Genomic DNA, 57,671 nt, shown 5'->3' with positions numbered 1-57,671 from the left:
TGAAATAATTCCTATTAAATATTCATCCTCAAATAAACCAAAATGATGAGTAGACTCTAAATCATCGCCTTCAAACACGCAACTTTCGATAGGTTTTCCTTTTCTTAATACAGGTTGGCGAACAGCATAAGTTTCTTTTGATGTAATTTCTCTAATTGTAATCATGATTTTTTGAAAAAATATTGCATTTATAACTTTTTAATTTTAAATAAGTTATAAAAAAATGTTGTTTTTTATTGATTTTTTTTGCCGAAAAGCTTGTTTTTAACTGAACTTTCTTTCTATATTTGCACAACCAATGCGAAAGTAGCTCAGTTGGTAGAGCTCCAGCCTTCCAAGCTGGTTGTCGCGAGTTCGAGCCTCGTCTTTCGCTCTTCAAAAGCCTCAAACATTGTTTGAGGCTTTTTTGTTTTTAGACTAAACGTAAATTCCAATATTTTTAAAATTGCTTCGCCTGTTCGCTATCGCTCGGGTCCAAATCCCAATTCTGTATTTATTATGTTGACTTAATTTTGGAATTTGGAATTTTAAAATTGGATTTTACTTTAAATCACTTAAGTCGCTTTCTGATTTTAATTCTTGCGCTTCTTGATTTTGTCTAAACAATCTCGCAGATAAAGAACCTTTCAAAGTAATTTTATCGCCTTTTACTTCAAGCCAGCTTCCTTCTCTTAAACCTAAAACCGGAATCGAATTGAACGCATGAAATTCTTTGATTCTTGTTTCGCGAGTTTCTCCCATGTGTTTAGATTGCAAATCGGCATCCAGATAATGTGGGTTTAAGTTAAATGGAATTAATCCTAAAGTCTGAAAACTTGGAGGATAAATAATAGGCATGTCATTGGTAGTCTGCATTGACAAACCGCAAATATTGCTTCCTGCGCTTGATCCTAAATACGGAGTTCCATTTTTTGCAGTTTCAGAAAGTAACTGCATAATATTATTTTTATAAAGCTGGGTAACTAGTAAAAACGTGTTGCCTCCGCCTGTAAAAATTCCTTCAGCATTTTTTACAGCATCTTGCGGATTTTCAAATTCATGAATTCCTTTAACATCAATGTTGATGCTCGCAAAAGCCTCCGCAGCTTTTTGGGTATACTCATCATGGGAAATTCCGCCAGGACGCGCATATGGAATGAATAAGATGGTTTTACAGTTTTTAAAATGTGTTTTTAAAGTAGGTAAAATATATTCTAAGTATTTGCCTCCGTGTAAAGTAGAGGTGCTTGCAATAATAACGCTTTTCATGATTTTTTAAACTCAAATTTTGTTTGTTAAAGATATTAAAAACTCTGTTTTTGTCTAAGTTTTTAATGTTTTAATTAACATATTTTTACGAAGTCATTAGTATTAAATTTGGAAGGACTTGAGATATTTTTACCGTTTTAAGAATATTTCTAGTTTATTTTATTTTGTTTCAGAAAATTACTTGTTTTTTAATTGTGGTCGCGGGCCAGGTTTGTTGGTCTCAAAGTCAAGATCGTTCTGCTTTCAATGGGAAAGTGGTCTCAAGCACTTTGGATTTGGATGGTATTTATGTCATTAATGCGCAAACAGAAGAAACAGTAACAACAAATGCGTCTGGATCTTTTTCAATCTTGGCAAAACCAACGGATGTTCTTGTTTTTTCTTCAATAAGCTTTAAAGAAAAAAGAGTGATGCTGAAACAAGAAGATTTTTCAAATCTTAATTTTGCCGTTAATCTTACTATGATTATGTATCAATTGCAAGAGGTTGTGGTAAAACGGTATGATAATATTAATGCCGAAAGTTTGGGAATAATTCCTATGGGGCAAAAGAAATATACTGCAGCAGAACGTAAATTACAGACGGCGACTGCGTTAAATGCTACAGCAAATGCAGGGTCAATGGCCGGTGGTTCTATTTCTGCAGATCCGCTACTGAATTTTTTCTCAGGAAGAACAGCTATGCTTAAGAAAGAAGTTGCGGTTGAGAAAAAGGAATTTTTCATGAGACTTCTAGAAAATATGTTTAGTCTGGATCATTTTATTGACCGATTAAAAATTCCGGCAGATTATGTAAAGGGATTTGAATATTATGCGATAGAAAATGATAAGTTTACGGTGATTTTGAATTCTAAAAATAAAACTTCTACAGAATTTCTTTTAGGAGAATTGGCTGTAAAATATAAAGAAATGATTGCTGGTGAGGGTAAATAAGATTATATCGATTATTGTCTTTCTTTTTTTTGTTCAGATTGGTTTTGGACAAAAAACAGATTTGAAGTTATTGGTGGGAAGAGTGCAAGAACAATCGACTTCGCTTGAAGGGGTTAATATTATAAATAATGCCACGCAAGCTGCTACAGTTTCAGATTCTGAAGGTAATTTTTCGATTGCAGTGCATGAAGGAGACGTTTTGGTTTTTTCTGCTGTAAACTTAGACCCTGTTAAACGAAGAATATCGGCAGAAGATTTGACTGTCAATTCTTTAGTTATAAAAATGACGGCTAAGGAAGTGGAGTTGAAAGAAGTAATTGTCAATGAAAACGCGAATATAACGGCTGAGAATTTAGGAATTATTCCGTACGGACAAAAAAAATATACGCCTGCAGAACGAAAAGTTTATACAGCAACTTCGACTTCTGTAGATAAGTTATTAAATGCGATTTCGGGACGAACTTCGATGCTAAAAAAAGAGGTGAATGTAGAGAAAAAAGAAGCGCTTTTTAGAAAATTGGAATACCTTTTTGAGGAGAATTATTATACAGATAGATTGAAAATTCCAGTTGATGATATTAAAGGATTTCAATTATTTTGTGTGGATGATGCTGATTTTGCTGTATCTTTGAATATCAAAAACAAAACAATGAGTATGTTTTTAATCACAGATCTAGCAAGAAAATATCTAACAATTCTCGAAAATGAAAAATAAATTAGGAGTACTCGTTGTATGCTTATTTTGTCAAATTGTATTAGGGCAAAACGGTTTCAGGAAACCATTACACGGTCAGGTTATAAATGATTTTTTAGCCATAGAAAGTGGTTATGTAATGAATATTAATGCTAATGTTAGGACATTTATTGGTTCTGGCGGTTTATTTGATATTGTTGCACAGCCAAAAGATACTTTATTATTCTCAGGCCTTACATTTCAATCAAAAAAAATAGTTTTAACCGAAAAAGATTGTGCTGAGATCCTTTTAAAAGTAAAATTAGATTTAGTTAATAATCAGCTTAAAGAAGTTGTTGTTCATAAAGAATTAAAAGTAAAAGCGTTACAAGGCGGTTCGCAGAAATATGTAGATATGCAGTTTGAAGACGATCAACAGTCTACTGCAAAAAACAATGCAATGCTTTCTGATCAGACTATAAAGTATGGAACTGACTTTGTGCGAATCTTTAAAGATGTCAAAAAACTTTTGAGTAAAAAAGACGAAGTAAGAGAGGAAGAAGTTACCGATATTGCTTTTGTAGAATACGCTAAAGATAATTTTACAAAAGATTTTTATTCTAAAACGCTTAATCTAAAAGATGATGAAGTAGAGCTTTTCTTAATGTATTGCTCAAACGATCCGCATTCTAAAGACTTGGTAAATCCAGATCAGAAATTTCAGTTAATGGATTTTATGATTAATAAGAATAAAGAATTTAAGAAAGCTGAGGCTACTCAAAAATGAAAAAAAAGTTAGTTTTCCCTTTGCTGGGAGTTTTGTTTGTATTGTCTTCGGCATTTGCTTTTCATAAATTTTATGTTGGTGTTTTTCAGGTAAATTATGCGGCAGAAAAGAAAATGCTGCAAATTACTTCCCGCATTTTTATTGATGATTTAAATAATGCAATGGAGAAAAAGTATCACAAAAAAACATTTGTTGGTACAAGCAAAGAAACTCCGGCAGATGTTGAATTATTAAAAAAATATTTATCAGAACACTTTCTGATTAAAGTAAATGGGCAATCAAAAACAATAACTTTTTTGTCTAAAGAAGTAGAAGCTGATGATGTTTTGGTCTGTTATTCCAGAATTAAGGATATAGATAAGTTTAAAACACTTGAAATTTCGAACACTATTTTGGTAGATTGGAATTCAGAACAGCAAAACATTACACATATTTCAGCATTTGATACAAAAAGAAGTGTTCTTTTTACAGAATCTTCAAGGAAAGAATTGTTAAAATATTAAGGTATTAGTAAAATTAATGTTTTAATTACTATTTTCACAGCCTAAAGAAATTACCATTAAAATTTTATGAAAAAACTTTCATTATTATTACTTTTTCCTGCAATGTTAGTAGCGCAGGATAAAGCAACAACCACACCAACCAAACAACAGGGAAAGTACGATACGAACAAGTTTAGCCAAATGTACGATTTGCTGGCAACACCAAATATGTTTCGTACGGCTTCTGGAGCTCCAGGACCTGCTTATTACCAACAACAAGCAGATTACAAAATTGATGTTGAATTGGATGATAAAAATTCAAAATTAAGCGGATCTGAAACTATTACCTATACAAATAATTCGCCAGATAGTTTGGAATATTTATGGGTGCAGTTAGATCAAAATCAAGCAAAAGCAAATACGCAAACCTCATTGGCAGAAAGTGACAAAATAAGTCAGGTTCTTCCATTGGATGGTTTTTCTTCTAAATATTTGAAAAAAGATTTAGAGCGCGGTTTTAATATTGAACAAGTTAAAGACGCTAAAGGAAGTGCATTGTCTTATACGATCAACGAAACGATGATGCGTATTAATTTGACTTCGCCATTAAAACCAGGAGAAAAAATTTCTTTCTCAATAAAATGGTGGTACAATATCAATAACTACAGAAAAGAAGGCGGTCGTTCAGGATACGAATTATTCGAGAAAGACGGAAATAAATTATATGTAATCGCACAATTCTACCCAAGAATGGCAGTTTACAACGATGTTGAAGGATGGCAGAACATGCAGTTCTGGGGAAGCGGAGAGTTTGCTCTTCCTTTCGGAAACTTTGATGTAAATATTACAGTTCCTGCAGATCACGTGATCGATGCAACTGGTGAGTTAATGAACAGAAGTGAAGTCTTTACTGCTGAACAAGTTAAACGATATGAGCAAGCTCAAAAATCATTTGACAAACCTGTTGTTATTGTAACACAGGCAGAAGCAGAAGCAGCTGAAAAAGGTTTTTCTGAAAAGAAAAAAACTTGGAAATTTAGGGCTAAAAATGTTCGTGATTTCGGAATTGCTTCTTCTAGAAAATTCATTTACGATGCAATGGCTGTGAAAATTGGAAATAGAACTGTTATGGCAGAATCTGTTTATCCAAAAGAAGCAAACCCACTGTGGGGAGAAACTTCTACAATGGTTGTAGCACATACTTTAAAAAGTTATTCTTCTCATACTTTTGATTATCCTTATCCAAAAGCAGTTTCTGTTTCGGCAGAAGATCAAGGAATGGAATATCCAATGATTTGCTGGAATTATGGTCGTCCAGATGAAAATGGAGTGACAAGCAGAGAAGTGAAAAACGGAATGATTGGTGTTATTATTCACGAAGTTGGACACACTTTCTTCCCGATGATTGTAAACTCAGATGAGCGCCAATGGACTTGGATGGATGAAGGTTTGAATTCATTTTTAGAGTATCTGGCAGAGCAGGAATTAGATCCAAATTTCCCTTCAAGAAGAGGACCAGCAAAAAATATCGTTCCTTACATGAGCGGTGACCAAAAGTTTTTAGAGCCAATTATGTCAAACTCTGAGACTATTCACCAATTTGGAAATAACGCTTACGGAAAACCAGCTACAGGTCTTAATATTTTGAGAGAAGTAGTTATGGGAAGAGAATTGTTTGATCACGCATTCAGAACGTATGCAAATAGATGGAAGTTTAAGCATCCAACACCAGAAGATTTCTTTAGAACAATGGAAGATGCTTCGGCAGTAGATTTGGATTGGTTCTGGAGAGGATGGTTCTACTCAACAGATTTCGTAGATATCGGAATTAAAGACGTAAAACAATATTACGTTTCAGATACTCCAACTACAGACATTAAAGATGTAAAAGTTAGAAAAGGACGTTTTGGTTTTGAAAAAGGACCTTTTGTTTACTTAGTTTCTGGAGATAATGCAGAAGTAAACGATTCTAAGAAAAAAGCTTTAAAAGTGCAAGATTTCAAGTCTTTGGCAGATTACGTAGATCAGACTTTTACTGCTGAAGAAAAAGCTTCTATTAAATCTCCTAAATACTTCTATGAAGTAGAATTTAACAAGCCAGGCGGAATGATTATGCCTATCTTAGTTGAGATTACTTATGAAGATGGTTCTAAAGATAATTACAAATATCCAGCACAAATCTGGAGAAAAAGTAACGAGACAGCTAAAAAAGTATATGCTACTACAAAAGCAATTAAGAGCATTCAAATTGATCCACAATTGCTAACAGCAGATATTGATGTGACCAATAACTCTTGGCCAAAAGTAGAAACAAAGTCAAAATTTGACTAAATAAAATAGAAATTAATAAAATGCTCATCAGGTTTATAAAAGCTTGATGAGCTTTTTTATTTTAACTAAATGTATTTTCAAGGACTTTTTAAGTTAATTTTAAAACTCTAACCTGAAAAGTTTAATATCTTTGCGACAACAAAAATAAAAGTTATGTTTGGTATAGGAGGAGGAGAATTAGTTTTCATACTGTTTATAGTGCTAATGCTTTTTGGTTCTGATAAAGTGCCTGAAATTGCACGTACAATGGGAAAGGCTATGGCTCAGTTAAAAAATGCAACTAATGATATTAAAAGTGAAATTCAAAAAGGAGCAGAGGCTAATGGTCTTGATGCGAAATCTTTGAATGATATTACTGGAAATATCAACGCAGAAATTGATAATGCAAAATCTAATTTGCTTGGAGATACTGGAAACCTTTTAGGAGACACTACAGCTGAAATCGAAAAAGTAAAAGAAGATATTGATACTCTTTCTGGACCTATTAAACGCCAAATGTAATGCTTGAAAAAATACAGGAATTAGATAAAGATCTTTTAATCTATCTTAACGGATTAGGTTCTGAAACATACGACAAATTATGGCTTATTATTACCAATCAATTGTATTGGACGCCATTTTTTCTATTACTATTCTATCTTATTTATAAAAAAATAGGAGGAAAACAAACCCTGTATTTGTTGCTTTTTATAGCTGTTCTAATTGCTTTTACAGATCAGACCTGCAATTTATTCAAACACACTTTTCAGCGTTTGCGACCATGCAATGATCCAGAAGTAAATACAATTATTAGAGTTGTTCAGGTTAGAAAATCATATAGCTTTTTCTCTGGACATGCTGCCAATACTATGGCGGTTGCAACTTTCTTATTTTTGATTTTAAAACGCTATTTCAAATATTTCGGATTCATATTTCTTTGGCCTTTAGTTTTTGCTTACAGCCGAATTTATTTAGGATTACATTTTCCAGTTGATATCCTTACTGGGTATTTCTTCGGAGCACTTTTCGGATTTTTACTTTATTTAGTTTATAGAAAATTAAAACCACAGTATTTTCCAGGATAGTTCTTTTTAAAGGTGCTAAGGTTCTGAGATTCTAAGTTTTTTTTTAAAAGGTGCTAAGATTCTAAGGTTTAAAGATATATATTATAAATTGCCTCCAGCTTTAGCTGGAGGTTTTTTTATTGGCAAATAAAAAGGCTTTAGCCAAATATTATGAAGTATTTGGCTAAAGCCTTAGGTAGTTAAATTATATACCTCCAGCGAAAGCAGGAGACAAGTGAGTAGTGTAAAACTTAGAATCTCAGAATCTTAGTGTCTCAGAACCTTAGTTAATGATTGTTTTTTCGCTCCATTCCAAACCATTTGGAAGTTGCTGTTTGCTAAATTCAATATGAATGACTCTTCTGCGTTCGTTGTTTGTGGTTTTGTTTGATGCATGAAATAATAAGGGCTTCATGATCATAATACCGCCTTTTTCGACTTCACAAATTGTTTCTTTTTCAGTTTCAAAATCTAGATTCTCAATTCTCAAAATTCCTTTTGAATGAGAGTTATTAATCACTTTTAAAGCGCCATTCTCTTTAGTGGTTTTGTCAATATGAATTCTGATTGTAAAATTATTTTCTAATATTTCTGTAGGTGGCTGAACCGCAAATTGATTTTGTTTTACTGTCCAATTTTCAAAATTTTCCGCTTCAATTTTTTGGTCAACAGAAATCGTTAAATCCTGATGATAAGCCACAAACCAATTTGATTTTTCCGGTTTATCAAAGTAGATAGATTTTGTTATAAAAAAGCCTTCGCCAAAAGTAGATTCGATAATATCCTGCAGTTTTTCATTAAAAATGAAGGGAAGCGTTTCAGGTATTTCTTTATGAAATTGTCTAATCGCAAATAAATCTTGAGACTTTCTAAAAGTCGTATTTTCTTGATTATCTGCAGTTTTGTTTTCAATCAGTGAAATTAGATTCTGAATTTCATTTTCTGTAAAAACATTATTTATGATTGAAAAACCTTCAGCGCTTATTTCTGTGTTATAATTCATTTTTAATAGTTGTTGAATTGCCTCCAGTCTTAGCTAGAGGAAGCCCTTCACCTTAAATTATGTTCCTCCAGTTCTAGAGGAAACTCAATAATATATTCATTCAGTATAAAAACTTAGAGTCTTAGCAAAAAAAACTTAGAATCTCAGCATTTCAGCATCTTAGCATCTTAAAAAATCACAATACTCTCGAAACCGTCAACCCATCACGAATTGGCAATAAAACCGTTTCTACTCTTGAATCGTCTTTTAAAAGCTGATTGTATTCTAAAAGTACTTTTGTGCTTACGTCATTTGGATGAACTGGTTCTAGGATTTTTCCGCTCCACAAAACATTATCAGATAAAATGATACCACCCTTATTCATTTTTGGAACAATCATTTCCCAGTAGTTCAAGTAGTTTTCTTTGTCCGCATCAATAAAAACCAAATCAAATTTTAAGTCTAAATCTGGAATAATGTTTACTGCTTCTCCTAAATGCTGAAAAATCTGTTCTCCCCAAGGAGACATATCAAAATATTTTCGCTGAAAATCGATTAATTCTTCTTTGATATCAATAGTGTGTAATTGACCATTTTCCTGCATTCCTTCACATAAGCACAAAGCAGCATAGCCTGTATAAGTTCCGATTTCTAAAATATTAACCGGACGAATCAATTTTGAGAGCATGCTTAAAACACGTCCTTGAAAATGACCGCTGAGCATTCTAGGCAAAAGTATTTTCTGATACGTTTCTTTATTAAGTTTGGCTAACAATTCTGGTTCATTTTCAGAATGCTGTTCGATATAATCTTCTAATTCTTGTGATATAAAATGCATGTTGTAGTATCTTGTAATTTGAGGGCAAAAATACAAAAATATCTGCTTGCGATTGGGCATAAAAAAACCATTCGTTTTGCGAATGGTTTATTTTAAGGTTTAAAAAGGTTTTATTTTTTCAAAGCTTCGTTTACGTCTTTGGCTGTTTTTACAGTTCCGTCTTTGGCTGCTTTAGCCGCATTTTCAACTTTTTCAGCTCCTTTTTTAGTAGCGTCTTTTACATCAGTTGCTGTTTTTTTAGCTGCATTTTCAACATCGTTTGCCGCTTTTTTAGTAGCGTCTTTTACATCTTGAGCAGCAGTTTCTGTAGCATCTTTTGCTTTAGCAGCAGCGCCTTCTGCTTTGCTTACCGCACTGTCTTTTACTTCTTCGATATCTGTTGTAAGAGAATCAACTTTGTTGCCTAGCGTTAATTCATCTTCGGCAGGTTTGTTTTCTTTTTTTTCACATGACTGAACAGCAAATGCTAATAAGGCAATAACAGCTAAACTTAAAATTTGTTTTTTCATAATTACATTTTTTTAGGTTGATAAAACTTAAAGGTTAAATGGCTGAAAATAAAATTACAAATTTTAAAATGATTGAGCTCTTTGTAAGATTATTTTTCTTTTGAGAGCAAAACAATTCTTGTGCCAAATTTTGACTTTTTTTAGCTTGGTGTTCAATTTTTTTTCTACAATAAAATTTAGTTTTTATATAAACTGAAATTAATAACAATGTCGTCTTTCACTTTAATCAAGCCAGCCATTTTTACTGGTGGTTCCAACTCAATATCAGAGAACTTTAAACTAAGCGTTCCTTGAATCTTATCATCAGTATTATATAGTATAAAATCTTTGTATTTGAGCGTCTTGTCAGTTATGAAAAAGTTTAGTCTGCATTTGTAATTCTTTCCCATTGGCTTTATGTCGCTTATAGAAACTGTGCTGTTTGGGAATTGTTTGACTTTTACTGTTCCTTGCAAATCTTTGGTCATTACCTTATTGCCACAATCAAAGTTTGACATTTTGATGTCGGTATTAAAGGTGTTTTTTTTAACTGAGTTTACATAAACAGTATCCTTTATAGCAAAGGTATTGGAGCAATTATATTTGCCAACTGTAGATAGTCCTGTGATTTCTATTTTAATTTTATTAATTGCCACAGCGCTATCTTCTGCGAAAAAAGTGGGTTTAGCACTTCCTAGTAAAAAGAACATTGCTAAACCCATTATTAATATTTGAAATCTCGTTTTCATTTTTTTTTATATTAGAACGCAATGGTTGCTTCGAATACTATACCTTCAAACTTACCGCCATAAAAGTTGTTTACATTTCCAGTAGCCGGATCTCCTACAAATTGTGAATAATCTTTATATTTTTGATTCACGTAGTTTAATTTAGCCAAAATGTTTTTAGTCATAAACCAGCCAGCGCTTGCTTCAAATTTATCTACGGTAACCTTTTTAGCGTCAGCATTAGATAGTTTTCCAGATACGGTATTGTATTTTCCTCCGATATAGAATTGTTCAGTTCCTCCAAATCTGTAAATAAGCTCTGAAGCATATTGGTTAGCAGTACGTTTGTCGTCAGTACCCGCTTTGTCTCCTCCTGAAGCTAATTCGATTGTTCCGAAGAATTCAAGTCCTTTATATTTCACAAAAGGGTTAATCATGTATGTAGTAGCCCAGTTTTTGAAATTAGGGTTGAACGTTGCTTCTGGAGTAGATGTTTTACTGAAACTAGTAGGAACATCTGTAGTAGTTGTAGAAGTAACGTTACCATCAGCGTCGGTCTTAGTAATTGTATTTTTATAAGCGTTATTATTCAATATGCCCCAATAACCAAATCCTGATCTATTAGCAGAATATATATTTGCGTTACCAAGATTTGCATTATGGTAAAGAGAGCCAGTTAATCTTACTCTTAAATCTTCATTAAGCTGTTTGTCATAACCCAATTTAGCTAAAATTGAAGGACTATGTGTTGTATTGGTATTTGGACCATTAGTATAAAAAACTTCTTCATTACTCTGATTTAAATTACCATTTGTAACACCTAACATGCTTACCAATCCATTTCTGTTGTAGTAAACCTCCATACCCATTTCTGTAGTGAAAGAATACATGATGTTGTTTCCAACAAATGCATTTCTAATGGTATTACCATTATCAGAACCTCTAAAGTGAGCATCACCAAAATTGTTCTCCATTTGTCCAATTTTAATGGTAGCATATTTCATTACATCAGCCAAGAAGTCTTTTTTGATGAAGTCTAACTTGTCAATTTGCAAGTATCCACCTTTTACATAAGAGTCATTGTGGTGTCTTGAAGCTAAATAAACATCTAAATTTACTCGTACTCCGTCAAATAGTTGTGCGCCAATATACATGTCAGCTGCAGGAAGAGTAAAATTGTTTTCAGTATTCATTAAACGATATCCAGTAATTGTTCTAGTAGTAGTCCCAGTTGCTGTAGTGGTTGTAGTCGTAGAACTAGCAGGTTGGTTGTTGAATGAATTTGTGGCTTGGAAATCCATGTTGAAAGCACCACCAAAGTCAATGCTGATACCTTTAAATTCTCTATTGTCTTTTTGTACGTCAAAAACGTTGATACCGTCTTTTCCTCTAGAGATTTGGTTTTGCATGTTTCCAAAGCTTACTTGTGCATTTACAGCGAACGTGCTTATTACTGTAATAAATAGGATATAAATCTTCTTCATGGCGGTTATAAATTAAAGTTTAAATTAAATTTTATAGTCAGGTCTTGTCCTGTTTTGATTGTTCCAAGCATTGCTGTTGGCGATTTCATTCCGAAGTCTGCAAAAGTAATTTTGTTACTTCCTTGAAGATTTAGTCCATTTGCAGTAACAGTTGTTTTTACAGAAGTTTTGTAAACTTTGCTAACTCCAGCAATGGTGTAAGTACCAGTTAGTTCCCAAGTAGTTTCGTTTACTTTTTCAGCAGATTTCAGAACATATTTTATTTGCTTGTTTTTATCCGTTTTTAGCGTTTCGTATGCCACTTTATCCATGCTTTTTTTCTCACTTTTTACGCTTTCTGCCAATAAAGTAACGGTTAGAGCGTCTATGTCAGTTAGCTTTCCGTTAGCAATGTTTAGAGTTGCTGTTCCAGTTCCAGACGCCGATTTCATCTCCCAATCGTGAAGTGTAGATGTACCAGATACAGAAAAAGTTGATTTACTATCTAAGGCATATGATTTTTGTGCTGTCGCAAATGAGGTAATTCCGAAAATTGCAATAACAAGGGCGAATAATTTCATTTTATGGGTTTTCATTTTAATTATGTATTTTGATTAAAAAAATAGATAAACTCGGCCAATTCTATCTCTAAGTGTTTATTGTTTGTTTTTTAACTTGTATCAAAGATCTACTTATAAACCAGCTTGGTACATGATAATAATCATTGTTAAAATTTTATTAAATTGGTATTTAATAACTACAACGTTTTCATTTTCTGCATAATCGATTACTAAAGCAAAAAAGAGTATTGATTTTTATTAAATTGTCATTTTTTAACATTTTGCTAAAAATTGAAAATCTTAAAAGAGAGACAATTTTTAACATTAAGTCGATTTGATTTAGCTTAAAATAATATTGAAGATTACAGTTAAATCTTTTCCTGCTTTAACAACTCCAAGAGCTGCTTTAGGAGGTGTCATTTCAAAATCGCCAAAAGTAATTTGGTTAGAACCCTGCAGAATAATATTTCCTTTACTAGTGGTAACTTTTACTTGGGTTTTGTATTCTTTGCTTACTCCTGCAATCGTGTAAACTCCTGTTAAGTTCCAAGTGTTATCATCTATCTTTTCAGCAGATTTTAAAACGTATTCAATATTCTTATGTGTTTCGGTATCCAAAGCTTCGTAAGCTACTTTGTCCATACTCGCTTTATAGCTTTTTAAGCTTTCGGCCAATAGTGAAATTCTTAGACTATTTATTGTAGCAAGTTTAGAATCCTTAACTATTAAGTTGGCCATTCCAGTTCCTTCTGTAGATTTCATTACCCAGTCGTGTACTGTAGAGGTTCCTGCTACTTCAAAGGTTGAGTTTGCAGCTACACTATAATTTTTTTGAGCATTTGCCTGTAATGCTATTGTTGTAAAAATTACGGTCAGTAAAAATGATTGAATTGTTTTCATGTTGATAAAGTATAGGTTAATCATTTAAATGAGGATGTTTTAAAATTCAGTTAGTGGATGCAGAATCAAAAACTATCCTTATTTCTTAGACCAAAATTATCGCGCGCGCGAAGAAAACGAAATGATAAAAATCATGGCTAAAGTTTTATTAAATTGTTATAGTAAAAGAAGGAATGGCCTATTAACACTAAGATTTTATCTTTAAAGGAAATAAAATAAGATGTAAGTAATTGCCTATTAGTTTATTGTGTGTTTGGATCGAAAACATCTCGTACTGTTTTTTTAGCCCATTTTTTTGAAAAGAAATCAATAAAAAATGGTGGAAAGTGCTTTAAGTTTTAGAAAATACTGGAAATAAACTAACTTTGCAGCATGCAAATGGAGAAAAAAGACATACGAGCCTTATCAAAAGAACAGCTTCGCGATTTTTTTGTTGAAAATGGAGATAAAGCTTTCCGCGGAAATCAGGTTTACGAATGGCTATGGAGCAAAGGAGCCCACAGTTTTGAAGACATGACAAATGTAGCCAAAGCTACAAGGTCTATGCTTGAAAATAGCTTTGTTATCAATCATATTAAGGTTGATACCATGCAAAGAAGCAGTGACGGAACAGTAAAAAATGCTGTTAGGCTTCATGACGGACTTGTAGTAGAGTCTGTTTTAATTCCTACAGAAACTAGAACTACTGCTTGTGTTTCTAGTCAAGTGGGCTGTAGTTTAGATTGTAATTTCTGTGCAACAGCACGATTAAAAAGAATGCGGAATCTAGAACCTGGCGAAATTTACGATCAAGTTCTAGCTATTGATAGAGAGAGCCGTTTGTATTACAATCATCCGCTTTCTAATATTGTTTTCATGGGAATGGGAGAACCTTTAATGAATTATAATAATGTCATTAAAGCAATAGACATGATTACTTCAGAAGAAGGGTTAGGAATGTCTCCAAAACGAATTATGGTTTCGACTTCGGGAATTCCGAAGATGATCAAAAAAATGGCCGATGATGATGTGAAGTTTAAGCTGGCAGTTTCTCTGCACTCTGCTATAGACGAAACTCGCGCTCGCATTATGCCTTTTAGTAAAAACTTCCCTTTAAAAGATTTACGTGAAGCATTAGAATATTGGTATAGAAAAACCAAAAGCAAAATTTCTTACGAATATGTAGTTTGGAAAGGAATTAACGATGATAAAGCTTCCGTTGATGCGTTGGTTAAATTCTGTAAATATGTGCCTTGTAAAGTCAATTTGATTGAATACAATCCAATTGATGATGGCGAATTCCAGCAAGCTTCAGAAGAATCGATTATGGCTTATATAAAAGCATTAGAAAATATTGGAGTAGTGGTAAAAGTACGTCGCAGCCGAGGAAAAGACATTGACGCCGCCTGTGGACAATTAGCCAATAAAGAAGCATAAAAAATACTCCGCTAGGAGTATCTCATCGGTAGAAAAAAAATAGAGACATGCATTAATTATGTCCCATCGGGACATTTGATCGGTTTTTGGAAAATTAAAAAGCATTAAAAACAAGAATTATTTCTCATTTTTAATGCTTTTTTCTTGGACAAAAAGGATGCTTATTTTTTCAGATCTACTTCTTCAGTAACGCCGTCTTTTGTTACTTTTACAAGCGTATCGCATTCTCCGCTACCATAATCAATAGTTGCTATAGCGCCATTTTTAGTTATAGAAGCGATTCCTTTTACAGCAATAGATTTTCTGCAAGATGCATTAAACTCTAGAGGAGTTGTAATTTCTGCCGAAAAAGTATCTCCGTTCGGGAAAGTTGTAGAGCCGCTTCCGGTAACTACAAACACATTATCATCCCAATCAAACCATGTGTCATAGCCGGAAGTCATTTCTTTTGTTAGCGTTCCTTTTCTAGTATACACTTTTCCATCATCAAACGTAATGGTTAAATCTATAGAAGCTGTAGAAACAGGATGGGCTGTCACCAATAAATTGGTCTCTTTAATAGTTCTCACAATACTTTTGCTTCCTTGAATTTTTTTACCATTATGATAAAATCCATCAAAAGTGTAGCTAATGGTTTGTGTAGAAGAAGTAAAATCATTTGAAAAAGAAACAACCATTTTACCTTTTACTGTATTTCCGTTATTAAGAGTGCAGCCTTCCACACCAAAATCTACTGTTTTTGTCCAAGTGTTATTGGTTAAAACTGTAGTGATTGTAGCACAGCTAGGAAGATATTTTTTTATAGGTCCGTTTGGTTTGGCATTTACATTCAATTGAGAGCTAAACTGATCTTCAGCAATATCCGTAACATCCTCAACAGAAGCATCGATTTTAGCATTGGTTACAATCTCATCGTTGGTAATCGCAGCTCCCGATCCGTCATTTATTTTTTCATCAGAATTACAGCTGATGAAAAAAGACATAGTAATTAAAGTACTAAATAATAAAAGTTTTGTTTTCATAAAAAAAATGGTTTTAGGTTTTTCTTTTAACTTAATGAATTCAAATCAGTATTAGTTAGAGCTATTTTTGGTGTTTTTTTTCAGGTTAAAACATAAAATATTTAAATCCTAACCTAAAATAAACAACGTATTTTTATTTAAAATAGTATATTTGGAATCTAAATGAATATTACGTCTCAAATAAAGCAGCCTATTTTTACCGAGATGGAACTTTTCGAGAAAAAGTTCCATGAATCGATGACTTCTAAGGTTGCGTTGCTAAATCGAATCACTTATTATATCGTAAACCGCAAAGGGAAACAAATGCGTCCGATGTTTGTTTTTCTTACTGCAAAAATGGTTTCTGGAGGTACTGTAAATGAAAGAACCTACCGAGGAGCTTCAGTAATTGAGCTTATTCACACGGCAACTTTGGTGCATGATGATGTGGTAGATGACAGTAATCGCCGTCGCGGATTTTTCTCAATTAATGCGCTTTGGAAAAATAAGATTGCCGTTTTGGTTGGAGATTATTTATTGTCTAAAGGTTTATTGCTTTCTATAGATAATGGCGATTTCGATTTATTGAGAATTATTTCTGTAGCTGTTCGTGAAATGAGCGAAGGAGAATTGCTTCAAATCGAAAAAGCAAGAAGACTTGATATTACTGAAGACGTTTACTACGAAATCATCAGAAAGAAAACAGCAACGCTTATTGCGGCGTGTTGTGCGCTTGGCGCGAAAGCCGTAATCGAAGACGATTCTCAGGTAGAAAACATGCGCAAATTCGGTGAATTGATCGGAATGGCATTTCAGATCAAAGACGATTTATTTGATTACAGCGAAGAAGCCATCGGAAAACCAACAGGAATAGATATTAAAGAGCAAAAAATGACTTTGCCTTTAATTCACGTTTTAAATACTTGTACTCCGCAAGAAAAAAAGTGGCTGATAAACTCCATCAAAAACCACAACAAAGACAAAAAACGGGTAAAAGAAGTTATTGCTTTTGTAAAAGATAATAATGGTTTGGCTTACGCCGAAAATAAAATGGTCGAATTCCAACAGGAAGCACTTGCATTACTTCAAAACTTCGAAGATTCTGAGTATAAAGACGCTTTGACTTTGATGGTCAACTACGTTATTGAGAGAAAAAAATAATCTTTTTAAATTAGATAATCAGAAAATGTGTCAATTAGATAATTGGTTTACTTTGTTGTAAATCAGTTGTTTATTGCTATATGTTGGAATTTGGAATTTAAAAATTTGATTTTTTTTTAAGCCCATGCAACCATTTCAAATCGACAATCGTCTATGCTAATAGAAGTCTGTTTCTAAAACCAAAAACCGAAAAGCTTATTAATGAAAATTATCCAGTTACATCAAGAAGAAACCAAAATCATAAAGTTGGCTGCCGAGAACAATCGTCAGGCACAGCAGCAGATTTACACTAAGTTTTCTTCTAAAATGTTAAGTGTGTGTCGTCAATATATAAAAGACATGCAATTGGCAGAAGATGTAATGATAACAGCTTTTATGAAAGTGTTTACCAATTTAAGCAAGTTTGAACACAAAGGAAGTTTTGAAGGCTGGATCCGCCGAATTATGGTTAACGAATGCATTTCGTATTTAAGAGTTCAGAAAAAGGTAAAATTTGCCGAAGATGAATTTTTTGTAGAAGAAAGCTTCAATGAAATCGACAGCCAATTTACCGTAGAACAGATTCAGTATTTAATTGATGCTTTGCCCGACGGCTATAAAATGGTTTTCAATTTATATGCGATTGAAGGTTACAAACACAATGAAATTGCCAAGATGTTAGGAATTAATGAAGGAACATCGAAATCGCAATTATCGCACGCTAGAAAAATGCTGCAAACACAAATTACTATTTTAAAAAAACAAGATAATGGAACCGAATAATTTTGAAAAGGATTTCCGTGAAAAACTAAATCAACGCGAAATTGAGCCAAGCAACAAAGCCTGGGATCGATTGGATGCGATGCTGGCTGTAGCAGAAGAAAAAGAACCAGTTAAGCTTAATTCAAAAAAATCAAAAAGTAAATGGCTGTATATCGCAGCAAGTTTCATCGGATTTCTGTTGGTTGGAACGCTGTTTTTCAATCAAAATAAAAATGCAATTAAAACGCCAGAAACGGTAGTTGTTGAAAAAGAAAAAGAAACTGAAAAAGAATTGATAACAGAACCTGTTTTAAATACTGTTGATTCAGTGAAAACGGAAACTGCAATTGCCGAAAAAACTTCGGAAGAAACAGTAAACAAAAACGAAAAAAACAATCCCAAAGTTTCGGGACAAATTTCAAATAAAATCACTCAAAATAAATCAAATCAAATAGCGGAGTCTTCAATCATCAAAAACAATCAAGAAAAACAATCAACAAACAATCCAACTTTAATTGCCGAAATGTCTAAACAAGATAATGTCGATCAATTATTGGAAAAAGCTGAAACTAAAATTTTAGCAGAAAATGCAGTTAAATCAAAATCAAAAATCAAAATTAATTCGAACGACTTATTAGATCAAGTTGACGGTGAACTGGAGCTTTCTTTTAGAGAAAAAATGATTGCAAAAATCAATAAAAGTTACCACACGGTTAAAGTTGCTGTTGAAAATCGAAACGTTAAAAATTAAATCATCAATCAAATCAATCAAAAAAAGTAATCATGAAAAATTTTACAATTTATCTATTTCTCTTAGTATTCCTGTTTGTTACTAAAATGGTAGGACAAGAAACTTTTGAAAACAAAGCAAAAACAATTGCAGTTAATATCGAAAATATAACCAATGAAGAGAAAGCGGCATTAAAGAAAGAAGTCGATGAGGTTAATAATCAATTAGTAGAAGGGACAATTTCGAAAGAAGAAGCAGAAAAAAAGAAAAAAGAGTTTGCTGAAAAAAGAGCGCGCAATATCGAGAATCGAGTGGCTGTTGAACAGGAAAAATTGCAAGAATTGGTTCAGGAAAAAGTCGATGGCAAAGTGAATTACAATAAAGAAAAAGGAGGAACGGTTTTGTTAATTGGTACGGGCAATGATTCTATTGGTCCACATAAAACAGAAATAAAGATTCCTGCAATGAAGGTGTACAACGGTCAAGATGACAAAGTGAAGAGAGAATCTAAAAGAACAACTTCTCAATTTGTATTTGCAATGGGTTTAAACAGTACAATGGTCGACGGTAAACTGCAGGATTCCAATTATGATTTTATCGGATCACATTTTTACGAATGGGGTTTGACTCTTAATTCTAGAATTTTGAATGACAACAATTTGCTGCATGCCAAATACGGACTTTCATTAATGTATAATAACCTTAGGCCAACAGATAATCGCAGTTTTGTTGTAAATGGCGACCAAACAGATTTAGTGACAAATCCGATACATTTAAAAGAATCTCGTTTTAGAAATGTGTATTTAGTGGCGCCAGTTCATTTAGAATTTGATTTTTCGAAAGACGGAAACTACGACGGGAAATCTTATTTTAGAACACATAAAGGATTCCGAATGGGATTTGGAGGTTATGCGGGAATCAATGTAAAATCGAAACAGATTTTAAAATTTGAAGACAATGACTATAAAACAACCCAAAAAACAAAAGGCGATTATAATGTAAATAATTTCATTTACGGATTGAGTTCTTATATAGGTTATAAAGAAATAAGCTTGTATTTGAAATATGATTTAAACCCGATATTTAAAAATAATGCTGTCGATGAGAATAATATTTCGTTAGGTATTCGATTCGATTTCAACTAATAATAAAATTAAGTTTAGTTAGTAAAAGGGCATCTCGCGAGGGATGCTTTTTTTGCTTTAAAAATGATTAAAATTCCAACAAGATTTACGTATTTTTGCAAGCTATCAACTTTTAAAATTTAATACACTTTGATTTCACAAACCACCATTGATTCTGTTTTTGAAACTGCTCGAGTTGAGGAGGTTATTGGCGATTTTGTGAATTTGAAGCGCGCAGGAAGTAATTTTAAAGGGCTGAGTCCGTTCTCAGACGAGCGCTCTCCTTCGTTTATGGTTTCTCCGGCAAAAGGAATCTGGAAAGATTTTAGTACCGGAAAAGGTGGAAACTCTGTTAAATTCTTAATGGAACATTCGCAATTTACTTATCCAGAAGCCATTCGCTATTTAGCTAAAAAATACAATATCGAAATTGAAGAAACGGAGCAGACTGAAGCAGAAAAAGCCAATACAGATCTTCGTGAAAGTATGTATTTGGTTTCTGAATTTGCTGCTAAGTATTTTCAGGATGTTTTGGTTAATTCTGAAGAAGGAAAAGCAATTGGTTTATCGTATTTTAAAGAAAGAGGATTTACGAATGAAACCATTAAAAAATTCAATTTAGGATATTCTCCAGAAACTTGGGATGCTTTGACGAAAGAAGCCTTAGGAAAAGGATATAAATTAGAATTTCTAGAAAGTACAGGTTTGACAATTCCGAGAGAAGATCGACCATTTGACCGATTTAAAGGTCGTGTAATGTTTCCGATTCAAAGTATGTCGGGTCGTGTTTTAGGTTTTGGAGGGCGTATTTTAACGAATGATAAAAAAGCGGCAAAATACCTCAATTCGCCTGAAAGTGATATTTACCATAAAAGTAAAGTCCTTTATGGAATTTATCATGCAAAACAATCTATCGCCAAACAAAATAACTGTTACTTGGTTGAAGGTTATACCGATGTGATTCAGTTTAGCCAAGCAGGAATAGAAAATGTTGTGGCTTCATCTGGAACAGCTTTAACACCAGATCAGATTCGTTTGATCAATCGTCTAACTAGAAATATCACCGTTCTTTTTGATGGAGATGCGGCTGGTTTACGAGCGGCCATTCGAGGAATTGATTTGATTTTGGAAGAAGGTATGAATGTTCGTGTTTGTTCTTTTCCTCAGGGAGAAGATCCGGACAGTTTTGCGCGTAAAAATTCTCATGACGATTTAGTCGCTTATCTAGAAAACAACAGTAAAGATTTTATACAATTTAAGGCTTCGATTTTAATGGGCGAAGCCAAGAATGACCCCATAAAAAAGGCAGATCTGATTCGCGATATGGTTACGAGTATTTCTAAAATTCCAGACCGTATTCAGCGTGAAGTTTATATTCAGGAATGTGCTCGAATCATGGATATTTCGGAGCAGGTCTTGACGAGTACTTTGGCGCAGCTGATTCAGAAAGATATAGCTGACGCTAATAAAAAGCAGAAACAGGAACAAAGGCCTTTTGAGGTAGTCAGAAATCAGCCTCCGCAAGCAGGTTCATTTTCAGGAGGAGATCCGGAAGATCCAAGAACTGGCCCGCCCGAAGGTTACGATTATCCGGGAGATCCAGGATATTTTCCGCAAGAACAAAATCAAAAAGTAGATATTTTATATGGTTTCGAAAGAAAAGTCATTGAGATTTTGCTATTGTACGGAAGTGTAGTAGAAAATTTTGAAGATGTTTTTTTAAGGGCAGATGAAGAAGGAAATGTAAAAGAAGTTTCAGAAAAAAGACAATATAAGGTATTCGAAAAAATATATCTAAGTCTTCAAGAAGACGAAGTGCAGTTGTCTAATATTTTGTTTCAGAATATTTACACGAATATCATTGATTTTTATAATCAGAATGAAACATTTAGTTTAGATAAATATTTGATGCATTTAGAACCTGATTTTGCTCAAGAAGTAACCAATATTTTGATGGAAGATGAAAGATTAACCATTCATAATTGGGAAGGGCAGAATATTTACCCAAAACATAAAAGTGAAACCATTGAACAGAATGTTTCAGATACGATATTTTCTATGAGATGGTATTTGGTGTCTGGAATTATAGCAGAATTAAAGAATTCTCTTTTAACCGATCCTCAGGAAGATAATTCGGAAGTTTTGAGTATGGTGATCGATTATTCTAAATTGCTGAATAACTTTTCGAAAAAATTGGGGAGAGTAGTAGTGCCTTATCACTAAAAGAAAAAAACTCTATCTAATTTGATAATCAAAATAGATAGAGTTTTATAATTTTCGATTCTCTTAAAAGGCTAAGATTTTCGACTTGATTAAATAATTTCTAAAGTCTTAGCTTTGTTCACTAAGTCAACAAGATTAGTAACATTTAATTTTGTTAATAATCTCAGTTTGTAAGTACTGATTGTTTTTTCATTCAGATTTAAGATTTTAGAGATTTCATTGTTTTTCTTACCATCACTTAAATAACGTAAAACCTCGATTTCGCGGTTAGAAAGTTTTCTGTACAGACGCTCACTTTTGCTTTGTTTAGCAATAAGTGCCATGTTTTTACGTACTGTTTCGTTGATGATAATTTTTCCTTCGTGTACTTTAATAATAGAATGACCTAATGTTTCAAGTTTTTCTGTTTTATGTACATACCCAGAAACTCCTGCTTTAATTGCGTTTGGAGCGTACATTTGCTCAGCAAGATCACTGAAAATAACAATTTTTGTTTTTGGGAAATTTTTTAAGATAGATTTAATTTCAAAGATGCTTGAAAGACCTTCTAACTCTAGATCTAGAATTAAAATGTCGATCTCCTTCGTTTGAAGAATATCTCTAACCATTGAAAAATTGCCTACGTTGGCAACAATTGAAATTTGATCGTGGTCTTTAAAATAAGACTTAACGCCAAAGTGCGTCACAGGATGATTGTCTGCTAGACATACTTTAATCATAATTTTTACCTTTTTTAGAATTGTTCATGTTTTTGGAATGGTAAAATTAATAAATAAATTCTGTAATAACTCGCAGAGAATGTTAAAATGTATTATTTTAACGTTTTTGGGATTAAACAAACAGGAATTGGATCCATTTTATGCTTGTTGCTGGTGTTTAATCGTTTATAGATTTCAAAGACAGATTTTTCTCTCCCCTCGAAGTCAGATGCCGTTTTTCCTGACTCCGCGGCTAACATCGCCCATTCTAATTCGTCATAACTTGCGCCTAATTGATCTTCATCTGTACGATTGTCTCCAAATAATCCATCGGTAGGAGCGGCTGTTAAAATAGATTGTGGAATTTGCAAAAATTCTCCCAAAGCATATACATCAGATTTCATTAAATCGGCAATTGGACTCAAATCTACGCCGCCATCTCCGTATTTGGTGTAAAAACCTACGCCAAAATCTTCCACTTTGTTTCCTGTTCCGGCTACAAGTAAACCATGAATTCCTGCTAAATAATACAAAGAAGTCATTCTAATGCGTGCACGTGTGTTTGCTAAAGCTAAATTAACTTTTGCTGCATCTTCAGTTGAAGGCACTGCACTTTTAAAAGATTCAAAAGTTTGGGTCAAATCGGTCTTAACGTCAGAAACATTAGGGAAGCGTTTTTTGAGCTGTTCAATATGCTCTCTTCCTCTCGAAACTTGACTTTCTGCCTGATGAATAGGCATTTCGACACATAAAACATTCAGTCCTGTCTGTGCGCATAAAGTAGAAGTTACTGCAGAATCTACACCTCCTGAGATTCCAATTACAAAACCATTTACTTTTGCATTAGCAGCGTAATTTTTTAACCACTCTACAATGTGCGTATTTACTTTTTCTGTCTGAATTGTGCTTTTTTTAGCCATAATAGTTTAAGTTTTAAGATGCAGGGATGTATATTTGCAGAATTATTTTGAGTATGCAACTACTTAAAATTCTGATAACACAAATCTAATTAAAATAAAATGAAAATATATCGCTTTGCAGTGGTTCTATGCCTGTTTTTTTTGTCTTGCAATCAAAAAAGTAAGGTTGAAAAAGAAGTAGAAGAAATTCCTGTTGATATTAAAGTAGAACGATTTGATAAGGTGTTTTTTGAAACCAAACCGCAAGATCTTGCGAAAGTAAAAAAACAATATCCGTTTTTCTTTCCTGGTAATGATGATAACGTTTGGGTTCAGAAAATGAACGATCCAATCTGGAGAGAAGTTTATACAGAAGTTCAGAAAAAGTACAGCAATTTTGAGCCGGTTCGCAAAGAGTTTAATGAACTTTTTCAGCATGTAAAATACTATTTTCCTAAAAATAAAATTCCAAAGGTAATTACGGTAATTGGAGAAATGGATTATAATGCAAAATCTATTTACGCAGATAGTCTTGTAGTGGTAGCTTTAGAATTGTATTTAGGGAAAAATCATAAGTTTTATGAGTTTCCAAATTACTTAAAAGAGAACTTTGAAGAAAGACAAATTATGCCAGACGTAGTGTCTAGTTTTTCGTATCGAAATATTCCAAATTCTATAGATAAGAGTTTGGTTGCTCAAATGGTTTTTGAAGGGAAACAGCTTTATGCAAAAGATTTGCTGATTCCTGAATATACAGATGCAGAAAAAATGGGATATACTCCAGAGCAGATAAAATGGTGTGAAGAAAACGAAGCCTATATGTGGCGTTATTTCATAGAAAATGAAATGCTTTACAATGAAGATCCAAAGCTGAGAGCACGATTTATAGCTCCAGCACCTTTTTCTAAATTCTTTTTAGAAATAGATAACGATTCTCCAGGACGAGTGGGAGCTTGGATTGGCTGGCAGATGGTACGTTCTTACATGAAAAACAATAGTGATGTTACTTTGGCTGAATTATTCAAGCTTGAGCCAAAAGAAATCTTCGAAAAATCAAAATATAAACCTAAGAAATAATGGCAAATATAAACTCAGAGATTAAATTTAATATAGAATTGGACGAAAACCGTGTTCCTGAAAAATTAACATGGAGTGCACAAGATGGCGGAGTTCAAGCGGAAGAAGCAAAAGCAATCATGCTGTCTATTTGGGATAGTAAGGTAAAAGAAACCATGCGTATTGATTTGTGGACAAAAGATATGCCGGTAGATGAAATGAAGATTTTCTTTCACCAGACTTTAGTTGCAATGGCCGATACTTTTAAACGTGCAACAGACGATGAAAAAATGTCAGACACAATGAAAGATTTCTGTGATTACTTTGCAGAAAAACTGGAGCTTACGAAGTAATAGAAATTCCAATATAAAAAAATCCCAAATTCCAATTTCAAATAATTGGGTTTGGGATTTTTTGCTTTTTATTGTAATTGTCTAAGTAAGTCAAATAACAGGATATTTCCTTTTTTTTGTTCTTTTTATTTGACAGATCTTTTGTCTAGGTCTTTGAATATCTTTTTTAAAGCTCCTTTCATTAATTTATCTGATGTTTTGTAAAACTCTACATTGTCAATAAACTTGTTTGATTTTTCGGTAGACCACATCGGTTCGGTTTTTGTTTTTTGAGAAATGCCGACCACATTTTGAGAATAGATGATTTCTTGAGAATTTAAATCGTAAATTTCAACAAGTACGGCAGCTTCGTTTTTTCCTACTTCGTCATCGGATTGATAGAGCTCAATATAAGAGAAATCGCTTTTGCGTTTTGTAGTTGAGATATTAACGAAAAAATCAAAACCAGTTCCATCTTTTAATTCTTTTAGTTTGGTTTTATTGGGATTTAAATGAATCTTTCGGCTGATTAGTAATCCGTTAACATCATTTATATAAAACAAACGGTCTCTCAAATTCTTTTTAAAAAACGCTAAAGATTCTTCCGTTAATTTGTCTTTTGATTTTTTAGGGCAATCTAATTCATTCATCAACCATCTTCCTGAGGTAAAATTAACACCGGATCTTGGTCCAGATGTAAACATATAAGTTGGTGTTTTGCAAGAGGTCAGGATCAGGGTCAAGAAAATAAAAAAGAATGGTTTTGGGTTCTTCATAAACTATTTTTGGTTGTGTCAAATGTAGTTTAAAAGATAGTTTTCAGACTATGAAAAACAATTTATTTTTAAGTTTTTACTTTCAAAAATAAAAATCCCAAATTCCAGGATTACAATTGGAATTTGGGATTTTAATATTGTGAGTTTTTAAAATTTTAAAATTCAGAGTTGTTTTTAAAAACTTCTTGATTCACTTCATCTATATAAGATAATAGTTCTTCTTTTCCGGTAGATTCTGTAGATGAGGTTACAAAATATTGAGGCATTTCGGCCCAGTTGTTGGCAAACATCTGTTTTTTGTAAGCTGCAATATGCGAATCTATTTTTGTTTTACTAATTTTATCTGCCTTAGTAAAAATAATGCAGAACGGAATTTCGCTTTCGCCCATATAAGACATAAATTCGATATCTATTTTTTGAGCTTCGTGGCGAATGTCAATTAAAACAAAAGCACAAACCAGTTGTTCTCTGTTTTCAAAATAATCAGTAATAAATTGCTGAAAAACTGATTTTGTTTTCTTAGAAACTTTAGCGTAACCATAACCAGGCAAATCGACCAAAAACCAATTGTTGTTGATTTTGAAATGATTTATTAATTGTGTTTTTCCTGGTTTTCCAGATGTTTTGGCTAAATTTTTATTGTTGGTAAGCATATTAATCAAAGATGACTTACCTACGTTTGATCTTCCTATAAAAGCATATTCTGGCAAAAAATCCTTTGGACATTTTGATGCATCAGAATTGCTGACAATAAATTCGGCGGTGTTAATTTTCATGTTCTTTCGTTTTAAAACCTCCTAAAAAAAATAAATTTTGACGGCTAAAAATTCTTTTCAGTAAGCCATTTTTCAAGAATTTCATTAAATTCCTGAGGGTGTTCCATCATCGCTGCGTGTCCGCATTTGTCAATCCAGTATAAAGTTGAATTTGGTAACAATTTATTAAATTCTTCAGCTACATTTGGAGGAGTTACAGAGTCATTTCGACCCCAAATAATACAGGTTTCAACGTCCATTTTTGGCAAATCTTTAGCCATATTATGACGAATGGCACTCTTTGCAATGGTTAAAGTTTTGATTAATTTGATGCGGTCATTAGCTGTAGCGTAAACTTCATCAATCAAATCGGGAGTTGCAATTTTTGGGTCATAAAATACAGCCTCAGCTTTTGTTTTGATGTATTCGTAATCGCCTCTTCTTGGATAGCTATCTCCCATTGCGCTTTCGTAAAGTCCAGAACTCCCGGTAATTACAAGTCCGGCAACTTTCTCAGGATAAAGTTTTGTATGGTACAAAGCAATATGCCCTCCAAGAGAATTTCCTAGAAGAATAACTTTGTCAAACCCTTTGTAAGTGATAAAGTCTTTTACGTATTTCGCAAAACTTTTTACGTTCGTTTTTAAAATGCTTTGGGTGTATATTGGCAAATCTGGGATAACAACTTTATATCCTTTCGTTGGGAAATATTGTGCTACACCATCAAAGTTACTTAGACCTCCCATTAAACCATGCAGAATAACGATCGGAGTTCCTTCTCCAGCTTCGAAATAGCTGTATTTGCCTTCTTTTTTATAGTGTTTGTCCATCTAATCTAATGCCAATTTCAATTTCGACAAATATAGGGTTAATTCAACAAAAATGAATTTTTGATGCCATTTTTTAACTAGATAATTTCAGTAGAATATGTAAAATGTTAAAAATCAGTAATTAAGATGATATTTGTTAAAATACGCAAATGTTAAGAAATGTGCATTATAGTCAATTTTTTAAGAAAATTAGCGCATTATTTTTTTGAATGAATAACGTATTTAAGAATCTGTTAATTAATAGTTAAAGTATTGATTAGTTGTAGATTATGGAAAGTGGTAGCAAAGTGGTTAAACTTATTAACAAAGTGGTATAAAGTGGTAATATGTGGTAATATTTTTTATATTTTTGCTGTATAACATGTTAACTAGTTTTTTTTGAACACAATTGTTGGAACATATGAATGTAAAGTCGATGCTAAAGGGAGGCTAATGATGCCTGCACCTTTAAAAAAGCAGTTGACGGCTTCTCTTCAAGACGGATTTGTTTTGAAGCGTTCTGTTTTTCAGCCGTGTTTAGAATTGTATCCGATGGTAGAATGGGATGCGATGATGAAAAAAATCAACAAGCTTAATCGCTTTGTAAAAAAGAACAACGATTTCATTAGAAGGTTTACTGCTGGTGTTAAAGTGGTTGAGGTTGATGCATTAGGAAGGTTGCTTGTTCCAAAAGATTTGGTAACGTTTGCAAGTATTTCTAAAGATGTGGTTTTTTCATCTGCGGTTAATATTGTTGAGATTTGGGACAAAGATTTATACGAGAAATCAATTAGTGGCGAAGATATGGATTTTGCAGATCTAGCCGAAGAAGTAATGGGAAATATTAATGACGACGAAGATGGAATATCATAATCCGGTTTTGCTTCATCCAACAGTAGATGGTTTAAATATTAAACCTGATGGTGTGTATGTAGATGTTACGTTTGGAGGCGGTGGTCATTCAAAAGAGATTTTAAAAAGATTAGGGCCAAACGGAAGGCTGTTTGCATTTGATCAAGACGAAGATGCGCTTGCCAATGCACTGCCAGACGAAAGGTTTACTTTGATAAACGAAAATTTTAGGTTCATAAAAAGGTTTTTACGTTTTCACGGAGTAAAAGCAGTAGATGGAATCTTGGCAGATTTGGGAGTTTCATCACATCAGTTTGATGTTCCAGAAAGAGGTTTCTCTACCAGATTTGATGCCGAACTAGATATGCGGATGAGTCAAAAAAATGATTTAAATGCTTATCGAGTGGTTAACGAATATGAAGAACAGGATTTACGTCGTGTTTTTTTTGATTATGGGGAGTTGAAAAATGCACCGGTTTTGGCTAGAACAATTGTTGAGGCAAGAAAAGATTACCCGATCAAAACGACTGAAGAATTGAAAGATGTTTTGAAAAAGTTTTTGCCAGAGAAAGTTCGAAACAAAGTTTTGGCTCAGATTTATCAAGCAATTCGAATCGAGGTAAATCAGGAAATGGATGTTCTAAAAGAATTTATTGAGCAGTCGTTGGAGATTTTAAAACCAGGAGGAAGATTTTCGGTTATCTCATATCATTCGTTAGAAGATCGTTTGGTAAAGAGATTTATTAAAAACGGAATGTTTGAAGGAGAACCAGAAAGAGATTTTTACGGAAATTTTTCAGTTCCATTCAAAACTATCGGAAAACTGATTGTTCCAGACAACGAAGAAATCAAAATTAATAATAGAGCAAGAAGTGCCAAATTAAGAGTTGCAGAAAAGCTATAATATATATTAAGGTAGGAAATAATGAAAAGTGGTGTATTTAGCATATTAAAAGCAAGATTCCTGATTCATGAAGATGCAGTAAAAAATTGGCGATTTATCGTCTTTATAATTCTGCTGGCCATTTTGATGATTGCCAATACACAGCGATACGAACAAAAGGTTTTTGAAATCGCGAAATTAAATAATGAAGTAAAAGAACTAAGATCTGAATTTGTGGATCGACGTTCAGAATTAATGAAGTTAAAAATGGAGTCAACCATCTCGGATAAAATGTTAGAGAAACAAATTTTTCCGTCGACGGTTCCTCCAGTGAAAATAGAAGTTAAAAAAGAAGAAGAAAAAAGTTTCTTTAAAAGAATATGGCAGTAGACGATAAACATATATCCTACAGAATTTACCTCGTAGCAGTTTTCATCTTTTTGATGGCAATTGCTATTGTCGTTAAATTAACCAATATTCAGTGGGTTGATGGAGATTATTACAGAAAACTGGCGAAACAGCGTACGGTTAGAAACTTTATAATTCCTGCCAATAAAGGAAATATTTATTCTGCTGACGGAAGTTTGTTGGCAACATCAATTCCGAATTATGAAATTCGTTTTGATGCAAAAGCGCCAAAAACAGAGACTTTCGAAAAATATGTAAAACAATTGTCAGATTCTCTAGCAACAGTTTTAGATAAGCCAAGTGGCTATTTTCAAAAAGAATTAAGAAAAGCACGAGAGAATAAAAACCGTTATTATTTGATTGCCCGCAATTTGAGTTATACGGAATATGTGAAAATTAAAGGGTTTCCATTATTCAATTTAGGTGCTTTCAAAGGTGGAATTATTGTTGAGCAAGAAACTGTTAGAAAACATCCAATAGGTAAAATTGCAGAAAGAACAATTGGTTACGACCGTATTGATCCAGCAACTGGAATAGAAGTAGGAAAAGGAATTGAATGGGCTTTTAAAAGCTATTTGAACGGAAAAGATGGTAAGATTCTAAAGCAAAAAATTGCAAAAGGACAATGGAAACCAATTCGTGATGTAAACGAAGTGGATCCAATTGACGGTTATGATGTGATATCGACTATAGATGTTTTCATTCAAGATATCGCACACCACGCTTTGCTGAAACAATTGGAAGATTACGAAGCAGATCACGGTTGTGTAGTAGTAATGGAAACGGAAACAGGATACATCAAAGCGATTTCAAATTTAGGAAGAGCAGAAGATGGTTCTTATTACGAAACAACCAATTATGCAGTTGCTGAATCTCACGAACCTGGATCGACTTTTAAATTAGTTGATTTAATGGCGATTTTGGAAGATAAAGTGGCTGATACAAGTACAGTTTACGATAGCCATGGTGGGGAAATTAGATATTATGGAAGAGCTGTTCGTGATTCGCATAGAGGCGGTTACGGGAAAGTTACTTTGGCACGCGGATTTGAGCTTTCTTCCAATACCGTAATGGTTCAGGCGGTTTACGAAAATTACAAAAGCAACCCGCGTAAGTTTGTGAATCATATTAATGAATTAGGCTTAAATAAACCATTGGGATTGCATTTTAAAGGAGAAGGAAGGCCTTATATTCCGCAGCCTGGAGACAAACATTGGTCGGGAACCACGCTTCCTTGGATGGCTTTTGGATATAACGTTTCGGTTACGCCAATGCAGACTTTAACCTTGTATAATGCAGTTGCAAACAATGGGGTAATGGTAAAACCACAATTTGTATCAGAGATTAAAGAATGGAACAAAACCATTAAAAAGTTTGATACAGAAGTAATGAATCCAAAGGTTTGTTCGCCAGAAACACTTAAAAAAGTAAAAGCAGTCTTGGCGAATGTGGTGAAAAAAGGAACAGGTTCTAAGTTGTATTCGAAAGATTTTTCAATGGCAGGAAAAACGGGAACAGCTATGGTGAATTACGGTAACGCAGGAAGAGAAGGAATGTATTATGCGTCTTCTTTTGCGGGGTATTTTCCAGCTGATCATCCAAAGTATTCTTGTATTGTAGTGGTTCATAAACCTAATACATCTAGAAATGATTACTATGGAGCAGATGTTGCCGGACCGGTTTTTAAGAGAATTGCGCAAAAGATTTTTACCGATGCGCCTTCGACAAATAAAATCAAAAAATTAGATTCTAGAATTCCGAAACAGGATGCTAGTTATGATAAATATACGGCTGAAGCTAATAAAAAGCTTAACCAGATTCCCAATTTAAAAGGAATGCCAGGAATGGACGCGATTGCTTTACTAGAAAATTTAGGTTTGAAAGTAAAAGTAAATGGAATGGGAAAAGTAAAGAATCAATCGATTCAAGCGGGAACCAGTATAAGTAAAAACACAACAATTGTATTAGAATTATCGTGAAAGTATTAAAAGACATATTATATAAAGTAGCTATTGAATCTGTAAAAGGTTCAACAGATATTGCTATTCAGAAAATCGAATTTGATTCACGTAAAGTAGAGGTAAATGACATTTTTGTAGCAATTCGCGGTTCACTTTCAGATGGACACGATTATATCGAAAAAGCAATTCAGCTTGGAGCAAAAGCGATTATTTGTGATACGCTTCCTGAAAATACAGCTAATGAAGTAACTTATATTCAAGTAAAAGATACCAATACGGCTTTAGCTTTTATGGCCGCTAATTATTTTGAAGATCCATCTGCAAAACTAAAATTAGTTGGTGTAACAGGAACAAATGGAAAAACGACTATTGCATCCTTATTATTTCAGTTGTTTCAAAAAGCAGGCTTTAAGGTTGGTTTATTGTCAACGGTAAAAATTGTAGTAGATCAAACAGAATATCCAGCAACGCATACAACACCAGATTCTTTAACTATTAATCATTATTTAAATGAAATGGTTGAAGCGGGAGTTACGCATTGTTTTATGGAAGTAAGTTCGCATGGAATTCACCAGAAACGTACAGAGGCTTTACATTTTGTGGGCGGAATTTTTACGAATCTTTCTCACGATCACTTAGATTATCACCCAACATTTGCTGAATATAGAGATGTTAAAAAGTCGTTTTTTGATTCTCTTCCAAAATCAGCTTTTGTTATATCGAATATTGATGACAAAAACGGATCAGTAATGCTTCAGAATACAGTGGCTAAAAAACTGACTTACGCTTTAAAATCTTATGCAGATTATAGAGCACAGATTTTAGAAAGCCAATTGTCTGGATTATTGTTGAAAATTAATGATAATGAAGTTTGGGTAAAACTGATTGGTACATTCAACGCATACAATGTTTTAGCGATTTATGGAACTGCTGTAGAGCTAGGAATTGATAGTCTTGAAGCGTTGCGTTTACTGTCTGATTTAGAAAGTGTTTCGGGTCGTTTTCAGTATATCGTATCAGATGGCGGAATTACTGCTGTTGTAGATTACGCACATACGCCAGATGCCTTAGAAAATGTTTTAAAAACGATAAATGATATTCGCACTAAAAACGAACAGCTAATTACTGTAGTAGGCTGTGGAGGAAATCGTGATAAAACAAAACGCCCGATTATGGCAAAGATTGCTTCAGATTTAAGCGATAAAGCAGTTTTGACTTCGGATAATCCAAGAAACGAAGATCCGGAAGTTATTTTGGATGAAATGGAGCAGGGAGTTGAGCCTCACAACTATAAAAAAATGCTGCGAATTACAGATAGAAAACAGGCAATTAAAACGGCTTGTCAATTGGCTCAGGCTAAAGATATCATTTTAATTGCAGGAAAAGGGCATGAAACGTATCAAGAAATAAATGGTGTTCGCCATCATTTTGATGATATGGAAACGGTAAAAGAGATTTTAGAACAACTAAATAAATAACAAAAAGGAAATTTCAAAATCCAAATCCCAATAAAATTTGGATTTTGGATTTTAAAAAATTGGAATTTAATTCGAGATTGGAATTTAAAAAAATAAGAAAATATGCTGTACTATTTATTTGAATATTTTGATAAAACATTGGACATTCCTGGAACAGGAGTTTTCCAGTACATCACATTTAGGTCAGCTTTGGCATTTATGCTTTCGTTGCTTCTGTCGACTATTTATGGTAAAAGAGTAATTAACTTTTTACGCCGTCAGCAAGTTGGAGAGACTGTACGTGAGCTTGGTCTTGCAGGTCAGAATGAAAAAGCTGGTACACCAACAATGGGAGGGTTAATTATCATTGTTGCAACCTTAATTCCAGTTTTGTTATTTGCAAGATTACATAACATCTATATTGTATTGCTTATTGTAACTACGTTATGGATGGGAACTATTGGTTTTGTTGACGATTATATCAAGATATTTAAAAAAGACAAGCAAGGTTTAAAAGGTATTTTTAAAGTAATTGGACAGGTTGGTCTTGGAATTATTGTTGGAGCGGTTCTTTATTTTAACCCTGCCGTAACGGTAAGAACAGATACTGGCCGTACAGATGTATTTAAAACTGTAGTAAATTCAACAGTTATTGTACCAGCAGGGGTTGAAGAAAAATCTACAGCAACAACTATTCCTTTCGTAAAAAACAACGAATTTGACTACGCAGAAGTATTGTCTTTTATGGGAGATGGCTATGAGAAATGGGCTTGGCTAGTATTTATTCCAGTAGTTATTTTTATTATTACAGCAGTTTCAAATGGGGCTAATTTAACAGATGGGATTGATGGGCTCGCCGCCGGAACCTCTGCAATATCTGTCCTCGCGCTCGGGATTTTTACATTCGTTTCGGGTAATATCATTTTTTCAAATTATCTGAATATTATGTACATCCCCAATTCGGGAGAAATGACGGTATTTATTTCGGCTTTTGTTGGTGCATTGATTGGTTTTCTTTGGTACAATTCTTATCCAGCTTCTGTATTTATGGGAGATACGGGAAGTTTGACTATTGGAGGGATTATCGCAGTTTTGGCCATTGCAGTTCGTAAAGAAATATTGATTGTTTTATTCTGTGGAATTTTCTTAGCAGAAAGTGCTTCAGTAATTATTCAGGTAACTTATTTTAAATATACGAAGAAGCGTTTCGGAGAAGGACGAAGAATTTTCCTGATGTCGCCGCTTCATCATCATTATCAGAAAAAGGGATATCACGAAAGTAAAATCGTAACTCGTTTCTGGATTGTTGCAGTAATGTTAGCCATATTGTCAATCATTACCCTAAAATTAAGATAAATGAGATTAGTAGTTTTAGGAGGAGGAGAAAGCGGTGTAGGAACCGCGATCCTCGGTAAGAAACAGGGATATGATGTTTTTGTATCCGATTTTGGAAAAATAAAAGAGAGTTACAAAGAAGTTCTTATCATTAATAAAATAGCTTGGGAAGAAGAGCAACATACAGAAGATTTAATTCTAAATGCAGATGTGGTAATGAAAAGCCCAGGAATTCCAGACAAATCTCCGATAGTAAAAAAGCTGGTTGCGGCAGGAGTGAAAGTGATTTCGGAAATTGAATTTGCGATTCCTTACACAGAAGCAATGACCATCGGGATTACAGGAAGTAATGGTAAGACCACCACAACAATGCTGACCCATCACCTGTTGAAATATGCAGGATTAAATGTCGGATTGGGAGGGAATATTGGAAAGAGCTTCGCCTGGCAGGTGGCTGAGAATAAATTTGATGCCTACGTTCTTGAATTAAGCAGTTTTCAGTTAGACGGAATAATAAATTACAGACCCGATATTGCGATTATAACCAATATAAGTCCGGACCATTTAGATCGATACGAATATAAATATGAAAATTATATCAATTCGAAGTTCCGAATAACGATGAACCAGACTGAAAATGATTATCTCATTTACGATGCGGATGATATCGCAAGTACAGAATGGTTACAGAAGAACAAAACAAAAGCAAAACTAATTCCTTTTTCATTGACGAAAAAATTTGATGAAGGGGCTTCTATAAATAACAACAAAATGGAAATAAAGATCAACCAAGAAGAGTTTACAATGGATACAGAACACATTGCGTTAGAAGGAAAACATAATATGAAAAACGCCATGGCAGCAAGCTCTGTAGCTAAATTGATGCAAATTAGAAATGCAACGATTCGTGAAAGTTTATCTAATTTCCAAGGTGTTGAGCACCGTTTAGAAAAAGTATTAAAAATACAGAACGTTCAATATATCAACGATTCAAAAGCAACAAATGTAAACGCTACTTTCTTTGCTTTGGATAGTATGAATTCACCAACAGTATGGATTGTTGGAGGTGTTGATAAAGGAAACGATTACAACGAATTAATGTCGTTAGTACGCGAAAAAGTAAAAGCAATTATCTGTCTTGGAATCGATAACCGTAAAATTATTGATGCTTTTGGAAACGTTGTTGATATTATGGTTGAAGTGAACAATATGAATGATGCAGTAAAAACTGCTCAAAGATTAACAGAAAAAGGCGATGTAGTTTTATTGTCTCCAGCCTGCGCAAGTTTCGATTTGTTCGAAAACTACGAAGACAGAGGAAAGCAATTTAAGCAAGCGGTGCACAATTTATAATTTTAGATTTTAGAGTTCAGATTTTAGATTGTTTCCAATCTTTGAACTCAAATAAGTTCTTTTGAATATGACGACGAATGAAATGAAGGTGAGAACAAAGAGATTCTCTTTGATGGTAATTGATTTAGCTGAGAAGCTTCCAAATAGCAATGTGATTAGATCTATTGCAAGTCAAATAGTGAGAAGTGGAACATCAGTCGGTGCGAATTATCGAGCGGTATGCAGAGCTCGAAGTGATAAAGAATTTATTTCTAAAATGAACATAGTTTTAGAAGAAGCAGATGAAACTTTGTTTTGGTTAGAAATTATAAAAGAAAAAATGTGGATTGCTAAAGAGGAATTAGAAACGTTGTTAAAAGAAGCAAATGAATTAACAGCAATTTTTGTGAGTAGTTTAAAAACAGTAAATAAAAGAATCAATCAATAAAAACCGAAGGTTTTGGAAAATAATCTAAAATCTAAAATCAGAAATCTACAATGAAGCAATTAGTAAACAAACTAAAAGGAGATAGGGTAATATGGTCATTTGTGGCCTTATTGGCGTTGTTTTCGTTTATGCCTGTTTTTAGTGCGAGTAGTAATTTGGCTTATATTGGGCACGGAACAGGAAATACATTAGGGTATTTAGTAAAACATTTGGCGCATATCTGTATTGGATTCTTAATTATTTACTGGGTGCATAGAGTTCCGTATCACTATTTTAGAGCCATTTCGAAGATTGCGCTTCCGGTGGTTTGGATTTTACTGCTTTATACGCTTTTAAAAGGAACTGTTATCGCTGGAGCAAACGCTAGCCGTTGGATTCAGGTGCCTTTTATCGGAATTACGTTTCAGACATCAACATTGGCATCTATTGTATTGTTTATTTATGTAGCGCGCTATTTGTCTAAGACTAAAGAAGAAAATGAGCCCTTTCAGGCATCATTGATTCAGCTTTGGGTTCCGGTATTTATCACATTAGTATTAATTCTTCCGGCAAACTTTTCGACTACGGCGTTAATTTTTGCAATGGTTTTGATGCTGACATTTATTGGTAAATATCCATTAAAATATATTGCTTTTATCATTGGTTCAGGAGTTGCGATGTTGGCATTTTTCCTTTTGGTAGCAAAAGCTTTTCCAGATTCAAGATTCTTTAGCAGGGTTTCAACTTGGGAAAGTCGTATTACGAATTTCACAACAGATAAGCCAGACGAAGATGATTATCAGATTGAGAAAGCAAAAATTGCAATTGCATCTGGAAAATTAGGAGGATTAGGTCCAGGAAAAAGTGTACAGAAGAACTTTTTACCGCAATCTTCTTCCGATTTTATTTATGCCATTATTGTGGAGGAATATGGTTTGGTTGGAGGAGTTTCAATTGTTATTCTGTATTTGTTATTATTGTTCCGATTTGTAATTGCTTCGCATAAAGCTCCTACGGTGTTTGGAAAATTAGTTGTCGTTGGGGTTGGGTTTCCGATGATATTTCAAGCAATGATCAATATGGCGGTTGCGGTAGAATTATTGCCAGTTACAGGGCAGACACTTCCGTTGATAAGTAGCGGGGGAAGTTCGATTTGGATGACGTGTCTTGGACTCGGAATTATCATTAGTGTAACAAGAAAAGAAGAAGAAATTGCTGAGGATAAATTGGAGAGAGAAAAACGAAAAGAAGCCTTACAGCGATTGATAGATAAAGAAATGGCAGAAGAGGATTTACCGGCAGACGAAATATATGAAGAAGAGGCAATGTATTCGATAGAAGACAATTCAAGAAATCCGATGAATGCGGTTTTAAACAAATAAGATTAAAATATAAAATTTTTTAAAAAAGTTGTAATTTTTAGACAGATGACAAAGTATAAATTCATACTTAGCGGAGGAGGAACAGGAGGGCACATCTATCCTGCGATTGCAATTGCAAATGAATTAAAATTACAATTTCCTGATGCAGAATTTCTTTTTGTAGGTGCCAGAGATAAAATGGAAATGCAGAAAGTGCCTCAGGCAGGTTACGAAATAAAAGGTCTTTGGATTGCTGGTTTACAGCGAAAATTGACATTACAAAATTTGATGTTTCCACTTAAATTGGCAAGCAGTTTATTGGAATCAAAAAGAATAATTAAAAAATTTAAGCCAAATGTGGTAATCGGTACGGGGGGGTTTGCCAGCGGACCTTTATTGCAAGCGGCAGGTTCGGCAGGAATTCCAACAGTGGTTCAGGAGCAGAATTCTTATCCAGGAATTACAAACAAATTGTTGAGCAAGAAAGCCAATGCAATTTGTGTGGCTTATGAAAATTTAGAGCGTTTTTTTCCAAAAGAAAAAATTGTTTTAACAGGGAATCCAGTTCGTCAGGATTTGATTGATATTGATAGCAAACGTGAAGAAGCAATTGCTTTCTATGGTTTAGATCCGAATAAGAAAACATTATTGGTTTTAGGAGGAAGTTTAGGAGCAAGAAGAATCAATCAGTTAATCGAAAAAGAATTGCAAAATTTCCTTTCGCAAGACGTTCAGGTAATCTGGCAATGCGGAAAATTATATTTTGAAGATTATAAAAAATACAATCAGCCGAATGTAAAAGTGGTTGATTTTATTGAAAGAATGGATTTTGTTTACGCAGCATCAGATGTCATAATTTCACGTGCAGGTGCTTCATCAGTGTCAGAATTGTGCATTGTGGGGAAACCAGTGATTTTTATTCCGTCACCGAATGTAGCTGAGGATCACCAGACTAAAAATGCACAAGCGATTGTTGATGCTAAAGGTGCGATTTTGTTGAAAGAATCTGAGCTTGACAGTCAGTTTAGCATTGTTTTTGAAGCGCTGCTGAAAGATTCTGGAAAACAGAAACAATTAAGTGATAACATTAAAAAATTGGCAAAACCAAGAGCTACACAAGATATTGTGGCAGAGATTGTGAAGTTGATTAAATAATATAATAAGTTGAAGGCTTAAAGCAAATAAAAAATGAATTTAAATCAAATACAAAACGTTTATTTTATTGGTATCGGAGGAATCGGAATGAGTGCTCTGGCTCGTTATTTCAAGTTTATTGGAAAACAAGTTTCAGGTTACGACAAAACGCCTTCTATGTTAACTAATGAATTGGTTGAAAGCGGTATTGATATTCATTTTGAAGATGATATAAACTTAATTCCAAAAGATTATTATGTAGAGAATACGTTGGTGATATATACGCCAGCGGTTCCAAAAACACATTCAGAATGGAATTATTTTATTGAAAGACATTACGAGGTTAAAAAACGAGCAGAAGTTCTTGGAATTATAAGTAAAGACACTTTTTGTTTTGCAGTGGCAGGAACACACGGAAAAACAACAACTTCTAGTATTTTGGGCCATATTTTGTTTCAAAGCGGTGCTGATGTAACGGCTTTTATTGGAGGAATTGTAGAGAATTATAATTCAAACTTGATAGGAAGTGGAAAAACGGTAACAGTTGTAGAAGCAGATGAATTTGACAGATCGTTTTTGCATTTGCGTCCAGATATCGCTTGTGTGACTTCTATGGATGCGGATCATTTAGATATCTACGGAACAAGTGATGCAATTGAGGCTTCTTTTAGAGAATTTGCTTCAAAAGTTGAGGATAAAAATAATCTCTTCATTACCAAAGAATTGCCTTTAGAGGGAGTTCAATGTGCTGTAAATGAAGATGCTGTTTATAAGGCTTTTAATGTTCGCATTGAAGATGGGGCCTATGTTTTTGATGTGCAGACGCCATCAGAAATTATGAAGGATTTGCGTTTTGGATTGCCTGGAAGACACAATTTAATGAATGGATTAATGGCTATTGCGATGGCTAAAACTTATGGCACCCCGACTGATTCTATTGCAAAAGCCATTGCTTCGTTCAACGGAATTAGAAGACGTTTTTCATACCAAATTAAGAGTGAAAATTTAGTGTATATTGATGATTATGCACATCATCCAACAGAAATAAATGCTGTTCATCAAGCAGTTAGGGAGTTGTATCCAGGGCGTAAAGTTCTGGCAATTTTCCAGCCGCATTTGTTTAGCAGAACAAGAGACTTTATTGACGGATTTGCAGCAAGTTTATCGCAGTTTGATGAAGTGTTTTTGATGGATATTTACCCTGCTAGAGAGCTTCCGATGGAAGGAGTAACTTCTGAGTGGCTTTTGGGTAAAATGACAAATTCGAACAAAAAGATTGTTGCAAAAGAAGATTTATTAGGTGAAATTAAAGCCAGTGATGCACCTATTATTGTAACAATTGGAGCTGGTGATCTGGGAGAGATGGTTCCGTCAATTAAAAAGGTTTTAAATGAAAATATTTAATTGGGCAAATATTAGATTAGTACTTATTTTCGGACTGGTTTTGTTTCTATATTCTTTCGCTAAACACCGAAATGGAGATCGAAAATTGAAAAAATCAGTGGTCGTTTTTGTAGGAGAAAATACGCTTTTTGTGAAGCCAGAGACGGTTAATAAATTGTTGATAGAAAATAGAAGAGACGCTTCCAGTATTAGAAAAGATGAACTAGATTTGAATAAGATAGAGAAAACCCTCGATACGCAAGAGATGATTGAGAAGTCAAACGTTTTTGTAAGTATTGATGGAGTTCTAAAAGCAGTAGTAAAACAGAAGACGCCCATAGCAAGAGTTTATGACGGCGCTGCTTCTTTTTATATTGACTATGAGGGAAATAAAATGCCCTTATCGGACAATTTCACTGCGCGAGTTCCTCTTGTTTCAGGGGCAATAAATGAAAAAAATAACGAAGATTTAGCCGCTTTATTTCGCACAATTTATGACGATGCGTTTTTGAAAAAAAACATCATTGCTGTAGAGATTATGCCGAATGGAAGCTTAAAAATGTTTAATCGTAACTATGATTACTTCATAGATTTTGGAAGAACGATGAATGTTGATAAGAAATTTAGAAACTATAAAGCCTTTTTTCAAAAAGCAGTTTTAGATAGTTCGTTATACAAATACAAAAAAATTGACCTTAGGTTTACGGAACAAGTAGTTTGCACTAAATAATAGAAAATGGAAAAAGATAATATTGCAGTAGGTCTAGATATTGGAACAACCAAAATCGTTGCCATGATTGGCAAAAAAAATGAATATGGTAAGTTGGAGATTTTGGGCATTGGTAAATCCAAAAGTTTGGGTGTTGCCAGAGGAGTAGTAAACAACATTACGCAGACGATTCAATCGATACAACAAGCGATAGTCGAAGCAGAAAATAATTCAGGATACAAAATTAAAGATGTGGTTGTGGGTATTGCCGGACAGCACATCAGAAGTATTCAGCATACAGATTACATCAGTAGAAATAATCCAGAAGAAGTAATTGGTGAAAAAGATATTCAACTTCTAATCGATCAGGTAAACAAACTGGCGATGTTACCAGGAGAAGAAATTATTCACGTTTTGCCACAAGAGTTCAAAATTGACGGACAGTCTGAAATTAAAGAGCCAATCGGAATGTATGGCGGAAGATTAGAATCTAGTTTTCACGTTGTAGTTGGACAGGCATCTTCTATCAGAAATGTTGGTAGATGTATTCAGAGTTCAGGAATAGAATTGTCTGGATTGACATTAGAACCATTAGCTTCGGCAGATGCTGTTTTGAGTCAGGAAGAAAAAGAAGCTGGTGTTGCGCTTATCGATATTGGTGGCGGAACAACAGATTTAGCTATTTTCAAAGACGGTATCATTCGCCATACGGCTGTAATTCCTTTTGGTGGAAATGTAATTACAGATGATATCAAAGAAGGCTGTTCGATCATCGAAAAACAAGCTGAACTTTTAAAAATAAAATTCGGATCTGCTTGGCCAGGCGAAAATAAAGATAACGAGATTGTTTCTATTCCAGGTTTGAGAGGAAGAGAGCCAAAAGAGATTTCGCTTAAAAACTTATCTAAAATTATTCACGCAAGAGTGGTGGAAATTGTAGAGCAAGTTTTTGCAGAAATTAAAGCATACGGACACGAAGATCCTCGTAAAAAGCTAATCGCTGGAATTGTATTAACAGGTGGTGGTGCACAATTAAAGCACATTAAACAGCTGGTAGAATACATTACTGGAATGGATACAAGAATTGGTTATCCGAACGAGCATTTGGCAGGAAACTCTGGAGAAGAAATCTCTAGCCCGTTATATGCAACTGCAGTAGGATTAGTAATGAACAGTATCGAAAACAGTTCGCAAAGCGCTGTTAGAATGGAAATGGTAAAAGAGCAACCAAAAATTGTTTATAGAACCGCTCCGCCAGTTCAGCGATACGAAGTAGAAGAAAACTACGTTGAAAGAGTAGAAACTATTGATGAGCCTGAAGAAGTTGTAAGTCAGAAGGCGCCTAAAAATGAATCTACTGAAACCAAAATAAGAAGATCATTTTTTGATCGATATGTCGACAAAATCAAAGAATTTTTAGACAACGCAGAATAATAAAAAGAGAAGGATTATTTCTTGCCCCAAGTCAAGAAGTAAAAAATGTACTTAATAAGAATTTCAAAAAACCAAAAAGATGATGAGCAACTCAGAATTTGGAAGTATTTCATTTGATTTACCAAAAAATCAATCAAATGTAATCAAAGTAATAGGTGTAGGTGGAGGCGGAAGTAACGCAATTAACCACATGTTCAAACAAGGTATTAAAGGCGTAGATTTTATCGTTTGTAATACCGATTCGCAAGCGCTTCAAAATAGTTCAGTACCCAATAAAATTCAGTTAGGAGTTAATTTAACTGAAGGGTTAGGAGCTGGAGCAAATCCAGACGTTGGACAGCAGTCTGCAATTGAAAGTATTTCTGATATTGAAAAGATGTTGGACCGCGGTACTAAGATGGTATTTATTACTGCTGGTATGGGTGGAGGAACTGGAACTGGTGCAGCTCCGGTAATTGCGCAATTAGCAAAAGAAAGAGAAATATTGACAGTTGGTATCGTGACCATTCCGTTTCAGTTTGAAGGGAAAGTGCGTCAGGAGCAAGCTATTATTGGAATTGAGAAATTGCGTAAGCAAGTCGATTCTTTAATTGTAATCAACAATAATAAATTAAGAGAAGTATACGGAAATCTAGGTTTTAAAGCTGGATTCTCGAAAGCGGATGAAGTTTTGGCAACAGCCTCTAGGGGTATTGCCGAAGTAATTACGCACCACTATACTCAGAATATCGATTTACGTGACGCAAAAACTGTTTTGGCCAACAGTGGGACTGCTATAATGGGGTCTTCTGTAGCTGAAGGCGAAAACAGAGCTAAAGATGCTATTGTTTCGGCTTTAGATTCTCCATTGTTGAATGATAATAAAATTACTGGTGCCAAAAACGTATTGTTGCTTATCGTTTCTGGAACTAATGAGATTACTCTGGACGAAATCGGAGAAATCAACGATCACATCCAAGCTGAAGCAGGTTACAATGCAAACATTATCATGGGAGTTGGTGAAGACGAAAGTCTTGGCGAAGCTATTGCAGTAACTATTATCGCAACAGGTTTTGATGTAGAACAACAAAATGAAATTGTAAATACAGAACCAAAGAAAATCATTCACACGTTAGAAGATGAGCAAAGAAGTGTTCATAATCTAACTAATAAACCGCTTGCATCTTTTGATTTAACTGTGGACACACCAACAGCAAAAGTGGAAGATAAAGTAGTTTTTGATTTAATTGATGATGACGAAACTTTTACTCCGACTCCAGTTCAAGCTGTTGCTCCAGCTATCAATCAGGAAGAGTTAGTGGTTATGTCTGAGTTTATCAAAAATCTTGACGTAACTTTCGAAATTGTTTCGCCAATTACCGATATCGATTTTACAATCTCTGCTCCTGAAACGCCAGCAGCAAGAGAAGTGCAACAGCCACCAGTACAGCAGCAGCCAGTACAACAGCAAAGAGTATTTGAAAGAGAAGAGCAAACTACTTTTTCTTTCGATCTTCCTTTGTTCAAGCAAGAGCCTATAAAAAGAGAACCAGTTGTTGAAGATAACAGAGTTTTGTTTGAATTAACAAATGAAACTCGTGATATTAAAGTAAACGATCCAGTACAATTTGTTCCAGTAACTGAAGTTTCAGACAATGGAATTATTAAGTATTCTCTAGAAGAATATATGGAAGTTGAAAACGATTTGTTGGCTTCTAAACCAGTTGAGAAAGTAGTTGAAGAAACCATTCCAGAGGAATTAAACATCACGTTGAAACCAAGACCAGATTTTGCTAGTCAACCTGATTTGGCTACAACTTCTGAAGTTTCTCCTTTAGAATTAACTATTGAAGAAACATTACGTTTAAGAGCCGAAGAAAGAAGAAAGAAACTAAAAGAATTTAACTATAAATTCCATAACAATGTTTCTAGAATTGATGAGTTGGAAAAAGAGCCAGCTTATAAAAGATTAGGAATAGATTTGTCTAACTCACAATCTAACAATACAAATTCTAGAATTTCTGTTGGAACAGATAGTAACAACGATTTGCAATTACGTTCAAACAATTCATTTTTGCACGATAACGTAGATTAATTTTAGAATCATAATATTGGGTAACCCGAAAATTGGATTTAATTTTCGGGTTATTTTTTTTATCTTCGCACAGAATTTCAAAATTTGACTTCCTAAATAGGTTTTTAAAGTGAATCTTATGGTTACCCTGAGCGAAGTCGAAGGGTCAAATTAATATATCAATTAATAAGCTTTGGCTTATTTTAAATAAAACATAAACATGAGTTTACAAACACAAATCATGGACGAAATCAAAACGGCCATGAAAGCAAAAGATACTGTAGCTTTAGAAGCGTTAAGAGCTGTAAAATCAGAATTATTATTGGCTTCAACAGCTTCTGGATCTAAAGAAGATTTATCTGAAGATGAAGAAATTAAATTACTTCAGAGATTGGTTAAAACTCGTAAAGAAAGCGCAAGAATCTTTACAGAGCAAAACCGTCCAGATTTAGCAGAACCAGAATTGGCTCAAGTAGCTGTAATCGAGAAGTTTTTACCAGCTCAATTAAGCGAAGAAGAAGTAGAAGCTGTAATAGCAAAAATTATTGCTGAAACAGGAGCTTCTGGAATTGCTTCAATGGGTAAAGTAATGGGATTAGCATCTGCTCAATTAGGAGGAACTGCTGAAGGAAAAACCATTTCTACAATTGTAAAGAAATTACTTTCGTAAATAATAATTTTAGATTTTAGACTGTAGATTTTAGATTGCAATCTAAAATCTATAATCTAAAATAATAAATAAACTGACCTCGTAGTTCAACTGGATAGAATATCAGATTTCGGCTCTGAGGGTTGGGGGTTCGAACCCCTCCGGGGTCACTAGAAATTTTGAAAGCCTGCAAAGTGTATATTTTGCAGGCTTTTTTATGTTTCAAAAATCTCTTAATTATTTTTTACTTTTTACAAAGGCCCAATGTTTACAAGTAATTTTGGTTCGAATCCCATCAAGGAGTATTTTGAATCAATTAATGATTTTAAATTTTCCTTTTATTGTTTCACCTTCAAAAGTCGCTGTATAGTAAACAATTTTATTATCAATTCTATCAATTTTCACGTTCATTTTATCACCTATTTTATAGTTTAATTCGCTAGCTGCTAATTCGATTACTATTGCATTGTATTCACACTCATTTATCCATTCTAGGTTTGATTTAATATAATTTTTACCACCATTTGGATACTCCGTAAATATATTGTCTTTAATAATTATATAAGTTGAATCATCATCTGTTTCGGAATATCTTAGTTTGCAATTTTTTAAAAATGAACAATTTACTTTTTCAGTAGATTGTTTTTTTGCTACATAGAAAAAATTCATATCATATTCCTTTGATGATTTTAAAATTGGATAAAGTTTTTCATTTCTAATCAGCCATTTTTTATTTGCAGGGAAATTGTCATCGTTTTTTAGAATTAATATATCTTTTTTAATAGTCCAAGTTCCAAAAGTTGTATGCTTTTTGCCTATTGTATAACTCATTTCAAAAGTTCCATCGAATTTAAAATTAACAGTTGATTGAAGCCAACTTGTTTGAAACTCATAAATTCCTGAAATGTCTGAGACCCTATGTTTTTTTTGTTTTGAGGTCATTTGATTTTCCGTTATATCAACAGTATAAGCCTATAAAATCAATGCTGAAGTAAGATATATAAATAAACGAGTAATAATTTTTAATTTTATCATTTGTTACATTATGTTATTGATTTTTCCTACTGTTGAGAGATATTGCCGGAAATGTTCTAAGGCTATATGAGATTTACTAGTTATTAAACTGGGTATTTTCTGTCAACCAAAATAGAAATAAAAATTTCACTAAATCCGCAAATTTCTTGAAAGAGCTTTTATGTAATGGCTTTTAGTAAGATTTATATTTTCAGCCACCATTTCATTGTTTTTATTTTTTCAGTTTGTATGTCATTCAATTTTTGAGAATCAAATTCGGTCAATGTATTTTTGAGTGATTCGAGTCCGTAATTTTCCTTTAGCCAAAAAGGGAATTCTTCAACGCTTTTGTTCCAATTTTCGATTGTAGATTTCAAAACAATACTTAAGTCAATTTCTGTTTTTGGTTTTAGCTTATTCAATATTATTCCAGCATATTTTTGGTCGATATATTGAGTATTTGGTCTATTTACGTTTTCTAATATTTTAATTATGGCGCTTACAATTATTTCATCCGTAACTTTATCCAATCTATCAATAAGTTGTTCGATTCTTAAATGTCCTAGTTTATCCATTAAGTCAATAGACAAATAAAATTCTTTTTGAAAATCATCTGTTGTTTTTGGTATGTTCATCTTGCTTAAGCTTGTTGCTAACTTATATGTATGTCCGACATTATATATTGACTACACCTGATAAATCCAAATATTTTCTTCTTTTCAAATATAAGCTTTTTTAATTCATTGCTTAGGAGTGATTTAGATTTACACTCGAATCTTACAAAATTAGCCTCATTTAAAATTTTTTAAATATCTAACAAATGGTTCGAATTCTACACCGTCAGAGTCATTACAAGTAAAAAAGCCTATTTCGTTTATGAAATAGGCTTTTTTTAATAATATTTTTTTTGATTTTCGTATAAGTTTCGTTTTGTGAAATTAGCGATTGTAAATCTCATAAAGTTGATTTGATGAAGTTAGAGCCATTCTAAAATAAGCGAACTAAATAAAGTTATCTTACTTTTTTATTAGAGTTAATACAACTGTTTTATTTTTTCATCTTTTGCAATAAACAACCCATCTTCAAACATTATATATACATTAAATTTGGTTCTTTTAATGTTTGTAAACCAGCCAGGGAGTTTATATTGTTTCAATGTTTTATCATGAATTAATTGTCCGTAATACCCATATTCTTTACCCGTTTTCCGATCTGTTCCAGTTCCTGAAATATGTACAACATTATCTTTTTGAAGAATTTCACTAACCTGACTGCATAAATCTAAATAGGCTAATGTGTCAGTTTTATTTTTACTTTTCTTGTAAAGTTTCAAATTATCACTGACGCCATTTACGCCATATGGATAATCAACAACATCTCTTGTATACTCGGTTTCAGGTATCGTTTTTACATATACCCAATCTTTTTTATAGTCTGCTCCTTGAAGTTTGTAAATTTTGTTTTCATCTGTAAGCAAACAAAGTTGCTCCTTTGGATTTGAAATTATTTTTATTGGGAAAAACTTTTTAGTATCAAAAGTTATTGTTTCCCATGAATTTCCAAAGTCTTTTGAAATATGGATGCGAGAATAATCAGACTCGTGAATTCCTTCCCAACTATCAATCCCCACTAGAACTTTTTTATCAGTAAAAGTAATGTCTTTAAACATTAATGATGTCTTAATGTCTTTCCAATTTTTTCCGCCATTTGTGGAATACATTAATGTAAAATACTTACAGGCAATAACAGAATCTTTTGAAATGTCATTAATATTATTGATATATCTATTTTCCTTATTTGATGGTGCAGTATTTGTATCGCCAGTACTTCTTACATTTGAGTCTTTTGCGGTATCTACTTTATTAAAAGAGTTCTTTTTACAACTGATTGCAAAAAATAAAATAACTAAATATATTCCATATTGTCTTTTCATAAAATAGCTGCTAATTTATTTGTAGCGCTAGCGCAAGCCTTATATTTATTGGTTTGCGCTTTTTAATTTGTATAATTTCCCTTATATCTACTTGGGAATATTCAAAATAAATGAAATAATTTTACTTATTATATTTTTCAAAGAGTTTAATAGCCTCCGTTTTTAAGTCACTATAATTTAAGTCATCATTAAACCCTATTCCTGAGTTATAATGTGTGTTCCCTTTACTGGCGCAAAGGAGGTATTTTGTCCCGCCTAATTCAATAGAAATTGGTGAAAACTCCGTTTGTACTCTCAAGACAATTTGACCTGAATTGTCTATTAAATAGAAGAGATGTTTATTATAAATATTTCCTTTGTTTTTATTTTCGTAGCGCTCAAATGCTTCTACCTGATAGCCATTCCATTTAAATTGATCATAACAAAACATATCTTTTAAATTGTCTTTTAATTCTCCTTTTGCATATGCTTCATATAGCTTGTCTTTGTAAGGTTTTGCTTTTTCATATTCTTTTCTATAGTAATAAATTTGAATAAGTTTTGCATAAGAATGATAATCAGTAGGATCTACTTGAATGAGTTCGATGAAAACGGGCTCTGCTTTTTCGTAATTTCCTTTTAAAGATTCTAAAAGTCCAATGTTAAATAAGACATTTATGTATGAATGAGATTCTTTTGATATTTTTGATTTTGTTGTATAATAGGCTTCTAGAGCTTTGTCATTTTCTTTTTGTTCGTAATAGATTTGAGCTAACATTAAATAAGGTCTGTTTGGACATACTTTTTGCAATGTTGCTTTCTTATAATTTTCAAGCGCTAAATTGAATTCTTTGATTTGATAATAAGAATCACCAATTCCGCTATAAGATTCTGCATCATTTGGATTTAAATTGATTGCATTTTGAAAATAAGTTATAGCTTCATTGTATTTACCCATATAGTTTAATGTAGAAGCTTTTATATAAGCGGGTACAGGATCTTTGCTGTCTTTATTTATAGATAAATCCATGAATTTAATGCAATTTGCATCATCTTCTTTCATGTAGTAAGCAAGTCCAATATAATAGAGAGATTTTGCTGAAAAATCTTTGTATTCAGAAGTGTATTGGCTAATTATTTTGTCAAATTGCTGAGTGTCCGATAAGTTTTTAAGTTCATTTGTTACTTTATCTTGAGCGAGAATCACTAAGCTGAAAAAGATTAAAATGAATGTTAAGATATTTTTCTTCATATATATGTTCTAAATTATTGCATTCCCAGTTTTTACTTCCCCATTTCGGATATAATTGGCTAAAATTACTCCAGTTGTAGTCACCGTACTTTCTATTAAGGAAAATCCCTTTGGATTTGCATTATCATCAAAAAGTTTTTTTCCTTTTCCAAGTAACAAAGGATGAATTTTTAAGCGAAGTTCATCAACCAGATCATTTTGCAATAATAAATGAATCAGTTTGCTGCTGCCCCAAACTTGAATGTCTTTTCCTTCAGAATTTTTCAGTTTTTTGATAGCATCAAGACTTTCAATAAAAACGGAATTTTTCCAATCCGATTTTTGTCTGCTTTTAGACAAAACATATTTATTTCCATTATTAATTCCTGGCCAAAATTCGGAATGGTCGGGCCAATAATTTTCCCAAATTTCGAATGTTTTCCTACCCAAAAGATAATCTGCCGGTTGCAGTTCGTTTTGAACCGCTTTATTGTAAGCTTCGTCACCGTATGGAACTGTCCAACCTCCAAATTTAAAACCTTCAGATGTATCTTCTTTTGGCCCGCCTGGAGCTTGCATTACGCCGTCTAATGAAATCATCGATAAAACAATTATCTTTCTCATAATAGCTAAAATTAATTACTTCAATTTGATTTGGCTATGTTTCAGCTTTGGTTTGTTGTATTATTTTTTCTTAGAATTTCTAATAATATAATAAACCGAAAACGCAAAAACTACAATATATATAACTGCCAATGCAGGATTCTCAAATTTTAAGCTTTTAAGATCAAATTGCTTGTATAAAGTTACGCCTAAAATGATGGCTACGACCCAAAAAACAAATGTAATAGGTTGGTTTTTATTTTCCATGGTTTTAAGTTTTTAATTAATAATCTTCAAACGACTTGTCATCGTCCCATTCCTTTTGACTTAAATATTTTGCGCATAAGTCGTAGCGCTTTATTATTCCTTTTTCTGGATTTCTATTGTATTGAAAAATCCATATTTCGTTTTCAATAATTCTAATTCTGCGAAACTTTTTGGTGTCGCAAGCATCCATTGAACAAATATGTACAGATCTTTTTTTTAAAATTTCATGACCTTTTTCGTTAATTACTCGATCAATTATAATGATTTTTTTATGACGTAGTTTCCAAAAAATAAATTTCCGATCTTTCTCTATTCTGTCTGATTTAAGTACTGCGCTTTTAATAGAACATTTGTGTGTTTTGAAATTGACGCTTTCATCTTCATTAGATAATTCATTAGCATTTGCTGTTTGTAGCGAAATGAAACTAAATAAAATTAATGTTCTAAGCATTGAGTTGAGATTTACAGTTTACTTTGTTCAGCACTTAAAATATCAAAAATAGTCTCACTCTTAAAGTTTTCTAGAAACAAATTGATTAGAGGAATCGTTGGGCTTTTCGGATATTTTTTCAAGAAACGATTAAACTCCTGAATGTTTTCCGGATAAATATATTTTTCGTCTGAAGACCTTTCGGCTGTTGGCGTATTGTCTTGACCCACCAGATAATCCATTTGATAACTTTTGTATTGCTCTTTTACAGATGGAATTAATTTTGAATTCGGGTATTTGGCCATAAAATTTTCCCACGAAATGATTCGGTCGCCCAAATCTTTAAAAGAGATTACAAGTCCTGCATCTGCAGAATAGAGCGACTTATTTTCTTCACTCTTTAAGTACAGATAATCTTTATAGTCATTCGTTACATAATCTTTGAAGATCTTATAATAGAAATCATGAAGCGGATCTATTTCAACATATCCTTCTCCAATTTCAGAATACTCCAATTCATGTTTAGAAAGTCTTTCTCCCAAAAGTTTAACCGCTTTTTTGTCGGCTTCGTCTTCATTATAAAACTTATCCAATACTCCAGATTCTTTTGCGGCGATCTCTTGCAATAAAGTGCCATTTGCTTCAAAATATTTTTCATACAATGCATTGGCAGCTTCTCTATTGGGCAATGATTTTAATTGGAGAACCACTTCATTTTTGTTTTTAGAAAACTGTTCTAATAAGTTAGAATCTGATTGTGCTGTTTTGGCACCATCTTCAACTTTAACACTCTCTTTTTTTATTTCTGCTTTGCCAGAAACGCTTTTATTAGTTGTTTGTTTGCAAGAAGAAAGTAAAATTAAAAAAGTAATAGCGATAATGAAATTTTTCATTTTATAGGTTGAATTTTTTGTAGTGTTTTTTAAATAAAAAAGGACAAAAAGATAAAATTCTTCTTTGCCCTTTATTTTTTTTAGAAATGAATTAGATTAAAGAAAATTACAAAGACTTAAACTCGCCTGAGCCTTTAAAGTCTTTTGACTCTGAGTATACTTCTATACCAAGAAGTATCCATTTTCTAGTTCCTCCAACCTCATATTGAAAGGCGTTTTTCTTTTCTGTTTTATTTATAATAATGTACTGTGTAGACCATGTTGTACCACAAACAAATCCAATTCTTTGAATCATTGCTGAAGTAGCATTTTCGCCATCGGAGTTAGCATACAATTCGATTTTTGAAAGGAGATCTTCTTCAAGAACAATATTTGAAAAATAGTTATTGTGATGTAAAGACTGCGTTTTGGTTTCCCTATTTTCAAATTCAAATTTTTTATCTTTTTCCTCTTTGCTTGGCCTTGCGATAAAAGATAAAGCAAAAAAAGAAAAAAGAATCGCAGCTGAAAGGCTAACTTTGTTGCGAATTTCTGAAGCCGTTTTTGTACAAAAAATGACAAGCCCTAATACTGTGGCAATGTTTACTATCGCCCAAATTAACTGTATCATAAAATTAGTTTTGGTATATCAAATGTACATTTTATTTTAAAAATAAGAGAATACCTATTTTAATTGTTCATCAATAACTGCTGCGATATCGGTATTTGAATAATCGTAAGCCAGAATAGTTCCGTTTTTGTCAATAACAACTCGCGTTGGGATGCCGTTTACTTTGTAACTGGTAACTACTTCTGTCTTTGAATCAAAAACAACGTTGAAGTCAAATTTTTTATCAGTGATATAAGCAGAAACTTTTTTAAATATATCTTCTTCTTTACCATTTTCCTAAGTGTTTACAAACAAAAAGGCAACATCTTTTCCTTTGTATTTAGTTACTAAATTCTGCATCTTCGGAAAAGAAGCTTTACATGGTCCGCACCAAGTTGCCCAAAAATCAAGAACCACCACTTTACCTTTATAATCAGAAAGTTTTGTTTCTTTTCCGTCTAGATTTTTTAAGGTAAAATCAATTGCATTCGTACTTCCAAATCTTTCAATTAGATCTTTGCTTTTGTTTTCTTTTGCTTTTGCATCTGTTTTTTGCTCAATGGCATTAAATTCTGCAAGAGGCAATTTCTTCTCGATATAAATCTCTTTTAGTTTAGCAAGAAATACTGATGATGTATTGCCTTTACTAATTTCGTCGTCAATATAAGCTTTTACTTCGTCTTTGCTTTTTACCTTATCCATCATGGTCAAATAGCGGTCTTTTCCACCAGAATCCAAACCGTTATTCTCTTTTACGGCACTTTGATATTTAAACGCCTCTTCATATTTGCCTTGTTTGTAAAGCAAAAGTGCATAAGTGTCTGCAAACATATTAAATGACTCTTTATATGCAGGATAATAGCTTTCTTTATTTCTCTGTTCAAGCAAATACATTGCTCTCTCAGATACTTTTACAACAAAATTAAGATCTTTTACTGGCGTAGTAAGGTCTCCTCCCGATTTCCCCCAAGCAAAGTCGTTGTACAAATCACTAGCGTTTTTTAAATATGGTTCTAATGCAATTGCTTTTTCATATTGTCCATTCTCCAAATATACCGTTAGTAAAGCGCGATAAAAAGTTCTCGAAGATTCTGCTGAAATATCTTTAAACTTGGCGTTGTAAGTCTTCATGCTTTCCATAATCGAAGCCTCCGTTTTATTGGGTTGATCGTAGAAGCTTCGCATAAAAAACATTTTTTCAAGTTTACCTGTAGGATACCTAGCCGAAATTTCTTTTCCAAGTTTTTCAGTTTCTTCAGGTTTACTGCTGCCTTGAGAAATATTGTAAGCAAGAGTTAAATACTCTTCGGTGTTTTTTTCAATGCATTTTGATGCGAAAGCATTGAGATCTTTTTGGCCTTCTTCGGCATTAAGAGACTTCTTTAAATACAAATAATTTACAGCATCTTTGTCTTCTCTTAGTTTTGGATATTTTGCAAATAAAGCGTCATAAGCGTCAATAACATTTTCTTTTTTGGTATCTAATTTTAGGTTTAAAAAATGATTCCCATAATTTCTCATGAAAATTTGGTTCATCAGAGATTTTCCTAATTCAATATCATTTTGTGTTTTTAGCAATACCGAATAACCTTGGTCTTTATTGCTGTCAGCGATTTTGTGCAGATCATTTATAGTTACCATAAGCACTCTAGCCGAATCGGAAACTTTTGTGGTGAATTCATAACGTTTTCCATCCTTTTTTAAAGAAACTAAATCATTAGAAAAATCATCTGAAATAGCGTACAAAACATTTGCTTTAGCATTGTCTTCTATAACAAGACCTTGCGGTGGTTCGTACATATAGGTATTGGGTTTGCCTACATTGAATTTATTGTTTTTTAAATAGATTTTTCCACTTTGAGAAAAAGCAGAGTTAAAGATTGCAAAGAGGAGTAAAAGAATAGTTTTTTTCATTTGTTTTTGGTTTTTTGATTGATGATTTCTTAAATTTTAACGAATGCTAAATTATACAATGTTGCCTTTGTACGATTTTTATTAAGAAAATATTAGCATAAAAAACATATAATAATTTCAGAACAATCAAAAAGAAGTTAGATCGTAGAAGAAAAATGGGGTTCTTTTATGCCAATTGCAGTCCGATAAAATTCGTAACCTTTTTCAGAGCGATCGGGGAGAAATCTTTCGCGGTATTCATCGGCTCCCAAATCTTCTAAAAGTTTGATTCCAAAAAGATTTAAAAAGCTAGGCACTTCTTTAGGGAGTAAACCAAAAGTCCAGTGTTCTTCTATATTTTTAAGATCTTCTAACAATTTTTCTCCTCCTAAAAAAGCATCAGGATTTTGAAGAATATCTTTATGTACGTAAGTGAAAATAATTTGACTGTTGTGGGCAAATTTTGAAATAAACGAAAAAGTACTTTTTACCGCTTCTTCGGTTAAATAATTGGTAACACCTTCCCAGATTATCGTGGTAGGTTTTGAAAAGTCAAGATTGTGTTTTAATGCCAGCTGATTTAGATCTTCTTTGTTAAAATCAATTTGAAGAAAAGTCACATTTTCTGGAATTTTACCGATACGTTTCTTATAGATTTCAGCCTTAAAATTTGAAGTATTCGGATGGTCGATTTCTATTACGGGAATCGATTTTAGAGAATCAAGGCGAACTGCTCTGGTGTCAAATCCGGCACCTAAAATAATGACTTGTTTTACGCCTTCGGAGATCGAATTTTCCAGTAGACTATCAATATATTTTGTTCTTGCAATTCCAGAAGAAAGAGCTCCTGGAATCTTTTTGTTTATGATGCCATTGATGTATTTTCTAAAAAAAGGAAATTGAGACAGACGTACTGCAAGTCTCAGTTTAAAGTCTATAAAATGTATGGCATAAGGATCAGAAAACAATCTTTCGTTCTCATTGCGTTTCGTTTCCAATGCTCTAAAGAAGGCCATATATTGGGCCGTTCTACTTGTTTTTGCAGCTTTCATTCTGCTTTTATTTCTTCGAAAATAAATTCTCTACCACCCAAGCTGGACCAATCAATAAAAACTGAAGATCTTTAAGGAATGAAGGTTTTTTGCCTTCGATATTATGCCCATAAAATTGTCCAATCCATGCCAAAGCAAAGACACCAATCGAGAAGATCCATAACGGCACCAATTGCGAGATGTAATAATTGACAACTAGGCAAAGCATAGAAAAAATGGCAATTTTAGCCGCCATTGCAATCGATAACCTGATGTAAAAAATGAGAACAAAAAGCAAAACCAGAAATGCCCAATTTTCAATAATAGGTGCATTTAATTGTAAGGTATTGGAGATTATCGTACTCGGAATACTCATAAGTAAACCAACGATCGAAAAGTAAATAGCAGGGACACAAATATAATGTATCGCTTTGTTTTTTGGGTTCTGATGACTTACGGCATATTCTGCAAACCATTGATCTAATGTTCTCATTTTTGTGGTTTTAAGGTTAGATGCGTAAATCTAATGAAATTTCTTTTAGGTTTTACCGTGCTCTATTTTCATTATTTCATCGACAATTGAAATGGCTTTCTCTAGTGTAATTCCGTTTTCTTGATCTAGCGTCAAAGGATGATTTTCTTCAATCATTTTTATTTCGGGAATTAAGCCTAAACCTTGTTCGATTGCAATTGTTTTAAGCGAAATAGTTTTGCCATAAGTAGGCACATTGGTTTGCATCCAACCAAAATAAGGCTCTTGATTTACTCGATTTGGATCTTCCCATAAGTCCATTCGCACACAGAAATTATCTTCACTTATCGTTGTCCAAACATTAAAAACCAAATCTTCATGATAATCTAGAATAGGAATGGTTAATCTGCCACGATGAAAAAAATGTTCTTCATCGATGTAACACCAGCTTCCTCCGAATTCAATTCTTTTTTCTCTTTCTTCGGGTGGAATGGAAAAATAATAAGCAGGAAATTCATTTCCAAAACACAAAGGCATTTCATCAAAAACCTCTCCGCAGCAAGAACATGTGTAGGTATACATTTTTAATTTTTTAAAGAATCAACTTTCTGGTTATACTGAAAAACATTATCCCATAATTCATCAATGGCAACAAGTGCTTCATTGAGTCGAATGACATTCCATTTTCCGTTAGTTTCTATTCCTAAACCAGTGCTTTTTAGTTTTGCTAAAGCATCGTTTACATCAAAATCCAAATCGGTATTTAGTTTGGTTTTAAACCAAGATTCTATTTGATCGTCTAGCTCTTCGGCGGTTAAAGATTTTTCACTTTCGTGCAAAAAAGTATAGGCAAGAATCGTTTCTTTCAAAGCTTCTTCTTCAGAAGAATTTAATAAAGAATAAAATGCGCCGCTATTGTTACCAACATTCTTAAAATACAAACTGTCTGAAAGTGTTTTAGAATATCGGATTTTTTTGTTTATAAAATTGTTGTATTGACGGAAACAATACGCTCCTAAAATTCCAAGTGCAATTAAGCCTTGATTTAAGGACGTTTTACTGTTTAAGAGATCAATTGTTTCGCCCGTTTGATAAGCTTCGTACATATTAATCAAAGCAGGAATCACTTTGGCGCTTAATAGAGAAAGTCCACCAAAAACACCCGGAACCCAAAGCAATAATTTATCCTTCAAAGACATTTTCGGAATGGCATTAGGGAAAACCGTTTCGAGATCATTCTTAGGAACACGTTTAAAGATCTTTAATGCAATAGAACCTGGATCGATTGGCATTTTGCCCAATTTGACTTTCTTTTCTTTGAGGTAATCTGCATCACTGTAATTGAGGTAAATAAGAACACGATCGTAATATTCAATCTCCACTTCTTTGGTCCAGAAAAAATATTTTTTGACTTTTTCTTTTGCTTTATGATGCCCACGCGCGTAGAGCTCAAAATCTTTAAAAGCATTAAAATCGATGGCAAGATTCAGACCCACCAAATCAGATTCATTAAAGGCTTCGTCTAATGCGGTCTGATTGATTCTGTAGTAATTGCCACGCTCTAAAACTTTAAGAAGTGTTTCCTTAAAAACAGGAAAATTGCTTTTATTGATAAATTGTTCACGTTCTTTTTCGCTTAAATCGGGATCGTAAAGCGCGTAATGCTGTTTTAGATTTCGATTAAGATTAAAAGATTCGTAATGATAATAATGCTCGATAATTTCGAACAATTTCTTAAAATCGCTAACCTTTTCTGGATTTTCGGCAAAAGCTGCGATTTGCTGTTCCAGTAAGAATTCTTTGTTGAATGGAATATAATGTTCTCTAGTCATTTGGACTTTAATTTCGTGGCATTTACAGAACGCAAAAATACAGCCTGAAATTTGATTTTAGGCTTTATGCGTGATGTTTTTTTTACCGCAAAGAGCGCTAAGAATTTTTAATTAGAGACTTAGTAAAACCGCAAAGTTCGCAAAGCTTTATAGCAACATAGTTTTCCCGCAGATTTTGCAGATTAAGCAGATAAAACAAAATCTCTTAGATCTGCTAAATCTGCGAGAGAAAAACTTTGTGAACTTTGCGTAATTCTTTGCGCTCTTTGCGGTAAAAAAAACATCACAGTTAAAAACAAAAAAAAAGTGAAATTTCCAATCGGTACCAGCGATTTGAAATTCCACTTTCTGTTCCAAAAAAAAAGTGACAAAAAATTAAGAAGCTCTCTAGAAGCTTTTTTAGAAACTAAAAATTATTTACCGCAATATTACCACTAAATAAAATGGTGGCTATAGGTGTTTTTACCTGTTTTTGTAAACGGTTGTAGATTTTGAGTAACTGAGCCGCAAATGTTATTGTAACACCGTTTTCTTTAGTTCGATTACGCCTTGAATGTATTTTATTAATTCTTCTTTGGTTACAGCAAAAGGAGCTTTTTCTGCCTCGAATTTTAAATACAAATTGGCAATGCTTTCGGCATCAAGATTTTCTGTAAGGTAATGATGTTCTGAATATTGTATAAGATGATCTACAAAAAGTTCGCGTAACTTTCCTTTTTCGACTGTTTCAGGATCGCTTTCTTTTATTTTTTCGATTACAGATTCTGGTAAATCGATTGTGAGATACATACAATCGACAGAAACTTTTGAAAGCATTTCTTTTGGGACTCTTCCTGTGGCATCGCAATAGGCGCATGGTGCGGGAACCCATTTCAATTGTCGGTTTAAACGGCGGATATCATCCCAATCAACAAATCTTTTTCCAAGGCATCTTGGACATTTTACAGTAG

The 57,671-nt window shown here is 33.3% G+C and carries 60 protein-coding genes and 2 tRNA genes (2 of these 62 cut by a window edge); 32 read left to right on the top strand and 30 right to left on the bottom strand.

Annotated features, from left to right (window positions below; translation table 11 throughout):
- Positions 1-165, bottom strand: partial view of a GNAT family N-acetyltransferase gene (locus AC3Y25_RS14115; protein ID WP_489903171.1) — the beginning only. Its footprint begins 273 nt before the window's first position; only the first 165 of its 438 coding nucleotides appear in the window; its start codon is at positions 163-165; the stop codon falls past the left edge of the window.
- A gap of 135 nt (positions 166-300) precedes the next feature.
- On the opposite strand from AC3Y25_RS14115, the gene AC3Y25_RS14110 reads away from it, so the two are divergent.
- Positions 301-373: transfer RNA gene (locus AC3Y25_RS14110), tRNA-Gly, on the top strand.
- Positions 374-540: 167 nt separating this feature from the next.
- On the opposite strand, the gene pepE is transcribed toward AC3Y25_RS14110, so the two are convergent.
- Entirely contained in the window at positions 541-1,248 is a 708-nt protein-coding gene (gene pepE, locus AC3Y25_RS14105) for a dipeptidase PepE (protein ID WP_489903170.1), read from the bottom strand.
- A gap of 194 nt (positions 1,249-1,442) precedes the next feature.
- Between pepE and AC3Y25_RS14100 the strand changes: the two genes are divergently transcribed.
- From AC3Y25_RS14100 to AC3Y25_RS14070, 7 genes are all read left to right on the top strand, one after another.
- The gene (locus AC3Y25_RS14100; RefSeq protein WP_489903169.1) at positions 1,443-2,180 is read left to right on the top strand and encodes a carboxypeptidase-like regulatory domain-containing protein; all 738 of its coding nucleotides are present in this window, start codon (positions 1,443-1,445) and stop codon (positions 2,178-2,180) included.
- The gene (locus AC3Y25_RS14095; RefSeq protein WP_489903168.1) at positions 2,167-2,895 is read left to right on the top strand and encodes a carboxypeptidase-like regulatory domain-containing protein; all 729 of its coding nucleotides are present in this window, start codon (positions 2,167-2,169) and stop codon (positions 2,893-2,895) included. The genes AC3Y25_RS14100 and AC3Y25_RS14095 overlap by 14 nt, the downstream gene beginning before the upstream one ends.
- Positions 2,885-3,640: a BamP family beta-barrel-assembly machinery protein gene (bamP, locus tag AC3Y25_RS14090; RefSeq protein ID WP_095928559.1), complete on the top strand. Its 756-nt coding sequence runs from the start codon at positions 2,885-2,887 to the stop codon at positions 3,638-3,640. Before AC3Y25_RS14095 ends, bamP begins: the two co-directional genes overlap by 11 nt.
- Positions 3,637-4,143, top strand: a complete 507-nt coding sequence (locus AC3Y25_RS14085; protein ID WP_250834028.1) for a DUF6702 family protein — start codon at positions 3,637-3,639, stop codon at positions 4,141-4,143. Before bamP ends, AC3Y25_RS14085 begins: the two co-directional genes overlap by 4 nt.
- A 66-nt stretch (positions 4,144-4,209) precedes the next feature.
- Positions 4,210-6,453, top strand: a complete 2,244-nt coding sequence (locus AC3Y25_RS14080) for a M1 family metallopeptidase (RefSeq protein ID WP_489903167.1) — start codon at positions 4,210-4,212, stop codon at positions 6,451-6,453.
- A 153-nt stretch (positions 6,454-6,606) separates the two neighbouring features.
- Entirely contained in the window at positions 6,607-6,954 is a 348-nt protein-coding gene (locus AC3Y25_RS14075; RefSeq protein ID WP_095928562.1) for a Sec-independent protein translocase subunit TatA/TatB, read from the top strand.
- The gene (locus AC3Y25_RS14070) at positions 6,954-7,517 is read left to right on the top strand and encodes a phosphatase PAP2 family protein (protein ID WP_489903166.1); all 564 of its coding nucleotides are present in this window, start codon (positions 6,954-6,956) and stop codon (positions 7,515-7,517) included. The genes AC3Y25_RS14075 and AC3Y25_RS14070 overlap by 1 nt, the downstream gene beginning before the upstream one ends.
- Before the next feature lie 262 nt (positions 7,518-7,779).
- On the opposite strand, the gene AC3Y25_RS14065 is transcribed toward AC3Y25_RS14070, so the two are convergent.
- The 7 genes from AC3Y25_RS14065 to AC3Y25_RS14035 form a co-directional block, all read right to left on the bottom strand.
- Entirely contained in the window at positions 7,780-8,499 is a 720-nt protein-coding gene (locus tag AC3Y25_RS14065; RefSeq protein ID WP_427872259.1) for a phytanoyl-CoA dioxygenase family protein, read from the bottom strand.
- A gap of 175 nt (positions 8,500-8,674) precedes the next feature.
- A complete protein-coding gene (locus AC3Y25_RS14060; RefSeq protein WP_489903165.1) occupies positions 8,675-9,316 on the bottom strand; it encodes an O-methyltransferase in 642 nt (213 codons plus the stop codon).
- A gap of 110 nt (positions 9,317-9,426) precedes the next feature.
- Positions 9,427-9,825 (bottom strand): hypothetical protein, encoded by a 399-nt coding sequence (locus AC3Y25_RS14055; RefSeq protein ID WP_250834024.1) that lies wholly within the window; start codon positions 9,823-9,825, stop codon positions 9,427-9,429.
- Between the two features lie 176 nt (positions 9,826-10,001).
- Entirely contained in the window at positions 10,002-10,553 is a 552-nt protein-coding gene (locus AC3Y25_RS14050) for a hypothetical protein (protein WP_250834023.1), read from the bottom strand.
- Positions 10,554-10,564: 11 nt separating this feature from the next.
- Positions 10,565-12,016 carry a hypothetical protein gene (locus AC3Y25_RS14045; RefSeq protein WP_489903164.1) on the bottom strand — a complete coding sequence of 484 codons (1,452 nt, stop codon included), beginning with the start codon at positions 12,014-12,016 and terminating at the stop codon, positions 10,565-10,567.
- A 5-nt stretch (positions 12,017-12,021) separates the two neighbouring features.
- Positions 12,022-12,591 (bottom strand): YceI family protein, encoded by a 570-nt coding sequence (locus tag AC3Y25_RS14040; RefSeq protein ID WP_489903163.1) that lies wholly within the window; start codon positions 12,589-12,591, stop codon positions 12,022-12,024.
- A gap of 303 nt (positions 12,592-12,894) precedes the next feature.
- Complete coding sequence (locus AC3Y25_RS14035; RefSeq protein ID WP_489903162.1) at positions 12,895-13,455, bottom strand: YceI family protein; 561 nt, start codon at positions 13,453-13,455, stop codon at positions 12,895-12,897.
- 372 nt (positions 13,456-13,827) lie between these two features.
- Between AC3Y25_RS14035 and rlmN the strand changes: the two genes are divergently transcribed.
- Entirely contained in the window at positions 13,828-14,871 is a 1,044-nt protein-coding gene (gene rlmN / locus AC3Y25_RS14030) for a dual-specificity RNA methyltransferase RlmN (protein WP_095928570.1), read from the top strand.
- A 161-nt stretch (positions 14,872-15,032) separates the two neighbouring features.
- Here the strand turns inward: rlmN and AC3Y25_RS14025 are convergent, their stop codons facing one another.
- A complete protein-coding gene (locus AC3Y25_RS14025; RefSeq protein WP_489903161.1) occupies positions 15,033-15,893 on the bottom strand; it encodes a hypothetical protein in 861 nt (286 codons plus the stop codon).
- A 162-nt stretch (positions 15,894-16,055) separates the two neighbouring features.
- Between AC3Y25_RS14025 and AC3Y25_RS14020 the strand changes: the two genes are divergently transcribed.
- The 5 genes from AC3Y25_RS14020 to dnaG all read left to right on the top strand — a co-directional run bounded on the left by AC3Y25_RS14020 (position 16,056) and on the right by dnaG (position 21,851).
- Positions 16,056-17,033 (top strand): polyprenyl synthetase family protein, encoded by a 978-nt coding sequence (locus tag AC3Y25_RS14020; RefSeq protein WP_427872264.1) that lies wholly within the window; start codon positions 16,056-16,058, stop codon positions 17,031-17,033.
- Between the two features lie 201 nt (positions 17,034-17,234).
- On the top strand, positions 17,235-17,795 hold the full coding sequence (locus AC3Y25_RS14015) for an RNA polymerase sigma factor (protein WP_482503999.1): 561 nt from the start codon (positions 17,235-17,237) through the stop codon (positions 17,793-17,795).
- Positions 17,782-18,525: a hypothetical protein gene (locus tag AC3Y25_RS14010; protein WP_489903160.1), complete on the top strand. Its 744-nt coding sequence runs from the start codon at positions 17,782-17,784 to the stop codon at positions 18,523-18,525. The genes AC3Y25_RS14015 and AC3Y25_RS14010 overlap by 14 nt, the downstream gene beginning before the upstream one ends.
- 32 nt (positions 18,526-18,557) lie before the next feature.
- Complete coding sequence (locus tag AC3Y25_RS14005) at positions 18,558-19,649, top strand: hypothetical protein (protein WP_489903159.1); 1,092 nt, start codon at positions 18,558-18,560, stop codon at positions 19,647-19,649.
- A gap of 129 nt (positions 19,650-19,778) precedes the next feature.
- Positions 19,779-21,851, top strand: a complete 2,073-nt coding sequence (gene dnaG / locus AC3Y25_RS14000; RefSeq protein ID WP_250834015.1) for a DNA primase — start codon at positions 19,779-19,781, stop codon at positions 21,849-21,851.
- A gap of 89 nt (positions 21,852-21,940) precedes the next feature.
- On the opposite strand, the gene AC3Y25_RS13995 is transcribed toward dnaG, so the two are convergent.
- Complete coding sequence (locus AC3Y25_RS13995) at positions 21,941-22,570, bottom strand: response regulator transcription factor (RefSeq protein WP_008467169.1); 630 nt, start codon at positions 22,568-22,570, stop codon at positions 21,941-21,943.
- A 92-nt stretch (positions 22,571-22,662) separates the two neighbouring features.
- Entirely contained in the window at positions 22,663-23,469 is an 807-nt protein-coding gene (gene nadE, locus AC3Y25_RS13990; protein ID WP_320492809.1) for an NAD(+) synthase, read from the bottom strand.
- A gap of 99 nt (positions 23,470-23,568) precedes the next feature.
- Here nadE and gldB point away from each other — a divergent pair, with 99 nt between their 5' ends.
- Both gldB and gldC read left to right on the top strand, forming a co-directional pair.
- Positions 23,569-24,525 carry a gliding motility lipoprotein GldB gene (gene gldB / locus AC3Y25_RS13985; RefSeq protein WP_489903158.1) on the top strand — a complete coding sequence of 319 codons (957 nt, stop codon included), beginning with the start codon at positions 23,569-23,571 and terminating at the stop codon, positions 24,523-24,525.
- Entirely contained in the window at positions 24,525-24,857 is a 333-nt protein-coding gene (gene gldC, locus AC3Y25_RS13980; protein ID WP_172426852.1) for a gliding motility protein GldC, read from the top strand. Before gldB ends, gldC begins: the two co-directional genes overlap by 1 nt.
- Positions 24,858-24,982: 125 nt before the next feature.
- Here gldC and AC3Y25_RS13975 read toward each other — a convergent pair whose 3' ends face one another.
- The 3 genes from AC3Y25_RS13975 to AC3Y25_RS13965 form a co-directional block, all read right to left on the bottom strand.
- Positions 24,983-25,612: a hypothetical protein gene (locus AC3Y25_RS13975; protein ID WP_489903157.1), complete on the bottom strand. Its 630-nt coding sequence runs from the start codon at positions 25,610-25,612 to the stop codon at positions 24,983-24,985.
- A gap of 155 nt (positions 25,613-25,767) precedes the next feature.
- The gene (gene yihA / locus AC3Y25_RS13970; protein ID WP_095928581.1) at positions 25,768-26,388 is read right to left on the bottom strand and encodes a ribosome biogenesis GTP-binding protein YihA/YsxC; all 621 of its coding nucleotides are present in this window, start codon (positions 26,386-26,388) and stop codon (positions 25,768-25,770) included.
- A 44-nt stretch (positions 26,389-26,432) separates the two neighbouring features.
- Positions 26,433-27,197: an alpha/beta fold hydrolase gene (locus AC3Y25_RS13965; RefSeq protein WP_427872271.1), complete on the bottom strand. Its 765-nt coding sequence runs from the start codon at positions 27,195-27,197 to the stop codon at positions 26,433-26,435.
- Between the two features lie 378 nt (positions 27,198-27,575).
- Between AC3Y25_RS13965 and AC3Y25_RS13960 the strand changes: the two genes are divergently transcribed.
- The 16 genes from AC3Y25_RS13960 to AC3Y25_RS13885 all read left to right on the top strand — a co-directional run bounded on the left by AC3Y25_RS13960 (position 27,576) and on the right by AC3Y25_RS13885 (position 44,724).
- On the top strand, positions 27,576-28,049 hold the full coding sequence (locus AC3Y25_RS13960; protein ID WP_035691746.1) for a division/cell wall cluster transcriptional repressor MraZ: 474 nt from the start codon (positions 27,576-27,578) through the stop codon (positions 28,047-28,049).
- Positions 28,024-28,932: a 16S rRNA (cytosine(1402)-N(4))-methyltransferase RsmH gene (rsmH, locus tag AC3Y25_RS13955; RefSeq protein WP_248729495.1), complete on the top strand. Its 909-nt coding sequence runs from the start codon at positions 28,024-28,026 to the stop codon at positions 28,930-28,932. Before AC3Y25_RS13960 ends, rsmH begins: the two co-directional genes overlap by 26 nt.
- 21 nt (positions 28,933-28,953) lie before the next feature.
- Positions 28,954-29,301, top strand: coding sequence for an FtsL-like putative cell division protein (locus AC3Y25_RS13950; RefSeq protein WP_008467159.1), 348 nt, complete (start codon positions 28,954-28,956; stop codon positions 29,299-29,301).
- Positions 29,292-31,298: a penicillin-binding protein gene (locus AC3Y25_RS13945; protein ID WP_489903156.1), complete on the top strand. Its 2,007-nt coding sequence runs from the start codon at positions 29,292-29,294 to the stop codon at positions 31,296-31,298. The genes AC3Y25_RS13950 and AC3Y25_RS13945 overlap by 10 nt, the downstream gene beginning before the upstream one ends.
- Entirely contained in the window at positions 31,295-32,758 is a 1,464-nt protein-coding gene (locus AC3Y25_RS13940; RefSeq protein ID WP_489903155.1) for a UDP-N-acetylmuramoyl-L-alanyl-D-glutamate--2,6-diaminopimelate ligase, read from the top strand. Before AC3Y25_RS13945 ends, AC3Y25_RS13940 begins: the two co-directional genes overlap by 4 nt.
- Before the next feature lie 102 nt (positions 32,759-32,860).
- Complete coding sequence (gene mraY / locus AC3Y25_RS13935) at positions 32,861-34,093, top strand: phospho-N-acetylmuramoyl-pentapeptide-transferase (RefSeq protein ID WP_250834009.1); 1,233 nt, start codon at positions 32,861-32,863, stop codon at positions 34,091-34,093.
- The gene (murD, locus tag AC3Y25_RS13930) at positions 34,094-35,425 is read left to right on the top strand and encodes a UDP-N-acetylmuramoyl-L-alanine--D-glutamate ligase (protein WP_201998400.1); all 1,332 of its coding nucleotides are present in this window, start codon (positions 34,094-34,096) and stop codon (positions 35,423-35,425) included.
- Positions 35,426-35,492: 67 nt separating this feature from the next.
- Entirely contained in the window at positions 35,493-35,852 is a 360-nt protein-coding gene (locus AC3Y25_RS13925; RefSeq protein WP_201998398.1) for a four helix bundle protein, read from the top strand.
- Positions 35,853-35,902: 50 nt separating this feature from the next.
- Positions 35,903-37,213 (top strand): FtsW/RodA/SpoVE family cell cycle protein, encoded by a 1,311-nt coding sequence (locus AC3Y25_RS13920; protein WP_489903154.1) that lies wholly within the window; start codon positions 35,903-35,905, stop codon positions 37,211-37,213.
- A 45-nt stretch (positions 37,214-37,258) separates the two neighbouring features.
- The gene (gene murG / locus AC3Y25_RS13915; protein ID WP_489903153.1) at positions 37,259-38,347 is read left to right on the top strand and encodes an undecaprenyldiphospho-muramoylpentapeptide beta-N-acetylglucosaminyltransferase; all 1,089 of its coding nucleotides are present in this window, start codon (positions 37,259-37,261) and stop codon (positions 38,345-38,347) included.
- A 33-nt stretch (positions 38,348-38,380) separates the two neighbouring features.
- The gene (gene murC, locus AC3Y25_RS13910; RefSeq protein ID WP_489903152.1) at positions 38,381-39,730 is read left to right on the top strand and encodes a UDP-N-acetylmuramate--L-alanine ligase; all 1,350 of its coding nucleotides are present in this window, start codon (positions 38,381-38,383) and stop codon (positions 39,728-39,730) included.
- Positions 39,717-40,439, top strand: a complete 723-nt coding sequence (locus tag AC3Y25_RS13905) for a cell division protein FtsQ/DivIB (RefSeq protein ID WP_248729504.1) — start codon at positions 39,717-39,719, stop codon at positions 40,437-40,439. Before murC ends, AC3Y25_RS13905 begins: the two co-directional genes overlap by 14 nt.
- A 6-nt stretch (positions 40,440-40,445) precedes the next feature.
- On the top strand, positions 40,446-41,852 hold the full coding sequence (gene ftsA, locus AC3Y25_RS13900; protein ID WP_250834005.1) for a cell division protein FtsA: 1,407 nt from the start codon (positions 40,446-40,448) through the stop codon (positions 41,850-41,852).
- 79 nt (positions 41,853-41,931) lie between these two features.
- Positions 41,932-43,926 carry a cell division protein FtsZ gene (ftsZ, locus tag AC3Y25_RS13895; RefSeq protein WP_379796342.1) on the top strand — a complete coding sequence of 665 codons (1,995 nt, stop codon included), beginning with the start codon at positions 41,932-41,934 and terminating at the stop codon, positions 43,924-43,926.
- A gap of 199 nt (positions 43,927-44,125) precedes the next feature.
- Positions 44,126-44,575: a GatB/YqeY domain-containing protein gene (locus tag AC3Y25_RS13890; RefSeq protein WP_198854339.1), complete on the top strand. Its 450-nt coding sequence runs from the start codon at positions 44,126-44,128 to the stop codon at positions 44,573-44,575.
- A gap of 75 nt (positions 44,576-44,650) precedes the next feature.
- Positions 44,651-44,724, top strand: a tRNA-Arg gene (locus AC3Y25_RS13885).
- 142 nt (positions 44,725-44,866) lie between these two features.
- Here AC3Y25_RS13885 and AC3Y25_RS13880 read toward each other — a convergent pair.
- The 15 genes from AC3Y25_RS13880 to AC3Y25_RS13810 all read right to left on the bottom strand — a co-directional run.
- Positions 44,867-45,496 carry a hypothetical protein gene (locus AC3Y25_RS13880; RefSeq protein ID WP_489903151.1) on the bottom strand — a complete coding sequence of 210 codons (630 nt, stop codon included), beginning with the start codon at positions 45,494-45,496 and terminating at the stop codon, positions 44,867-44,869.
- A gap of 275 nt (positions 45,497-45,771) precedes the next feature.
- On the bottom strand, positions 45,772-46,203 hold the full coding sequence (locus AC3Y25_RS13875) for a hypothetical protein (protein WP_489903150.1): 432 nt from the start codon (positions 46,201-46,203) through the stop codon (positions 45,772-45,774).
- A gap of 398 nt (positions 46,204-46,601) precedes the next feature.
- Positions 46,602-47,501 carry a WD40/YVTN/BNR-like repeat-containing protein gene (locus tag AC3Y25_RS13870; RefSeq protein WP_489903149.1) on the bottom strand — a complete coding sequence of 300 codons (900 nt, stop codon included), beginning with the start codon at positions 47,499-47,501 and terminating at the stop codon, positions 46,602-46,604.
- Between the two features lie 121 nt (positions 47,502-47,622).
- Positions 47,623-48,732 carry a tetratricopeptide repeat protein gene (locus AC3Y25_RS13865; protein WP_489903148.1) on the bottom strand — a complete coding sequence of 370 codons (1,110 nt, stop codon included), beginning with the start codon at positions 48,730-48,732 and terminating at the stop codon, positions 47,623-47,625.
- Positions 48,733-48,741: 9 nt separating this feature from the next.
- A complete protein-coding gene (locus AC3Y25_RS13860) occupies positions 48,742-49,335 on the bottom strand; it encodes a dihydrofolate reductase family protein (RefSeq protein WP_489903147.1) in 594 nt (197 codons plus the stop codon).
- A gap of 60 nt (positions 49,336-49,395) precedes the next feature.
- The gene (locus tag AC3Y25_RS13855) at positions 49,396-49,581 is read right to left on the bottom strand and encodes a hypothetical protein (protein ID WP_489903146.1); all 186 of its coding nucleotides are present in this window, start codon (positions 49,579-49,581) and stop codon (positions 49,396-49,398) included.
- 16 nt (positions 49,582-49,597) lie between these two features.
- On the bottom strand, positions 49,598-50,032 hold the full coding sequence (locus AC3Y25_RS13850; RefSeq protein ID WP_489903145.1) for a hypothetical protein: 435 nt from the start codon (positions 50,030-50,032) through the stop codon (positions 49,598-49,600).
- An 11-nt stretch (positions 50,033-50,043) separates the two neighbouring features.
- Positions 50,044-50,904: a hypothetical protein gene (locus AC3Y25_RS13845; RefSeq protein ID WP_489903144.1), complete on the bottom strand. Its 861-nt coding sequence runs from the start codon at positions 50,902-50,904 to the stop codon at positions 50,044-50,046.
- A gap of 106 nt (positions 50,905-51,010) precedes the next feature.
- Positions 51,011-51,514 (bottom strand): hypothetical protein, encoded by a 504-nt coding sequence (locus AC3Y25_RS13840; RefSeq protein ID WP_489903143.1) that lies wholly within the window; start codon positions 51,512-51,514, stop codon positions 51,011-51,013.
- Positions 51,515-51,790: 276 nt separating this feature from the next.
- Positions 51,791-53,407 (bottom strand): TlpA disulfide reductase family protein, encoded by a 1,617-nt coding sequence (locus AC3Y25_RS13835; protein ID WP_489903142.1) that lies wholly within the window; start codon positions 53,405-53,407, stop codon positions 51,791-51,793.
- 137 nt (positions 53,408-53,544) lie between these two features.
- Positions 53,545-54,438, bottom strand: coding sequence for a class I SAM-dependent methyltransferase (locus AC3Y25_RS13830; RefSeq protein ID WP_489903141.1), 894 nt, complete (start codon positions 54,436-54,438; stop codon positions 53,545-53,547).
- 7 nt (positions 54,439-54,445) lie between these two features.
- Positions 54,446-54,910 carry an Mpo1 family 2-hydroxy fatty acid dioxygenase gene (locus tag AC3Y25_RS13825; protein WP_489903140.1) on the bottom strand — a complete coding sequence of 155 codons (465 nt, stop codon included), beginning with the start codon at positions 54,908-54,910 and terminating at the stop codon, positions 54,446-54,448.
- A gap of 45 nt (positions 54,911-54,955) precedes the next feature.
- Positions 54,956-55,471, bottom strand: coding sequence for a DUF2199 domain-containing protein (locus tag AC3Y25_RS13820; protein WP_489903139.1), 516 nt, complete (start codon positions 55,469-55,471; stop codon positions 54,956-54,958).
- 2 nt (positions 55,472-55,473) lie between these two features.
- Positions 55,474-56,721 carry a TMEM143 family protein gene (locus tag AC3Y25_RS13815; RefSeq protein ID WP_489903138.1) on the bottom strand — a complete coding sequence of 416 codons (1,248 nt, stop codon included), beginning with the start codon at positions 56,719-56,721 and terminating at the stop codon, positions 55,474-55,476.
- 513 nt (positions 56,722-57,234) lie between these two features.
- On the bottom strand, positions 57,235-57,671 hold the 3' portion of the coding sequence (locus AC3Y25_RS13810) for a hypothetical protein (RefSeq protein WP_489903137.1). The gene runs 28 nt beyond the window's last position; 437 of the gene's 465 nt are visible here — the last part of the coding sequence; the start codon falls outside the window, past its right edge; the stop codon is at positions 57,235-57,237.

Source organism: Flavobacterium sp. LK-23 (assembly GCF_058135255.1).
Note: the sequence above shows the minus strand (reverse complement) of the source record. Positions and strands in the feature narration are given on the sequence as shown.

Bases quoted from the DNA above. Each gene is read 5' to 3' on its own strand.
- gldB (WP_489903158.1), top strand. From the start codon at position 23,569: ATGAAAATATATCGCTTTGCAGTGGTTCTATGCCTGTTTTTTTTGTCT.
- AC3Y25_RS14045 (WP_489903164.1), bottom strand. From the start codon at position 12,016: ATGAAGAAGATTTATATCCTATTTATTACAGTAATAAGCACGTTCGCT.
- AC3Y25_RS13870 (WP_489903149.1), bottom strand. From the start codon at position 47,501: ATGAAAAGACAATATGGAATATATTTAGTTATTTTATTTTTTGCAATC.
- AC3Y25_RS13890 (WP_198854339.1), top strand. From the start codon at position 44,126: ATGAGTTTACAAACACAAATCATGGACGAAATCAAAACGGCCATGAAA.
- AC3Y25_RS13830 (WP_489903141.1), bottom strand. From the start codon at position 54,438: ATGAAAGCTGCAAAAACAAGTAGAACGGCCCAATATATGGCCTTCTTT.
- ftsA (WP_250834005.1), top strand. From the start codon at position 40,446: ATGGAAAAAGATAATATTGCAGTAGGTCTAGATATTGGAACAACCAAA.
- AC3Y25_RS13905 (WP_248729504.1), top strand. From the start codon at position 39,717: ATGAAAATATTTAATTGGGCAAATATTAGATTAGTACTTATTTTCGGA.
- AC3Y25_RS13850 (WP_489903145.1), bottom strand. From the start codon at position 50,032: ATGCTTAGAACATTAATTTTATTTAGTTTCATTTCGCTACAAACAGCA.
- AC3Y25_RS14080 (WP_489903167.1), top strand. From the start codon at position 4,210: ATGAAAAAACTTTCATTATTATTACTTTTTCCTGCAATGTTAGTAGCG.
- AC3Y25_RS13925 (WP_201998398.1), top strand. From the start codon at position 35,493: ATGACGACGAATGAAATGAAGGTGAGAACAAAGAGATTCTCTTTGATG.
- AC3Y25_RS13945 (WP_489903156.1), top strand. From the start codon at position 29,292: ATGGCAGTAGACGATAAACATATATCCTACAGAATTTACCTCGTAGCA.
- rlmN (WP_095928570.1), top strand. From the start codon at position 13,828: ATGCAAATGGAGAAAAAAGACATACGAGCCTTATCAAAAGAACAGCTT.
- AC3Y25_RS13975 (WP_489903157.1), bottom strand. From the start codon at position 25,612: ATGAAGAACCCAAAACCATTCTTTTTTATTTTCTTGACCCTGATCCTG.
- ftsZ (WP_379796342.1), top strand. From the start codon at position 41,932: ATGATGAGCAACTCAGAATTTGGAAGTATTTCATTTGATTTACCAAAA.
- AC3Y25_RS13995 (WP_008467169.1), bottom strand. From the start codon at position 22,570: ATGATTAAAGTATGTCTAGCAGACAATCATCCTGTGACGCACTTTGGC.
- AC3Y25_RS14085 (WP_250834028.1), top strand. From the start codon at position 3,637: ATGAAAAAAAAGTTAGTTTTCCCTTTGCTGGGAGTTTTGTTTGTATTG.
- AC3Y25_RS14020 (WP_427872264.1), top strand. From the start codon at position 16,056: ATGAATATTACGTCTCAAATAAAGCAGCCTATTTTTACCGAGATGGAA.
- AC3Y25_RS14015 (WP_482503999.1), top strand. From the start codon at position 17,235: ATGAAAATTATCCAGTTACATCAAGAAGAAACCAAAATCATAAAGTTG.
- AC3Y25_RS13920 (WP_489903154.1), top strand. From the start codon at position 35,903: ATGAAGCAATTAGTAAACAAACTAAAAGGAGATAGGGTAATATGGTCA.
- AC3Y25_RS14055 (WP_250834024.1), bottom strand. From the start codon at position 9,825: ATGAAAAAACAAATTTTAAGTTTAGCTGTTATTGCCTTATTAGCATTT.
- mraY (WP_250834009.1), top strand. From the start codon at position 32,861: ATGCTGTACTATTTATTTGAATATTTTGATAAAACATTGGACATTCCT.
- AC3Y25_RS14025 (WP_489903161.1), bottom strand. From the start codon at position 15,893: ATGAAAACAAAACTTTTATTATTTAGTACTTTAATTACTATGTCTTTT.
- AC3Y25_RS13950 (WP_008467159.1), top strand. From the start codon at position 28,954: ATGAAAAGTGGTGTATTTAGCATATTAAAAGCAAGATTCCTGATTCAT.
- AC3Y25_RS13855 (WP_489903146.1), bottom strand. From the start codon at position 49,581: ATGGAAAATAAAAACCAACCTATTACATTTGTTTTTTGGGTCGTAGCC.
- AC3Y25_RS13820 (WP_489903139.1), bottom strand. From the start codon at position 55,471: ATGTATACCTACACATGTTCTTGCTGCGGAGAGGTTTTTGATGAAATG.
- AC3Y25_RS14075 (WP_095928562.1), top strand. From the start codon at position 6,607: ATGTTTGGTATAGGAGGAGGAGAATTAGTTTTCATACTGTTTATAGTG.
- yihA (WP_095928581.1), bottom strand. From the start codon at position 26,388: ATGAAAATTAACACCGCCGAATTTATTGTCAGCAATTCTGATGCATCA.
- AC3Y25_RS13965 (WP_427872271.1), bottom strand. From the start codon at position 27,197: ATGGACAAACACTATAAAAAAGAAGGCAAATACAGCTATTTCGAAGCT.
- AC3Y25_RS13840 (WP_489903143.1), bottom strand. From the start codon at position 51,514: ATGATACAGTTAATTTGGGCGATAGTAAACATTGCCACAGTATTAGGG.
- AC3Y25_RS13845 (WP_489903144.1), bottom strand. From the start codon at position 50,904: ATGAAAAATTTCATTATCGCTATTACTTTTTTAATTTTACTTTCTTCT.
- murG (WP_489903153.1), top strand. From the start codon at position 37,259: ATGACAAAGTATAAATTCATACTTAGCGGAGGAGGAACAGGAGGGCAC.
- AC3Y25_RS14010 (WP_489903160.1), top strand. From the start codon at position 17,782: ATGGAACCGAATAATTTTGAAAAGGATTTCCGTGAAAAACTAAATCAA.
- AC3Y25_RS14040 (WP_489903163.1), bottom strand. From the start codon at position 12,591: ATGAAAACCCATAAAATGAAATTATTCGCCCTTGTTATTGCAATTTTC.
- AC3Y25_RS13835 (WP_489903142.1), bottom strand. From the start codon at position 53,407: ATGAAAAAAACTATTCTTTTACTCCTCTTTGCAATCTTTAACTCTGCT.
- AC3Y25_RS14070 (WP_489903166.1), top strand. From the start codon at position 6,954: ATGCTTGAAAAAATACAGGAATTAGATAAAGATCTTTTAATCTATCTT.
- murC (WP_489903152.1), top strand. From the start codon at position 38,381: ATGAATTTAAATCAAATACAAAACGTTTATTTTATTGGTATCGGAGGA.
- pepE (WP_489903170.1), bottom strand. From the start codon at position 1,248: ATGAAAAGCGTTATTATTGCAAGCACCTCTACTTTACACGGAGGCAAA.
- gldC (WP_172426852.1), top strand. From the start codon at position 24,525: ATGGCAAATATAAACTCAGAGATTAAATTTAATATAGAATTGGACGAA.
- AC3Y25_RS14050 (WP_250834023.1), bottom strand. From the start codon at position 10,553: ATGAAAACGAGATTTCAAATATTAATAATGGGTTTAGCAATGTTCTTT.
- AC3Y25_RS14060 (WP_489903165.1), bottom strand. From the start codon at position 9,316: ATGCATTTTATATCACAAGAATTAGAAGATTATATCGAACAGCATTCT.
- nadE (WP_320492809.1), bottom strand. From the start codon at position 23,469: ATGGCTAAAAAAAGCACAATTCAGACAGAAAAAGTAAATACGCACATT.
- bamP (WP_095928559.1), top strand. From the start codon at position 2,885: ATGAAAAATAAATTAGGAGTACTCGTTGTATGCTTATTTTGTCAAATT.
- AC3Y25_RS14065 (WP_427872259.1), bottom strand. From the start codon at position 8,499: ATGAATTATAACACAGAAATAAGCGCTGAAGGTTTTTCAATCATAAAT.
- murD (WP_201998400.1), top strand. From the start codon at position 34,094: ATGAGATTAGTAGTTTTAGGAGGAGGAGAAAGCGGTGTAGGAACCGCG.
- AC3Y25_RS14005 (WP_489903159.1), top strand. From the start codon at position 18,558: ATGAAAAATTTTACAATTTATCTATTTCTCTTAGTATTCCTGTTTGTT.
- AC3Y25_RS13865 (WP_489903148.1), bottom strand. From the start codon at position 48,732: ATGAAGAAAAATATCTTAACATTCATTTTAATCTTTTTCAGCTTAGTG.
- AC3Y25_RS13880 (WP_489903151.1), bottom strand. From the start codon at position 45,496: ATGACCTCAAAACAAAAAAAACATAGGGTCTCAGACATTTCAGGAATT.
- AC3Y25_RS13875 (WP_489903150.1), bottom strand. From the start codon at position 46,203: ATGAACATACCAAAAACAACAGATGATTTTCAAAAAGAATTTTATTTG.
- AC3Y25_RS13825 (WP_489903140.1), bottom strand. From the start codon at position 54,910: ATGAGAACATTAGATCAATGGTTTGCAGAATATGCCGTAAGTCATCAG.
- AC3Y25_RS14035 (WP_489903162.1), bottom strand. From the start codon at position 13,455: ATGAAAACAATTCAATCATTTTTACTGACCGTAATTTTTACAACAATA.
- AC3Y25_RS13815 (WP_489903138.1), bottom strand. From the start codon at position 56,721: ATGACTAGAGAACATTATATTCCATTCAACAAAGAATTCTTACTGGAA.
- AC3Y25_RS13860 (WP_489903147.1), bottom strand. From the start codon at position 49,335: ATGAGAAAGATAATTGTTTTATCGATGATTTCATTAGACGGCGTAATG.
- rsmH (WP_248729495.1), top strand. From the start codon at position 28,024: ATGACGACGAAGATGGAATATCATAATCCGGTTTTGCTTCATCCAACA.